This is a genomic window from Pedobacter soli (assembly GCF_900101435.1).
GTDB classification, from domain to species: Bacteria; Bacteroidota; Bacteroidia; order Sphingobacteriales; family Sphingobacteriaceae; genus Pedobacter; species Pedobacter soli.
Genome location: NZ_FMZH01000021.1, coordinates 1 through 57,526, shown reverse-complemented (window position 1 = coordinate 57,526; position 57,526 = coordinate 1). Strand labels below are relative to the sequence as shown.

At 39.8% G+C, this 57,526-nt stretch carries 61 protein-coding genes (1 of these 61 cut by a window edge); 19 read left to right on the top strand and 42 right to left on the bottom strand.

Annotation, left to right across the window (positions count from 1 at the left end; translation table 11 throughout):
* The 3 genes from BLR37_RS24500 to BLR37_RS24490 form a co-directional block, all read left to right on the top strand.
* On the top strand, window positions 1-501 hold the 3' portion of the coding sequence (locus tag BLR37_RS24500; RefSeq protein ID WP_090773286.1) for a TPM domain-containing protein. Its footprint begins 288 nt before the window's first position; the window shows 501 of its 789 coding nt (coding positions 289-789); its start codon lies off the left edge, out of view; it ends in the stop codon at window positions 499-501.
* A 99-nt stretch (window positions 502-600) separates the two neighbouring features.
* On the top strand, window positions 601-990 hold the full coding sequence (locus BLR37_RS24495; RefSeq protein ID WP_090773284.1) for a hypothetical protein: 390 nt from the start codon (window positions 601-603) through the stop codon (window positions 988-990).
* 33 nt (window positions 991-1,023) lie between these two features.
* Window positions 1,024-1,572 carry an NUDIX hydrolase gene (locus BLR37_RS24490; protein WP_090773296.1) on the top strand — a complete coding sequence of 183 codons (549 nt, stop codon included), beginning with the start codon at window positions 1,024-1,026 and terminating at the stop codon, window positions 1,570-1,572.
* Window positions 1,573-1,682: 110 nt separating this feature from the next.
* Here BLR37_RS24490 and dnaA read toward each other — a convergent pair whose 3' ends face one another.
* From dnaA to BLR37_RS24475, 3 genes are all read right to left on the bottom strand, one after another.
* Window positions 1,683-3,113: a chromosomal replication initiator protein DnaA gene (gene dnaA, locus BLR37_RS24485; RefSeq protein ID WP_025145530.1), complete on the bottom strand. Its 1,431-nt coding sequence runs from the start codon at window positions 3,111-3,113 to the stop codon at window positions 1,683-1,685.
* 509 nt (window positions 3,114-3,622) lie between these two features.
* Window positions 3,623-5,170 carry an acyl-CoA mutase large subunit family protein gene (locus tag BLR37_RS24480; protein WP_090773282.1) on the bottom strand — a complete coding sequence of 516 codons (1,548 nt, stop codon included), beginning with the start codon at window positions 5,168-5,170 and terminating at the stop codon, window positions 3,623-3,625.
* Window positions 5,171-5,522: 352 nt separating this feature from the next.
* Window positions 5,523-6,053, bottom strand: coding sequence for a DUF7935 family protein (locus BLR37_RS24475; RefSeq protein ID WP_090773279.1), 531 nt, complete (start codon window positions 6,051-6,053; stop codon window positions 5,523-5,525).
* Between the two features lie 92 nt (window positions 6,054-6,145).
* Between BLR37_RS24475 and BLR37_RS24470 the strand changes: the two genes are divergently transcribed.
* Complete coding sequence (locus BLR37_RS24470; protein ID WP_039480636.1) at window positions 6,146-6,499, top strand: HesB/IscA family protein; 354 nt, start codon at window positions 6,146-6,148, stop codon at window positions 6,497-6,499.
* A gap of 156 nt (window positions 6,500-6,655) precedes the next feature.
* Complete coding sequence (locus BLR37_RS24465) at window positions 6,656-7,885, top strand: ABC transporter permease (protein WP_090773277.1); 1,230 nt, start codon at window positions 6,656-6,658, stop codon at window positions 7,883-7,885.
* A gap of 141 nt (window positions 7,886-8,026) precedes the next feature.
* Here the strand turns inward: BLR37_RS24465 and BLR37_RS24460 are convergent, their stop codons facing one another.
* From BLR37_RS24460 to BLR37_RS24440, 5 genes are read right to left on the bottom strand one after another with little or no spacing between them, the layout of a single operon-like run.
* Complete coding sequence (locus BLR37_RS24460) at window positions 8,027-8,764, bottom strand: tyrosine-protein phosphatase (protein ID WP_090773275.1); 738 nt, start codon at window positions 8,762-8,764, stop codon at window positions 8,027-8,029.
* A 17-nt stretch (window positions 8,765-8,781) separates the two neighbouring features.
* Window positions 8,782-9,339, bottom strand: a complete 558-nt coding sequence (locus tag BLR37_RS24455; protein ID WP_090773273.1) for a hypothetical protein — start codon at window positions 9,337-9,339, stop codon at window positions 8,782-8,784.
* Entirely contained in the window at window positions 9,340-10,362 is a 1,023-nt protein-coding gene (gene galE / locus BLR37_RS24450) for a UDP-glucose 4-epimerase GalE (protein WP_090773271.1), read from the bottom strand.
* Between the two features lies 1 nt (window position 10,363).
* On the bottom strand, window positions 10,364-11,353 hold the full coding sequence (locus BLR37_RS24445; protein WP_039480652.1) for a UDP-glucuronic acid decarboxylase family protein: 990 nt from the start codon (window positions 11,351-11,353) through the stop codon (window positions 10,364-10,366).
* Window position 11,354: 1 nt separating this feature from the next.
* Window positions 11,355-12,665: a UDP-glucose dehydrogenase family protein gene (locus BLR37_RS24440; RefSeq protein ID WP_090773270.1), complete on the bottom strand. Its 1,311-nt coding sequence runs from the start codon at window positions 12,663-12,665 to the stop codon at window positions 11,355-11,357.
* A 122-nt stretch (window positions 12,666-12,787) separates the two neighbouring features.
* On the opposite strand from BLR37_RS24440, the gene BLR37_RS24435 reads away from it, so the two are divergent.
* Complete coding sequence (locus BLR37_RS24435) at window positions 12,788-14,050, top strand: 3-deoxy-D-manno-octulosonic acid transferase (RefSeq protein WP_341844588.1); 1,263 nt, start codon at window positions 12,788-12,790, stop codon at window positions 14,048-14,050.
* Here the strand turns inward: BLR37_RS24435 and BLR37_RS24430 are convergent.
* From BLR37_RS24430 to BLR37_RS24390, 9 genes are all read right to left on the bottom strand, one after another.
* Complete coding sequence (locus BLR37_RS24430; protein ID WP_090773267.1) at window positions 14,040-14,546, bottom strand: gluconokinase; 507 nt, start codon at window positions 14,544-14,546, stop codon at window positions 14,040-14,042. The two genes, BLR37_RS24435 and BLR37_RS24430, sit on opposite strands and share 11 nt — an antisense overlap.
* Window positions 14,547-14,553: 7 nt before the next feature.
* Entirely contained in the window at window positions 14,554-15,564 is a 1,011-nt protein-coding gene (gene hemH, locus BLR37_RS24425; RefSeq protein ID WP_090773265.1) for a ferrochelatase, read from the bottom strand.
* Between the two features lie 214 nt (window positions 15,565-15,778).
* The gene (locus BLR37_RS24420; protein ID WP_090773263.1) at window positions 15,779-16,450 is read right to left on the bottom strand and encodes a fatty acid desaturase; all 672 of its coding nucleotides are present in this window, start codon (window positions 16,448-16,450) and stop codon (window positions 15,779-15,781) included.
* A 40-nt stretch (window positions 16,451-16,490) separates the two neighbouring features.
* Window positions 16,491-17,024 (bottom strand): isochorismatase family protein, encoded by a 534-nt coding sequence (locus BLR37_RS24415; RefSeq protein ID WP_090773261.1) that lies wholly within the window; start codon window positions 17,022-17,024, stop codon window positions 16,491-16,493.
* A gap of 35 nt (window positions 17,025-17,059) precedes the next feature.
* Window positions 17,060-17,908, bottom strand: coding sequence for a 4-hydroxy-3-methylbut-2-enyl diphosphate reductase (locus tag BLR37_RS24410; RefSeq protein WP_090773259.1), 849 nt, complete (start codon window positions 17,906-17,908; stop codon window positions 17,060-17,062).
* 12 nt (window positions 17,909-17,920) lie between these two features.
* Window positions 17,921-18,595: a carotenoid biosynthesis protein gene (locus tag BLR37_RS24405; RefSeq protein ID WP_090773257.1), complete on the bottom strand. Its 675-nt coding sequence runs from the start codon at window positions 18,593-18,595 to the stop codon at window positions 17,921-17,923.
* Window positions 18,565-19,662: a glycosyltransferase family 2 protein gene (locus BLR37_RS24400; protein WP_090773255.1), complete on the bottom strand. Its 1,098-nt coding sequence runs from the start codon at window positions 19,660-19,662 to the stop codon at window positions 18,565-18,567. The genes BLR37_RS24405 and BLR37_RS24400 overlap by 31 nt, the downstream gene beginning before the upstream one ends.
* Window positions 19,659-20,258: a 1-acyl-sn-glycerol-3-phosphate acyltransferase gene (locus tag BLR37_RS24395; RefSeq protein WP_244154750.1), complete on the bottom strand. Its 600-nt coding sequence runs from the start codon at window positions 20,256-20,258 to the stop codon at window positions 19,659-19,661. Before BLR37_RS24395 ends, BLR37_RS24400 begins: the two co-directional genes overlap by 4 nt.
* 97 nt (window positions 20,259-20,355) lie before the next feature.
* On the bottom strand, window positions 20,356-20,865 hold the full coding sequence (locus tag BLR37_RS24390; RefSeq protein ID WP_090773251.1) for a phosphoribosyltransferase family protein: 510 nt from the start codon (window positions 20,863-20,865) through the stop codon (window positions 20,356-20,358).
* Between the two features lie 189 nt (window positions 20,866-21,054).
* Between BLR37_RS24390 and BLR37_RS24385 the strand changes: the two genes are divergently transcribed.
* On the top strand, window positions 21,055-21,759 hold the full coding sequence (locus BLR37_RS24385) for a head GIN domain-containing protein (RefSeq protein WP_090773249.1): 705 nt from the start codon (window positions 21,055-21,057) through the stop codon (window positions 21,757-21,759).
* A gap of 143 nt (window positions 21,760-21,902) precedes the next feature.
* Here BLR37_RS24385 and BLR37_RS24380 read toward each other — a convergent pair whose 3' ends face one another.
* The 3 genes from BLR37_RS24380 to BLR37_RS24370 form a co-directional block, all read right to left on the bottom strand.
* Window positions 21,903-22,310, bottom strand: a complete 408-nt coding sequence (locus BLR37_RS24380) for a hypothetical protein (protein ID WP_090773247.1) — start codon at window positions 22,308-22,310, stop codon at window positions 21,903-21,905.
* Between the two features lie 68 nt (window positions 22,311-22,378).
* Window positions 22,379-23,791 (bottom strand): 23S rRNA (uracil(1939)-C(5))-methyltransferase RlmD, encoded by a 1,413-nt coding sequence (rlmD, locus tag BLR37_RS24375; RefSeq protein WP_090773246.1) that lies wholly within the window; start codon window positions 23,789-23,791, stop codon window positions 22,379-22,381.
* A 209-nt stretch (window positions 23,792-24,000) separates the two neighbouring features.
* Window positions 24,001-24,111 (bottom strand): hypothetical protein, encoded by a 111-nt coding sequence (locus tag BLR37_RS24370; RefSeq protein WP_025145553.1) that lies wholly within the window; start codon window positions 24,109-24,111, stop codon window positions 24,001-24,003.
* 215 nt (window positions 24,112-24,326) lie between these two features.
* Here BLR37_RS24370 and BLR37_RS24365 point away from each other — a divergent pair, with 215 nt between their 5' ends.
* Window positions 24,327-24,785: a DoxX family protein gene (locus tag BLR37_RS24365; RefSeq protein ID WP_039480698.1), complete on the top strand. Its 459-nt coding sequence runs from the start codon at window positions 24,327-24,329 to the stop codon at window positions 24,783-24,785.
* A gap of 44 nt (window positions 24,786-24,829) precedes the next feature.
* Complete coding sequence (locus BLR37_RS24360; protein WP_090773244.1) at window positions 24,830-26,533, top strand: M28 family peptidase; 1,704 nt, start codon at window positions 24,830-24,832, stop codon at window positions 26,531-26,533.
* Between the two features lies 1 nt (window position 26,534).
* Here BLR37_RS24360 and BLR37_RS24355 read toward each other — a convergent pair whose 3' ends face one another.
* Window positions 26,535-26,966 (bottom strand): virulence RhuM family protein, encoded by a 432-nt coding sequence (locus BLR37_RS24355; RefSeq protein WP_090773242.1) that lies wholly within the window; start codon window positions 26,964-26,966, stop codon window positions 26,535-26,537.
* A gap of 39 nt (window positions 26,967-27,005) precedes the next feature.
* Here BLR37_RS24355 and crtD point away from each other — a divergent pair, with 39 nt between their 5' ends.
* On the top strand, window positions 27,006-28,490 hold the full coding sequence (crtD, locus tag BLR37_RS24350; RefSeq protein ID WP_090773240.1) for a 1-hydroxycarotenoid 3,4-desaturase CrtD: 1,485 nt from the start codon (window positions 27,006-27,008) through the stop codon (window positions 28,488-28,490).
* Between the two features lie 93 nt (window positions 28,491-28,583).
* On the opposite strand, the gene BLR37_RS24345 is transcribed toward crtD, so the two are convergent.
* The 4 genes from BLR37_RS24345 to BLR37_RS24330 are packed head-to-tail and all read right to left on the bottom strand — an operon-like array spanning window position 28,584 to window position 31,972.
* A complete protein-coding gene (locus tag BLR37_RS24345) occupies window positions 28,584-29,144 on the bottom strand; it encodes a shikimate kinase (RefSeq protein WP_090773238.1) in 561 nt (186 codons plus the stop codon).
* Window positions 29,145-29,161: 17 nt separating this feature from the next.
* A complete protein-coding gene (locus BLR37_RS24340) occupies window positions 29,162-30,217 on the bottom strand; it encodes an ABC transporter permease (RefSeq protein WP_090773236.1) in 1,056 nt (351 codons plus the stop codon).
* A gap of 1 nt (window position 30,218) precedes the next feature.
* Window positions 30,219-31,370: a BT_3928 family protein gene (locus BLR37_RS24335; protein WP_039480713.1), complete on the bottom strand. Its 1,152-nt coding sequence runs from the start codon at window positions 31,368-31,370 to the stop codon at window positions 30,219-30,221.
* 56 nt (window positions 31,371-31,426) lie between these two features.
* Entirely contained in the window at window positions 31,427-31,972 is a 546-nt protein-coding gene (locus BLR37_RS24330; RefSeq protein ID WP_090773294.1) for a DUF1599 domain-containing protein, read from the bottom strand.
* A gap of 99 nt (window positions 31,973-32,071) precedes the next feature.
* Here BLR37_RS24330 and folP point away from each other — a divergent pair, with 99 nt between their 5' ends.
* From folP to cdaA, 3 genes are all read left to right on the top strand, one after another.
* Window positions 32,072-32,923: a dihydropteroate synthase gene (gene folP, locus BLR37_RS24325; RefSeq protein ID WP_090773234.1), complete on the top strand. Its 852-nt coding sequence runs from the start codon at window positions 32,072-32,074 to the stop codon at window positions 32,921-32,923.
* A 139-nt stretch (window positions 32,924-33,062) separates the two neighbouring features.
* Complete coding sequence (locus BLR37_RS24320; protein ID WP_090773233.1) at window positions 33,063-33,425, top strand: four helix bundle protein; 363 nt, start codon at window positions 33,063-33,065, stop codon at window positions 33,423-33,425.
* A 119-nt stretch (window positions 33,426-33,544) separates the two neighbouring features.
* A complete protein-coding gene (cdaA, locus tag BLR37_RS24315) occupies window positions 33,545-34,336 on the top strand; it encodes a diadenylate cyclase CdaA (protein WP_039480724.1) in 792 nt (263 codons plus the stop codon).
* Between the two features lie 84 nt (window positions 34,337-34,420).
* On the opposite strand, the gene BLR37_RS24310 is transcribed toward cdaA, so the two are convergent.
* The 10 genes from BLR37_RS24310 to BLR37_RS24265 all read right to left on the bottom strand — a co-directional run bounded on the left by BLR37_RS24310 (window position 34,421) and on the right by BLR37_RS24265 (window position 43,877).
* Window positions 34,421-34,831, bottom strand: coding sequence for a BrxA/BrxB family bacilliredoxin (locus tag BLR37_RS24310; protein ID WP_039480726.1), 411 nt, complete (start codon window positions 34,829-34,831; stop codon window positions 34,421-34,423).
* 103 nt (window positions 34,832-34,934) lie between these two features.
* Window positions 34,935-35,420 carry a CCC motif membrane protein gene (locus BLR37_RS25540; RefSeq protein ID WP_208599724.1) on the bottom strand — a complete coding sequence of 162 codons (486 nt, stop codon included), beginning with the start codon at window positions 35,418-35,420 and terminating at the stop codon, window positions 34,935-34,937.
* 10 nt (window positions 35,421-35,430) lie between these two features.
* Window positions 35,431-35,754, bottom strand: a complete 324-nt coding sequence (locus BLR37_RS24300) for a DUF2752 domain-containing protein (RefSeq protein WP_090773231.1) — start codon at window positions 35,752-35,754, stop codon at window positions 35,431-35,433.
* The gene (locus BLR37_RS24295) at window positions 35,738-36,166 is read right to left on the bottom strand and encodes a YkvA family protein (protein WP_039480729.1); all 429 of its coding nucleotides are present in this window, start codon (window positions 36,164-36,166) and stop codon (window positions 35,738-35,740) included. Before BLR37_RS24295 ends, BLR37_RS24300 begins: the two co-directional genes overlap by 17 nt.
* 17 nt (window positions 36,167-36,183) lie before the next feature.
* A complete protein-coding gene (locus BLR37_RS24290) occupies window positions 36,184-37,071 on the bottom strand; it encodes a YARHG domain-containing protein (RefSeq protein ID WP_090773229.1) in 888 nt (295 codons plus the stop codon).
* A 3-nt stretch (window positions 37,072-37,074) separates the two neighbouring features.
* Complete coding sequence (locus BLR37_RS24285; protein WP_208599723.1) at window positions 37,075-37,704, bottom strand: DUF2306 domain-containing protein; 630 nt, start codon at window positions 37,702-37,704, stop codon at window positions 37,075-37,077.
* Between the two features lie 22 nt (window positions 37,705-37,726).
* Window positions 37,727-39,247, bottom strand: a complete 1,521-nt coding sequence (locus BLR37_RS24280; protein WP_090773227.1) for a GH3 auxin-responsive promoter family protein — start codon at window positions 39,245-39,247, stop codon at window positions 37,727-37,729.
* A 159-nt stretch (window positions 39,248-39,406) separates the two neighbouring features.
* On the bottom strand, window positions 39,407-40,147 hold the full coding sequence (gene lptB / locus BLR37_RS24275; RefSeq protein WP_039480746.1) for an LPS export ABC transporter ATP-binding protein: 741 nt from the start codon (window positions 40,145-40,147) through the stop codon (window positions 39,407-39,409).
* 81 nt (window positions 40,148-40,228) lie between these two features.
* Window positions 40,229-41,929: a single-stranded-DNA-specific exonuclease RecJ gene (recJ, locus tag BLR37_RS24270; protein WP_090773225.1), complete on the bottom strand. Its 1,701-nt coding sequence runs from the start codon at window positions 41,927-41,929 to the stop codon at window positions 40,229-40,231.
* Between the two features lie 622 nt (window positions 41,930-42,551).
* Window positions 42,552-43,877, bottom strand: a complete 1,326-nt coding sequence (locus BLR37_RS24265) for a sulfatase-like hydrolase/transferase (RefSeq protein ID WP_090773223.1) — start codon at window positions 43,875-43,877, stop codon at window positions 42,552-42,554.
* Window positions 43,878-44,001: 124 nt separating this feature from the next.
* Here BLR37_RS24265 and BLR37_RS24260 point away from each other — a divergent pair, with 124 nt between their 5' ends.
* On the top strand, window positions 44,002-44,766 hold the full coding sequence (locus tag BLR37_RS24260) for an MBL fold metallo-hydrolase (protein WP_208599722.1): 765 nt from the start codon (window positions 44,002-44,004) through the stop codon (window positions 44,764-44,766).
* Between the two features lie 396 nt (window positions 44,767-45,162).
* Here BLR37_RS24260 and BLR37_RS24255 read toward each other — a convergent pair whose 3' ends face one another.
* Window positions 45,163-45,750, bottom strand: coding sequence for a YceI family protein (locus BLR37_RS24255; protein ID WP_090773219.1), 588 nt, complete (start codon window positions 45,748-45,750; stop codon window positions 45,163-45,165).
* A 205-nt stretch (window positions 45,751-45,955) separates the two neighbouring features.
* Here BLR37_RS24255 and BLR37_RS24250 point away from each other — a divergent pair, with 205 nt between their 5' ends.
* Complete coding sequence (locus tag BLR37_RS24250; protein ID WP_090773217.1) at window positions 45,956-46,309, top strand: hypothetical protein; 354 nt, start codon at window positions 45,956-45,958, stop codon at window positions 46,307-46,309.
* A gap of 10 nt (window positions 46,310-46,319) precedes the next feature.
* Window positions 46,320-46,682, top strand: coding sequence for a VOC family protein (locus tag BLR37_RS24245; protein WP_090773215.1), 363 nt, complete (start codon window positions 46,320-46,322; stop codon window positions 46,680-46,682).
* A gap of 86 nt (window positions 46,683-46,768) precedes the next feature.
* Here BLR37_RS24245 and BLR37_RS24240 read toward each other — a convergent pair whose 3' ends face one another.
* On the bottom strand, window positions 46,769-47,116 hold the full coding sequence (locus BLR37_RS24240; RefSeq protein WP_090773213.1) for a hypothetical protein: 348 nt from the start codon (window positions 47,114-47,116) through the stop codon (window positions 46,769-46,771).
* Between the two features lie 164 nt (window positions 47,117-47,280).
* Here BLR37_RS24240 and BLR37_RS24235 point away from each other — a divergent pair, with 164 nt between their 5' ends.
* Window positions 47,281-47,736 carry a hypothetical protein gene (locus BLR37_RS24235; protein ID WP_090773211.1) on the top strand — a complete coding sequence of 152 codons (456 nt, stop codon included), beginning with the start codon at window positions 47,281-47,283 and terminating at the stop codon, window positions 47,734-47,736.
* Window positions 47,737-47,870: 134 nt separating this feature from the next.
* On the opposite strand, the gene gcvP is transcribed toward BLR37_RS24235, so the two are convergent.
* From gcvP to BLR37_RS24215, 4 genes are all read right to left on the bottom strand, one after another.
* Window positions 47,871-50,747: an aminomethyl-transferring glycine dehydrogenase gene (gene gcvP / locus BLR37_RS24230; protein WP_090773209.1), complete on the bottom strand. Its 2,877-nt coding sequence runs from the start codon at window positions 50,745-50,747 to the stop codon at window positions 47,871-47,873.
* A 389-nt stretch (window positions 50,748-51,136) separates the two neighbouring features.
* Window positions 51,137-51,700 carry a hypothetical protein gene (locus BLR37_RS24225; protein WP_090773207.1) on the bottom strand — a complete coding sequence of 188 codons (564 nt, stop codon included), beginning with the start codon at window positions 51,698-51,700 and terminating at the stop codon, window positions 51,137-51,139.
* A gap of 687 nt (window positions 51,701-52,387) precedes the next feature.
* Window positions 52,388-53,278: an EamA family transporter gene (locus tag BLR37_RS24220; protein WP_090773205.1), complete on the bottom strand. Its 891-nt coding sequence runs from the start codon at window positions 53,276-53,278 to the stop codon at window positions 52,388-52,390.
* Between the two features lie 118 nt (window positions 53,279-53,396).
* On the bottom strand, window positions 53,397-54,113 hold the full coding sequence (locus tag BLR37_RS24215) for a pyridoxine 5'-phosphate synthase (RefSeq protein ID WP_090773203.1): 717 nt from the start codon (window positions 54,111-54,113) through the stop codon (window positions 53,397-53,399).
* Window positions 54,114-54,196: 83 nt separating this feature from the next.
* Here BLR37_RS24215 and BLR37_RS24210 point away from each other — a divergent pair, with 83 nt between their 5' ends.
* Both BLR37_RS24210 and BLR37_RS24205 read left to right on the top strand, forming a co-directional pair.
* The gene (locus tag BLR37_RS24210) at window positions 54,197-55,837 is read left to right on the top strand and encodes an ArnT family glycosyltransferase (RefSeq protein ID WP_090773201.1); all 1,641 of its coding nucleotides are present in this window, start codon (window positions 54,197-54,199) and stop codon (window positions 55,835-55,837) included.
* A 1-nt stretch (window position 55,838) separates the two neighbouring features.
* Window positions 55,839-56,219 carry a GtrA family protein gene (locus BLR37_RS24205; protein ID WP_090773199.1) on the top strand — a complete coding sequence of 127 codons (381 nt, stop codon included), beginning with the start codon at window positions 55,839-55,841 and terminating at the stop codon, window positions 56,217-56,219.
* A 594-nt stretch (window positions 56,220-56,813) separates the two neighbouring features.
* Here BLR37_RS24205 and BLR37_RS24200 read toward each other — a convergent pair.
* Window positions 56,814-57,526: transposase (locus BLR37_RS24200; protein WP_090773197.1), on the bottom strand; the 713-nt coding region annotated here is incomplete at its 5' end.

Below are 57,526 nucleotides of genomic sequence, written 5' to 3'. Positions count from 1 at the left end.
ATTGTTGTGGCTGTTGGCGACAGGAAAATCTCTATTCAAACCGGCTATGGTGTTGAAGGTGCCCTGCCCGATGTTTATGCCAAACGGATTATCGATAACGACATTAAGCCAGAGTTCAGGGCCGGAAATTATTATGCCGGATTGGATGCAGCAACTACTTCTATTATTCAATATACCAAAGGAGAATACAAAAACGATAACCCAAAAGTTGCGAACAGGAAAAGTGGTGGTGGCGGTGGCAGCATCGTTATCGTAATTATTATCATTATCGTAATTCTGATTATCATGAGAAGAGGCGGTGGCGGTGGTAGCGAAGTAATTGGAGGTCGTGGTGCTTCTAATGCCTTATTCTGGGCCATGCTTTTTGGCAGCGGCGGTGGTGGTCGCGGCGGCTGGGGTGGTAATAGCGGCTGGGGCGGCGGCTCTTCGGGAGGTGGCGGAGGCTTCGGCGGATTTGGAGGCGGAAGCTTTGGTGGTGGTGGCTCAAGCGGAAGCTGGTAGCACCATCAGTTTAATTGTTCATTGGTTCATTAGTCAATAGTTGGTTGTCAATAAACCTGAACTTTCCAACCTTACAACAGCTTTTAACTTTACAACACCATGTACAGAAAAGATTTAATTACAGCAGAAATACAAAAACTGGCAGAAGTGCTGGCCCGCATTATGGGCTTAAAACTGGAGGGTAAATTTAAAGAAGCCCAGTCGCTGTTCAACGAAAGTATGGAGAAAAGTTTCGCCTTGCCGGTAAACCTTTTGAAAGGAGCTGATTTGGCCGCTTTTGAAAAGTGGCTTAACGAAAGTGATCTTGCTCCTGAAAAGCTCGATTCGCTTAGCGAATTTCTTTATTACGAGTTGGGAATTAGCGCAGAAAGGAATTTAATTATCGCGCCTAAATTAAATTTTGTGTATCAGTTTTTATCAGACCGGCATAAGATTGTACATTTGGTTAACCTGCACCGGCAGAAAACGATACAACAATACTTGCGCTAAGCGTGTGGCGTATAAAAATCAATAATGAAACAGATGATTATAGAAAAGTGGCAGAAAATTGCCTCTAAATATTTAGTAAGGGAAAAGTGGGCTACTTTAAGGGTAGATGAAGTTAAACTACCTGATGGTCTAATTAAAGACGATTACTACGTTTTAGAATACCCCAACTGGGTTAATGCTATTGCCTTAACCGAAGCAGGAAAAATCATTATGGTACGCCAGTATCGTCATGCGGCCGATATTGTTTCGCTAGAAGTACCGGGTGGTGTAATTGACGGTGACGAAGCGCCAGAGTTTGCCATTAAACGCGAGCTTTTGGAAGAGACCGGATACAGCTTTAAAACCTGTAAATTAATTGCTGAACTTTATCCTAACCCAGCTACAGCAAATAACATCACTTTTACCTATCTCCTGACAGGTGGTGTTAAAACACATGAACAACACTTAGATGAACATGAAATTTTAAATGTAGAAGAATATACTGTTGACGAAGTAAAACAGTTGATTAGAGAAAATAAGATTGCCCAGGCTTTACATGTTGCGGCTTTATTTTACGGGCTCGAAGAAATAGCCAAAGGTTAATAAAATCTGAGACAGGCCCCTTATTCCTATCTCAGATTTTACAGTTAAAAAAAGCAGCCAGATTTTGAACATCTGGCTGCTTTTTTATTGAACAATAAGCCTGTAAAAGCTTAGCTCATTTTCAATTTTTTCTGGATATCGTGTACGTAAGCTTTAAACTTTTTATCGGTATCGATCAGATCTTCTACTGTTTGGCAAGCATAAATTACGGTACTGTGATCGCGGCCACCAAAGAAAGCACCAATTGTTTTTAGTGATGATTTGGTATGGCTCTTAGAAAGGTACATCGAAATCTGACGTGCCTGAACAATCTCGCGTTTACGGGTTTGTGATTTAACCATATCAACCGGAACTTCAAAATACTCGCAAACCAGTTTCTGGATGTACTCCATTGAAATTTCTTTCGAAGTATTTTTGATGAAGTTCTTCAGCATTTGTTTGGCTAATGCTAAATCGATTTCTTTTTTGTTCAAAGTAGCTTGTGCCAGCAATGATACCATAGCACCTTCCAGCTCACGCACGTTGTTATCAATGTTGTGCGCTACATACTCTACCACCTCACCTGGTAACTCAATACCATCGGCATACATTTTCTTTCTTAAGATGGCAATACGCGTTTCAAGATCCGGAATTTGCAGATCGGCAGATAAGCCCCATTTAAAACGGCTTAACAAACGCTCTTCTAAACCCGCTAAATCTTTTGGTGCTTTATCAGACGTCAAGATTACCTGTTTACCAGATTGATGTAAGTGGTTAAAGATGTGGAAGAAAATATCCTGCGTTTTTTCTTTTCCGGCAAAATTGTGCACATCATCCATGATGATTACATCCATAGCCTGATAAAAGTTAACGAAATCGTTAATGGTGTTGTTCTTTAATGAATCAACAAACTGCTGGCAAAATTTCTCGCAGCTTACATAAATTACCAGTTTATCTGGCATGCTGCGTTTAATCTCGTTTCCGATGGCCTGTGCCAGGTGGGTTTTACCCAAACCTACCCCACCGTAAATCATTAAAGGGTTAAAAGATGTACCTCCTGGTTTTGCAGCAACAGCGTAACCTGCCGAGCGTGCCAAACGGTTACAATCTCCCTCAATGTAATTTTCGAAAGTGTAGTTTGAGTTTAATTGTGGATCAACATTTAATTTCTTTAATCCAGGGATAATAAACGGATTTTTAATATCCTTATTAATGGAAACCGGAATCGGCATCGATTGTACCTTTGCCTCCGCGCCATTTCCATTTGAGGGCATATTGGTAGTATAAGGATTACCGCTGTTTGATGATTTATCTACAACGATATTATATTCCAACCTGCCATCCTCTCCAAGTTGTTTTTTTACCGTCTTGCGTAGCAAGCCTACATAGTGCTCTTCAAGCCATTCGTAAAAGAATAAACTTGGCACCTGTATAGTTAGAACCTTACCTTCCAATTTAAGGGCAGTTATTGGCTCGAACCAGGTTTTGAAACTTTGGTTCGGGATGTTATCCTTAATAATTTGGAGACAGTTCTTCCATACTTCTGTACAAGTTTTTTCCATTGCGATTTCTGTAATTTATTGGTTTTCAGTTCCGATTCGATATAAAGGGATGGTCCGTTTCGGGACTACGAATATTGAGAAAATTATCAACATTTTAAACAAAAATTTCAAATAAATCGTAACCCTCTGATAAGGAATAAAGTAGGTTGCTTAACCTCAATTTTTTATGTTAATAACTATTTATTAACACTGGTTATCCACATTTACAATTATTTAACGCGTTTGTCTCCGGTTAATTTCAAATCATCCTTAAAAAGCAAATTCCAAGCCATTTTAGGCATCATTTGTCAATATTATGCTAATCAATACACGAAAACACTGATAATCAAAGTGCTACAAAGTATAAATAATATGTCGTTTAAATACACACTTCAGGCTATCTGCCAATTAAAACCTGTAATACTTTTTTTGTAGCTATTATCCGACAGCGAACTGGTCATTTTGAATGAGGTATGCAGCCGCTCATCATCCTTCAGATCAGCTGATTATTAACATCACTAAACATGATTTTAATAAACTCCAAAGACGTCGCGCAGCACATCAGCAATCTCTCCGAGCGTTGCATACTTTTCAACAGCATCAATAATCAAAGGCATTAAATTGGTGTCGCCCTGTGCCGCTTCTTTTAATAAACGTAATGATTCATCTACCGCTGCCTGATCGCGCATTATTCTTAAATGTTCCAGTTTTTCTGCTTGGAGCTTACGAATAGAATCGTCGATATTAAAAACCTCGGTTAACCCTTCTTCTTCCTGCGTAAATTTATTCACCCCTACCGAAATCCGTTCGCCGCTTTCAATCTCCTTTTGATATTGGTAAGCTGCAGCAGCAATTTCATTTTGCATGTAATCGCTTTCAATCGCGTTCACCGAGCCACCCATAGCATCGATCCGATCGATATATACCCAGGCTGCTGCTTCAACTTCATCAGTTAAATTTTCTACAAAGAACGAACCTGCCAGTGGATCAACGGTATCAGTAACCCCGCTTTCAAAGGCAATAATCTGCTGGGTACGCAGGGCAATTTTAGCTGCTGATTCGGTTGGAAGTGAAAGCGCCTCATCGTAACCATTGGTATGCAGTGATTGTGTACCACCTAAAACTGCGGCCATAGCCTGATTGCTCACCCTGATTACGTTATTTAGCGGCTGTTGTGCCGTTAAGGTCGAACCACCGGTTTGGGTATGAAACCTGAGCATCTGGGCTTTTTCATCAGTAGCGCCCAAATCTTTGGTAATTTTAGCCCACATGCGCCGCGCAGCCCTGAATTTTGCAATTTCTTCGAAAAAGTTATTGTGGCAGTTAAAAAAGAAAGATAACCTTTTGGCAAAAACGTTAATGTCTAAACCTTTGTTTAAAGCTGCTTTTAAATAGGTTCTGCCGTTAGCGAGCGTAAAAGCAAGTTCCTGCACCGCTGTCGAGCCCGCCTCACGAATATGGTAACCCGATATAGAAATGGTATTCCACTTTGGCACCTCTTTACTGCAAAACTCAAAAATATCGGTTATTAAACGCATCGATTGCTTGGGTGGATAGATATAAGTACCTCTGGCAGCATACTCTTTTAAAATATCGTTCTGTATGGTCCCCGAAATTTGCTTTAAATCTGCTCCCTGCTTTTTAGCCAGCGCAATGTACATGGCCAATAGAATAGATGCCGTTGCATTAATGGTCATCGACGTGGTGATTTCTTGCAGCTTAATGCCATCAAACAAAATTTCGATATCCTGAAGCGAATCAATAGCCACCCCTACTTTCCCAACTTCGCCATCTGCCATTTCATGATCAGAATCATAACCTATCTGTGTAGGCAAATCGAATGCAACCGACAAGCCTGTAGTTCCCTGAGCCAGTAAATAATGATAACGCTTGTTTGATTCTTCTGCAGTAGAAAAACCGGCATACTGCCGCATCGTCCACAAACGACCGCGATACATATCTTTTTGTATTCCCCGGGTGAATGGGTATTGTCCGGGCTGTTCTTCCATTGGCCTTGCCGAAGTATACAGCCCTTTTATTTCAATACCTGATGTAGTGGTGTGTTTCTTCGTGCTCATATGTTTGGTTTATTGGTCATTGGTTCATGGGTGAGGCAAACTGCCAACTTTAAACTGCATACTCTATTATCGGTAATCGCGTCCAAACTGCAAACGCTCAACTCCAAACTGTATAACGGTTAACTGTTCAAACTGGTTAATTGGTTAACTGATGCCAAGCACTCAACTTCAAATTACATAAAATAACAAGTTCATTAGTCATTCGTGCATTGGTAAAGCAAACTGCCGACTTTAAACTGCATACTGTATTATCGGTAATTGCCTCCAAACTCCAAGCCCCCAACTCCAAACATGTTCAGTAGTTCATTGGTCATTGGTGACTGCAAACTGCCCATTGGAAACTGCGTGATGCTTAAAACAACCGGGCAATATCTTTCTTAATCAACTCTAATGTTAAATCGTAAGGATTTTCATCAATAGTAGCCATGTGCTGCAAAATAGCTTTGCTCAGTTCAATTCCGTTCGATCCGTTAGGCAAACCCTGAACAGCATTATTAATCATGCCGATAGTATCATCTTTCAATTTACGCACCACACTCCAGGTTACCGGATCTACATACAATTGTTGGGTAATGTTGTGCTGGTATTCTGCACGTACTTCACTTAAAACACCAGCCTGTAAAGTAGCTAAATCAATACCTTGCTGATGGAGGCGCACCAACAGGTTAGCCGGGTTAATGCGGTCAACAAAGATGATTAACCGCTCGTGTGCCTGTAATCTTAACGGTAAAATATGCGCCCTGGTTTCTTTATTCAGTTCAATGGTTTTTAAATTAAAGAAACGTTGGATATCGCCCTTTAAAATATAATAAACAGCCATTAGCGCACCGAAAACGCCTGCGAATAAGATCACTACATCAATTAAAATCTGTTGGGTATTCATAAGTATTGTTTATATACGGTAATATTAGCTGACCGTTAAAAGCAAAAATGTGCATTATTATTTATATTTGTGACAGATAAAATTTAAATAACATGAGCACAACAGTTGATACATCATTTGCACCAGTTACTTTTTCGGAAGGAGCAGCCAAAGAGTTATATAAATTAAGAGATCAGCAGGAAATTGGCGAAGATTACGGCTTACGCGTTGGTGTTGAAGGTGGCGGTTGCGCTGGCATGAACTACGTGCTGGGTTTTGACCAGAAAAAAGATGGCGATCAGGAGTTTTTGATCGATGGCATTAAAGTTTTCATGAACAAAGCACATCAAATGTACTTAATGGGTATGATGATCGATTGGCAAGATGGCTTAAACTCACGCGGTTTTACCTTCATTAACCCGAATGCTACCAGCACCTGCGGCTGTGGTACGAGTTTCTCGGCATAAATAAAATATTATTGTAACATATCGTGTAGTCCCCTTGTCTAAACATCGGGACTTTTTTTATTTTTACACATAAAGGTTTAAGACAAAGGTGTAGGGTACAAGGCTAATCCCATCTTCATACTTGATACTCAATACTATACTTGGTACTTACAATAAATGAATTACAGAGAAAACATCAGACTGGCATTAGAATCTATTAAAGGTAACCGTTTGCGTACCATGCTTACCGCCTTAATTATTGCCATAGGTTTAATGGCTTTGGTTGGGATTTTAACCACACTTGATGCTGTAAAGAAAAGTATGACCGATGCCTTTAGCAGCATGGGGGCTAATTCATTCACCATCCGTAACCGTGGTACAGGTATCAGAATTGGTAATGGTAAAAGGCCAAAACCTTTTAAAGCCATCCGTTACGAAGATGCCATTAAATTTAAAGATAGTTTAAATACGCCGGCCAAAGTAGCGGTTAGTGTATTTGCCAGCGGTGGTTCTACTGTAAAGTACGGCAGTTTAAAAACCAACCCGAATATTAATGTGCAGGGTATAGACGAAAATGGGTTGGCCTCCCAAGGCTTAAACCTATCGCAGGGCAGGAATTTTAGCGTTTCTGAAATTCAACTGGGCAGTAATGTTTGTATTGTTGGTGGCGAGGTGGTAGAAAAACTATTCAAAGATGCAGATCCGCTTGATCAACTGATTAATGTAGGTAACAACCGCTTTAAAATTGTGGGGATTTTGGCTAAAAAAGGTTCGAGTATGGGCTTTAGCGGCGACAGGGCTGTTTATGTTCCTTTGTTAAAGGCGAAACAGATCAATGCAAACGCCAATCCATCTTACACCATTACTGTAATGGTGCCCAGCAATGAAATGCAGGAAACGATTATCGGAGAATCTACCGCATTATTCAGAAATATCCGTAAGGTAAAAGTAAACGAGACCAATAACTTCGAAATTACCAAGAGCGATGCCATTGCGCAAACCCTGTTCGAGAACCTAGCATTTGTGGCCATTGGAGGGGTAGCCATTGGTATTATTACATTAATAGGCGCTTCCATCGGTTTAATGAATATTATGCTGGTTTCGGTAACCGAACGTACCCGCGAAATCGGGATCCGTAAAGCAATTGGTGCCAACCCGCAGGTTATACGTCGCCAGTTTTTAATTGAAGCCGTTGTAATTTGCCTTATGGGTGGTGTACTTGGCATATTTTTAGGCATTGTACTTGGAAACATTATATCGCTGGCCATGGGCGGAGCATTTCTAATTCCCTGGCTGTTTATTATAGGCGGTTTTGTACTGTGTGTTTTTGTTGGTATTCTTTCGGGATATTATCCAGCTAAAAAAGCCTCAAAATTAGATCCGGTAGAGGCATTGAGATACGAATAAAGGTTAACCGGTTAATTGTTTGAACTGGTTAATTGCAGGCTTTTAGAAAGCTAAGCTTACTTATTAATTAAAATATTAGAGTAGTAAGATTAGGCTATTTGAGCAGTTAACCACTTAACCGATTCAAACAGATAAACAATTCTAAAGCAAGGCATTCCCCAGCTGGTGCTGACTCAACAAGTTTTCGATTAAAGGTGTACTTAAGCTATCTTCTAACGCAGCGGCATGCTTTAAATGGTGCATATCGCTACCGATAAAGTCGATCAGGTGATTTTCGACCATTTCCTCGGCTACTTTTTTTGCGCCGTTACCATAATAGCCTGTTAAGGCAATCGTATTGAGTTGCAAAAGACAGCCTGTTTCCCTGATCTGCTGGTAATTTTCGAAAGCATGGTGATAATACGGATATCTTTCAGGGTGTGCTAGAACAGGTTTATAACCCGCATCCTGCATCATTTTGATAAAATCGAGCAGGTTTTGAGGTGCATTGATATAAGAAAGCTCAAAAAGGAGGTAATTGGATCCAAAAGTTAACACCTCTTTCTGCCTGATCTTTTTCTCAAGGGTTTCATCCAGATAATATTCTGCAGCTGCATCGACCTCGAGTTCTATTTCAGCTTCTTTTAGCCCGTTTCTCAATACATCAAGTCCGCGATTAATGCTATCGGGTGTATTGCGGTAATAATCGGCCATGATGTGCGGGGTGGCAATCAGCTTATGGTAGCCCAGGGCTTTAAATTTTTTAGCCAGCAATAAAGAATCTTTTATTGTTTGTGCGCCATCATCAATACCCGGGATGATGTGCGAATGCATATCTGTTCCAACACTGGAGAAATTAAATTCGGGTACTATTTTTTTCTTTTTAAATAATCCGAACATAATGGTCGATCATCATTTTAACTTATTTCCTTCGGCAGATTACTGGCTTCGGCTGCAGCTGCAAATTTAGAGGAATAGATTTTATGGAGCAAATGATTAAAATCTTCGCTCAGGTCAAATTGATGGTCTTCGTGAAGTTTTTTAAATTTATTTAAGGTTACCGCGGTTGTTTTCAGATAAAATGTTGTAAATAATATCATAAAATCGCGGTAACCAAAAATTGATTTCCTGTAGTCGAAAGGAATGGCATTGAGAATGAACACTTTCAGTTCCACCTCTCCTAACGGATCTTTTGTAACCTTATAAAAATGATTAACCATGGTGATCATCTTCCGGACTTTTACCAAAGCTTCCTTTGCATTCAGCTTGTGTAATTCCGAAATCTGCTCCTCTACATCGGCCTTAATCTTCTCTTTACGGTCGTTTAAATCCGTTTCATCCTCCAACAATTTATAATGAAGGTGTTCGGTAAGCACTTTATCCTTAGCAATTAAACGCAGCAGTAGCTTGTCTTTTTCTTTAACAGGTAAGCTGGTAATTGCTTCTTTAAGATCTTTGTGCTCCGATAACTTCATTTAAAAAGGGTTAGCCTTAATGTATTTTTCCCACTCCCATGCCGAGCGCATCATTTCGTTGATATCCAAGCTGGCTTTCCAGCCCAGTTGTTTATTCGATTTCTGTACATCGCCATAAATCTGAACAATATCTCCTGCTCTTCTCGGGCCAATTTTATAATCCAGCTTTTCGTTATTTACTTTTTCAAAAGCAGCAATGATTTCTAAAACTGACGAACCTTTACCGGTACCAATATTGAAAACATCGTAATTGCCATTTGGGTTTCCGGTTTCTAAAAGTTTAATGGCTGCAACGTGTGCTTTAGCCAAGTCAACCACATGGATATAATCGCGGATAGCTGAACCATCCGGTGTATCGTAATCATTGCCATAAACGGTAATCGGGCCGCGTTTACCAATAGCAGACTGTGTAATAAATGGAACCAGGTTTGCCGGAACGCCATTTGGCAATTCGCCAATTAAAGCCGTTTCGTGTGCACCAACCGGGTTAAAATAACGCAAAGCGATAACATTTAAATCAGGCGTTACTGCTGCTGTTTCGGCTAAAATTTCTTCGGCAATTTGTTTGGTGTTACCATAAGGCGATTCTGCCTTTTGTACCGGCGCAGCTTCAGTTACTGGTAAGCTTTCTGGCTGACCGTAAACAGTACATGAAGAAGAGAATACGAAATTAATTTTTCTGTTGAATGAGGTTAACAGGTTAATTAATCCGTAAAAATTATTTCTATAGTATTTTAAAGGTTGTTCTACCGATTCGCCAACTGCTTTTGAAGCCGCAAAGTGGATAATTCCATCAATGTCGGTATTTTTTTCAGCGAATTCCTGTACAGCTTTATCATCCTGTAGGTCAATTTCATGGAAATCGAACCATTTGCCGGTAATAGCATGAAGCTGGGTTAAAATTTTAATGTTCGAGTTAGAGAGGTTATCAACAATAACAACTTCATAACCTGCATTGTGTAATTCTACTGCTGTGTGCGAACCGATGTATCCTGTTCCACCGGTAACTAATATTTTTGCCATTTTAACGGTTAAATGTGGTAAAGTCTTTATGATCAATTTTGGCCAAAGCCTCTGCAGGCAATGACTTAAAGTATTCGTAGGTAATTTTTAATCCCTCAGCACGACCAACTTTCGGCTCCCAGCCCAATATCTCTTTCGCTTTGGTAATATCGGGTCTGCGTTGTTTCGGATCATCTTGTGGAAGCTCCTTGTACACAATTTTTTGCGAAGTGCCGGTTAGTTTGATAATTTCTTCGCAAAACTGCTTGATGGTAATTTCATCGGGGTTACCAATGTTTACGGGTTGCGCATAATCGCTCATCAGTAAGCGGTAAATCCCTTCAATCAGGTCATCCACATAACAGAAAGAGCGGGTTTGGCTGCCATCACCAAAGATGGTTAAATCTTCGCCCCTTAGCGCCTGCCCGATAAAAGCGGGTAAAACACGACCATCGTTCAATCGCATTCTTGGACCGTAAGTATTAAAGATCCTTACAATGCGGGTTTCTACACCATGAAAAGTATGGTAGGCCATAGTTATGGCTTCCTGAAAACGTTTGGCTTCATCGTAAACACCACGGGGACCAACAGGATTTACATTACCCCAGTACTCTTCTGGCTGTGGGTTAACATTCGGGTCGCCATATACTTCGGAAGTTGAAGCAATAAGCATCCGCGCGTTTTTATTTCTGGCCAATCCCAACAGGTTGTGAGTACCTAATGAACCAACTTTAAGGGTCTGGATTGGAATTTTAAGGTAATCGATCGGACTTGCCGGTGAGGCAAAGTGTAAGATGTAGTGAAGTTTCCCCGGAATATGCACAAACTTGGAAACATCATGGTTGTAAAACTCAAAATTTTCGAGTTTAAACAAATGCTCAATATTTGCCATATCGCCCGTAATCAGGTTATCCATTCCGATAACATGAAAGCCCTCTTTCACAAAGCGATCACAAAGGTGCGAACCTAAAAATCCGGCTGCACCTGTAATCAAAATTCTTTTTCGACCCATTTTAATCTATTAGTTTTCTACCTATGCTATTATAATAATAGCCAAGATCGATCATTTTTTGCAAATCATACAAATTTCGACCGTCGAAAACCACTTTATTTTTCAAAATATTCTCAATTTTATCAAAATCGGGGTTGCGGAAAACCGACCATTCTGTTGCAATCAACAGTGCTTCAGCACCTTCCAATGCTTCGTACTGGTTTTTGGCGTATTTAATTTTATCGCCCAGAATATTTTTAACATTGGTCATCGCTTCCGGATCAAAAACGGTAACGGTAGCACCGTTCTTAACCAGCTCATCAATAATATACAAAGCTGGCGCTTCGCGGATATCGTCGGTTTCTGGTTTAAAAGCCAAACCCCAAAGTGCAAAGTGTTTGCCTTTAATATCGCCTTTATAATATTTTAATACTTTATCAACCAGGATTGTTTTTTGTCTTTCGTTAACCTCCATTACCGATTTTAAAATCTGGAAGTCGTATGCATAATCATCGGATGATTTAACCAGGGCCTGTACATCTTTCGGGAAACATGAACCACCATAACCCACACCCGGGAAAAGGAAACGTTTTCCGATACGGTCGTCAGAACCTATACCACGTCTTACTGCATCAACATCAGCACCAACCAGTTCGCAAAGGTTTGCAATCTCGTTCATGAAGGTAATTTTGGTAGCAAGGAAAGAATTTGCCGCATATTTAGTCAGCTCAGAAGAACGCTCATCCATAAAAAGAATCGGGTTTCCCTGACGTACGTATGGGGCATACAATTCGGTCATTAGTTTTTTAGCCTTTTCGCTTTTAGTACCCAAAACCACGCGGTCTGGTTTCATAAAGTCGTCAACAGCTACACCTTCTCTTAAAAACTCAGGGTTCGAAACCACATCTACCTCTACCGAAGTATTTTCGGCAAAAACAGCCTTTACTTTATCGGCAGTCCCCACAGGAACGGTTGATTTGTTGACGATTACTTTATAATCGGTAATCAGTTTAGAAATATCTTTAGCAGCACCTAAAATATAAGAAAGATCGGCAGCACCATCGCCACCCGGAGGAGTTGGCAAAGCCATAAAAATAATCTGCGCATCTTTCACGGCATCAGCAAGATTGGTGGTAAAAGTTAATCTGTCCTGTTCAATATTTCTATGGAACAAAAGATCTAAACCTGGCTCGTAAATAGGCACTTCGCCAGCCTGCATTTGTTTTACTTTTGCTTCATTAATGTCAACACAAATAACATCATTTCCTGTTTCTGCTAAACAGGTTCCGGTAACTAAACCTACGTATCCTGTACCAATAACGGCTATTTTCATCTAGAGTATAATTTATTTTGTCTGTAACGAAACGATTCTGACTTATCTAATTGTCTTGATTTATAGGCTAAATCCCGAAGGTTTCATATATTATTAAGCTTTTTAAATATATTACTTTTATCTTGGCACGAAGATATGAAATTACACTAATGCTTTTGCTTTACATAATCGGAATTCGGGTTTACATTTTACTAATAAGGATCTTTTCACTATTTAATCCTAAGGCTAAACAATTTATAAGCGGCCGTAAAAACGTCTACACACAAATTGCCCAGCGCATTAATCCAAACGAAAAACACGTTTGGTTCCATTTTGCGTCTTTAGGCGAATTTGAGCAGGGACGGCCGGTTTTAGAAAAATTAAAAAAACTTTACCCGGCTAAAAAAATCGTGGTTACCTTTTTTTCACCTTCCGGATATGAAATTAGAAAAAATTATGCTTTAGCTGATGTTTTTTATCTGCCCATTGATACTCAAAAGAATGCAGACAGGTTTATTGAAAGTATTAATCCGGAGATGGCGATTTTTACCAAATATGAATTCTGGCATTTTTACTTTAAGGCGCTAAAAGACCGCGGTATCCCTTTATATGTAATATCGGGTATTTTCAGGGAGAATCAGGCATTCTTTAAATGGTATGGAGGCTTTTACCGCAATATACTAAAAGCGGTTACTTACTTTTTTGTACAGAACCAAGAAAGCGAAAAACTGTTAAAATCAAATGGCTTAAACAATGTAGCCGTTAGTGGCGATACCCGTTTTGATCGTGTTTATGAAAACGCACAAACACCCAAACATTTACCTTTAATTGAGCAGTTTATAGCTGGCCATCCCACTTTAATTTGCGGCAGCACCTGGCCCGAAGACGAGAAGCTACTGGCTGCTTTGCCCGCAAAATACCCGGATTGGAAATTCATTGTTGCCCCGCACGAGATCCACACCAGCCATATCGAAAGTATAGAAAAACAGTTTCCGGTTGGCAGTTTGCGGTTTTCAGTATTCAGTGCGCAGTTAGAAGCTAACAATGCTCAAATCTCAGATCTCAAATCTCAAATCTTAATCATCGATAACATCGGTATGCTTTCGGCATTGTATCAATACGGAAAAGTGGCTTATATTGGTGGCGGTTTTGGAGCCGGTATACACAATACCTTAGAAGCTGCCGCTTTTGGTTTACCTGTAATTTTCGGGCCCAAATACGATAAATTTCAGGAGGCTAAAGATCTGATTGCCATTGGAGCAGCGAAAAGTATATCATCAGCAGCAGAACTGACTAATGCTTTTAATGGTTTTGCAGATAACAAAAATGCCGCTGAAGCAGCCAAAAAATATGTGACAGATAAAAAAGGGGCTACCGATCAGATTATTTCGGTAATTACGAAATGAGCTTAGCCTGGGCTATTTCTGCTACAATAGCATCTATTGACTGATCGATTGAGACAGTCAAAACATCCTGCTCCTCAGCTTGCGGTTCTTCAAGCGTATCGAACTGGCTTTGCAACAGGCTAGACGGCATGTACTGATGCGAACGCTTCATAATCCGGTTGTGGATTAAATCGAAACTTCCCTTTAAATAAACAAAGCTGATGGCCGGATTATCAACCCGCAGCAATTCGCGATACGCCTTTTTTAAAGCAGAGCAGGCAATAATACAAGAGGTGCCATGAGCTACATGCTCACGGCCAACTTTAGCGATGAGTTGAAGCCAATCTAAACGATCTTCATCGGTTAGAGGAATTCCAGCAGCCATTTTATCTACATTGCGTTGCGAATGTAGGTTATCGCCATCAATAAATTCGGCCTGTATTCGTGGTGCAAGGGCTTTTCCTACCACGGTTTTACCACTTCCCGAAACGCCCATTAAAATGATAAAACCTGCCATTTCAGAATTATTTAATCATTCCGGCTAAAGCCTCAATAAACACCGGGCTATCATTTAAGCTTTCTACCAGCTGTACATGCTCTCCTCCTAACTCCCTGAATTCTTCGTGGTATTCTACCGTAATTTCGTAAAGGGTTTCCAGGCAATCGGCAACAAAAGCCGGACTAAAAACCAGTAAACGCTTTTTGCCTTCTCCTGCCAGCTTTTTCAATACATCGGTGGTGTAAGGTTGCACCCAGGGTTCTTTGCCCAAACGCGACTGAAAACAAACGGTATATTTTTCTTTTGGCAGGTTTAATTCAGCAGCAATTAATCTGGCTGTATGATGCCCTTGTGCTGAATAGCAAAATTTATTGGTATCGTTTAAGGTTTGGCAACAATCGCTGCTTTTTAAGCAGTAGCTACCGGTATGATCGCACTTTAACAATTGGCGTTCTGGCAAACCATGAAAACTGAACAACACGTGATCATAGGTATCTATTTGATGTTTTCTTGCATTTTCTGCAAAAACCTTTATCATTAATTCGTTATCATGGAAAGAGTTAACAAAGGAAATTGGCGGCACAGTTGGCCATTTACTCACCAACTCCATAACCAGCTGTATAACTGAACCACTACTGGCCGAGGCATACTGCGGAAACAACGGAATAACCTGTATGCTTTCTACCAAACCCGATTTAAGCTTATCGAGTGCCGAAGCAATTGAAGGATTTTGGTAACGCATGGCCAGCTCTACATGGTATTCGTCGCCCAGCCTTTCTTGCAGCATTTTTGCCTGCAGCTTACTGTAATACAAAAGTGGCGAACCATTTTCGTCCCATATTTCGCGGTATAATTTAGCAGTTTTAGGGCTACGGAAAGGAACGATAATCCCTTTAACCAATAGTGTACGGTTTAGTTTAGGAATATCAATTACCCTTTCATCCATCAAAAACTGATCAAGATATTTTTTGACATCGGCTGTTGCCGTACTATCGGGTGTTCCTAAATTTACCAGTAAAATTCCCTTTTTGCTCATTGATATTAAAATATGTTATTTGCGCAAATATCGCTTATTTATTGTTTTTAACCTATGTTAAAAAGTGATGAAAAACATTTTTTCGTCAACAGAAAATAATATTAACGGCTATTATTCCCAACTTGTTTATCCCGGGTGGTTATGAAATTGTCAAATCATTGATTATGAAATCTGATCTAGCGTCAGCTGGTAACAGTTGACACCAAGATAGCTTTTATTTTGTCTTATACAATTGCCACCAGGGCATACCCGGCTTTTGATGATGTTCTAAATGATAGCCAAAAAAGTAGCATGTAATGAAAGCAACGAAATGGTTTTTCCTGAGTGTGGTCGAATGATATTCGTTATCGTGCTCGCCCTTATGTGGCAAATAAGTGCCAAAATAAAACAATTGAAAAGTGCTTAGCAGTGATGGCAATACCCAAAAAAGTAGCAGATTTTGCTCCGGAACCCAGATTTTCAAAATATTATAGGCAACAGCCATAATTATAAGCTGTGTTACTGTTACATAATTGAGCATAAACCTGAAATACCACTTCCAGAAACCATGCGGTGCAAAATCAGGATCGTTTACTGTATGTACATGATTGTGGTGCTGATGGTGTTTGGTGTACAAACGATTATAGAAAAAACCAGCATATAAAAATACCGCAAGGTAACCGAAAAAATTGTTTAAGTTTTTATTGGCCGAAATTGTACCGTGCATGGCATCGTGTGCGGTAATAAACAAACCGGTATACAAATGCATTTGCATCAATACCATTAGGTAAACCAAAGGATTTGTCCAACTGAACTGCCAGTTTAACAAGAAAAAAAGTGAAATGAACCAGCAGGCAATTAGCAAAATTGCTACAACAGAACCAATCCACGATTTTCTATTATCCATGGTTTAAAGTAATAAATCAATTTTATTATTATTTACCAAACTAAAAAGCAACATCATTGGTTTTGATAACCTTAACTTTAAAATTGGTTGGCGTCATCTCGCTCCAAATCCAATTGTAATGTTCAATGATTTTAACTGCACTTAAATGTGGCCTATCGGCAGTGGTATGTGCATCTTCAATAACAGTTACATTGTAATCTCTGGTAATAGCCGACTTCACTGTAGAATCGACACAAAAATCAGTAGCACAACCTGCTATATATAGTTCGGAAATGTTGTTTTGAAATAGGATCTCATTTAAATGAGTATTATAAAATGCATCATTAGCTGATTTTGAAACCACATGATCAGTATCACATTTGATTAATTCTGGTAAAAGTTTCCAATCTGAAGTATGAGGCAGAAAAATATTCTCTTTAGAACCATCATGTTGGATAAAAATTACCTGATCACTATTCTTTCTGAAATAATTGGATATTTTATTTATTCGCTCAATAACGCCTAAGGTATCATATCGCAAATCGTAAGGTTTAAAACTACCAATCTGCATATCTATTATTAATAATGCTTTCATCTAAATAACAGTTATTAACGGATAGATTTTTATAATTAATATTCTTCCAATCTGGCTTTTACCTTTTCCATCAGCCACATTGGCGTAGAGGTTGCACCGCAGATACCTACTTTATCATTTTCTGCAAACCAGCTTTGCTCCAACTCTTCAACATTCGAAATGAAGTAAGAATTTTCGTTGTATTTTTTACATACATCGTAAAGTACTTTACCGTTGGATGATTTTTTTCCTGATACGAAAACGATTTTATTGTAATGGCTCACAAAATCTTCCAGTTCTTCATAACGATTAGATACTTGCCTGCAAATGGTATCGTTAGCCTTTACCTCGTAGCCACGACTCAATAACTCATCTTTAATGTGGTAAAATTTATCGGTGCTTTTAGTGGTTTGACTATATAAGGTAAACTTAGCAGGTAATTCAACATTATCGAGTTCTGCCAAATCCTGAAAAACAATTGCTTTACCATCGGTTTGCCCTTGCAAACCAATTACTTCGGCATGGCCGTGCTTGCCAAAAATAAGTACTTGCTCATCATCATCGTGCGAGTTTTTAATCCGGTTCTGCAGTTTTAAAACCACCGGACAAGAGGCATCAATCAAGGTAAGGTTATTTTCTAAAGCCAGCTGATAAGTAGATGGAGCTTCGCCATGTGCCCTGATCAGTACTTTTTCATCGCGTAAATTCTTTAAAATTTCGTGATCGATGATTTTCAGCCCCCGGTTAGTTAACCGCTTTACTTCTTCATCATTGTGTACAATATCTCCTAAACAATATAAATAACCATCGTTATCCAAAATGTCTTCGGCCATTTCTATGGCATACACTACACCAAAGCAAAAGCCTGATGATTTATCAATGTTGACCTGTAAGTTATAACCCATTGCAATGCAAAATTAAGCAAAAATATTTGTTCCCGTTGTCATGTATAAGACAACAAAAAAGATAAACTGTGCCACAAACATTGTTGTACCCAGGTATTTTTGCTGCTTAAGGCCAAGTGCGTAGTAAAACTTCAATAAAATAACCGAAACAATAAACCAGGCCACATAATTCTGACCCGGGATTTCGTGCCAGTCCCATTGCCAATAGTTAAATTTCATGGCTACAGGTTCAAGAAAGTAATCGAAAATAACCAATGCGAGGGCGCCTAGTGCAGAAGCGAGAATACTGTTTCTAATCTTCAGGCTCTTCATCATCTGCCCTACACTAAAAATCAGGATTACCCAATTTACCCCCATCAACAAAGGCACAGCAGCAATTTTGTAACCCAGTGTAGGCCCATAATAATAACTGCCGAATATTTTACCGGTGTGAACACCCAAAACTTCGACCAGAAAGCCGCATAGAAAAACGCCCGAAACAAATAACAACAAACGTTTAACATCCGCATTGTAGGCAAAAACAATTACGGCAAACATCAGCAATAAATGGAAAGGAACGAGTTTAAGGAAATAAGGTTGGGCAGCAGGAATTAAAAAGCCGAGCAAACCAACCAAATGAAAAACGATAATTACAGCAACTGCAATTCTTTTAACCTTTAAATCGTTTTGATCGTTCTGCCCTTCCATGTGCCTGTTTTAAAAATATGCTTTTTTATAGAAATCAATGAAATAATTAAGAAGAATAACATCTGAAAAGGATGCAATATCAAATTGACCAAAACATTTTGTCCTGATAAATAAGAAATCATTATTCTACTTAAAATTATTAAAGTTAATGGTAACACCAATAAAGTAACATTAAAGTTTAAGATTAAAATTACCGGACCAATAGTTACCAAAAGCTGGTAAAATAATAAGATTAAGATGTTATTACCAAAACCTGCGAGTAAATTTTTACTAAAACCGGCAATACTTTCGTTCAGTCCCTTGTACATCCTGCAATAAATCAGTCCGTTGGCTAAAAGTGCTTCGGCATTAAATTTTTCGAGTTTAACACGCTTCATAATCTCTACATCCTCTACAACTTGCCCTTTTACCTTTTCGTGCCACTGGTTTTCGCTGTAGTTATGGGCATTAAAAAACATACACTGTCCGCTTGCCGCAGCAAATGCCGGATTTTTTGAAAGTTTAACCAACCGTAACGGCAATAAGTTTAGCAAAATAAAATGCATCAAAGGTACCGTTAAGCGCTCACCTATCGATAGCATCACCTGATTGGTAAAAACGCTAAGCAATGCCAGGTTCCCCGTTTCCATGCGGGCAATTAAACTGTTAATCAGTCCGCGATTGATGGTTTCATCGGCATCAATAAATAAAAGGTAATTTCCGGTAGCCAATTCTGCAAGCTGGTGGCAGGCAAAGTTTTTCCCAAGCCAATTTGGTGGAAGCTCTTGCCCTTTAACGATCCTGAAATTGGGTTTTTGTACACAAAACGCTTCTACCAGTGCAAAGGTTTCATCGCTACTGTTGTCATCCAAAACGATTACCTCGTAGTTGGTATAGTCCTGATTGCGGATAGATATTAATAAGTCGAGTATATTATCAGCTTCATTCCGTGCCGGAATCAGGATTGAAGCCTTCTGATGGTAATGCTTAATTACCCCAGGCAATTTAGGGTTGGATAGAAAATTGAAAACGGTAACCGAAAACCTGATGACCAGAAAAATCAGTACCGCGTAAATAAAAATTGTCATTCAGTAATTTGCGTTTGTTTAATAACCGATTGATCGTAATGTTTATTGTACGCACTTTTCAACAACTGTAAGCTCACATATTCTTCGGTCTCCCAATTTTGGAGATAAGTATGTGCCGAGGGCTTTCTTTTGGCAAAGTAATCGATAAATGTGGCGGCAAAAATGATATTGATCTTTTTTTTACTGGCATTAATCATTTGCATAACGCCTTTTTCGAAACTGATACTTTTTAAATGATTAGAATACAATTTGCCCTGCGGAAAAACGAGCACGAGGTTATTTGGATCATCTAACAATTCGCCAGCGTAACTGAGGGTATCTAAAACATCTTTTCCTTTGCCTTCGGCAGCAAAAGCACCTAAATATTTCAAAAAGCTAACCTTATTGTAATTATCGGCATTAACCAATACATGAAACCGCTTTTTAAACACCTTTTTATTGAGGTAAAAGATAAAAAAACCATCCCACCAGCTGAAATGATTGGCCAGAATAAGCATTGAAGCATCAGTTTTGATTTCAATGTTATCGAAATGAAAGGCTGTGAAATCTTTTTTAATGATAAACTGAATGTACCAGGAGAAAAAGCTAAAAATCAAATTATTTTTCCGGGGTTGATACATTTCGGGAAATTGCAAAAAAATGAGGTGAATTGCAAATGTATTGACGCATCCGTGTTACGTCTTACATTTGCACTTAACTCAAATACACCCGGTCTTCTTCGCCTTCTACATCCATTACCACATCTACATGCTCTTTTAAAATGGTTGCCAGTTCGAGGCCAACAAAATCGGTTGCAATAGGAAAAATTTTATGGCTTCTATCCACCAAAACCACCGTACGTATTTTTTTATGCGGTGTATTTAAGAAAACGCCCAAGCCATAAGCTAAGGTTTTGCCACTGTTTAAAACATCATCAACAATGATGATCACTTTGTTTTTCCAGTGGCTTTCGTCTAAATCAGTTGAGGCTACCAGCTTGCTGCTCTCTTTTTGCAAATCGATGCGTAGCAATGTTACTTTAAAGCCAGAGATTTTTTTAAGCACTTTTTCTAACCTCAAGGCCAGTTTATAGCCGCGGTCCCAAATTCCGGCAAGCACAATTTCTTTTTCGTTCAGGTTATCTTCTAAAATCTGATAAGCGATACGATCTATCTTTTGTTGAATTTGTTTCTTGTTTAGAATAAGTAATTGTGATGCGGCCATTGTATTAAAAGGTTGAATACAAAAAGAACGATTTTAAGGATGAAATTCAAACTATTTGAAAAATAATTTCGATTGCCTGCAACGTTTTGACCTTAACTGCGTCTTATTAATACCAAAAACAAAATCCCAGGCTGTTATTACCCTAAAAACCAGGTTTGCCAGTCTAATAATCATTTAACGAAGAGCACTATGAAAACCCTTACCCAATCTGCAATCATTTTATTTGTGATCGTGAGTAGCTATATGGCCAGAGCACAGGAAACTAAAAATGTTGCCGTGAAAAACTTTAACAGCATCGGTATTAGCAGCGGAATAGACTTATACCTTACCCAAGGTGGAAATGAAGGCGTAAGCATTCAATCTGATAGCGAAACCCTGAAAAACATTGTAGTAGAACAAAACGGAGCCAATGTAAACATCAAATTTAAAGATGGTATTAATTGGGGTGGACTGTTTAAAAACCGCGTAATTAAAGCTTATGTAACCTATAAAAGCTTAAATACGATTGCTGCATCGGGCGGTTCGGATGTATTTACCCAGAATCAATTAAAAACAGATAAACTGGCTATCCGTTCTTCTGGCGGTTCAGACCTGAAACTGGATGTGGTTTGTAATGATTTATCCATCCAATCGAGCGGTGGCAGCGATATCGATTTAAAAGGCAAAGCCGAAAACATGACCATCCAATCAAGCGGAGGAAGTGATATTGATGCTTACGGTTTTATTACCAATTATGCCAAAGTACAAGCGTCTGGAGGTTCAGATGTGGCTATTTACGTAAACAAAGGCCTTGAAGCTTCAGCAAGCGGCGGTGGCGACGTACATTATAAAGGAAATGCATCACTGAAGAAAACATCGAGCTCAAAAAGCGGAGATGTGAGACACGTGAATTAAGAAAATTTAGTTTAGTTTAATGATAACTCGCTGCTTTGTGGATACAAAGCAGCGTTTGTTTTTTTAGGGGGATTGCACAGATTGAAGGATTACACCGATTTGTACGACATTATATACCTAGGCTCCGGACTACTGACTCCAGACTATCTTTTCTTATACGGGTAATAAATAAAATTGGCACCTTCCGGAACAATCACGAATACGCACATAAAATCTTCAGGCTTTTTATAAACTTTTAAAAAGGGTTCTTTTTTCTCTTTACTGATAATTCCTTTCTCTACAAATTCTTCTAAAGTAGAAGCCTGTATTGTCCAATTGGTATTAAGTTCTTCTTTATTTAAAATCAGCTCACCAATATTCACTTCGTGCTGATGTGCAATAAAAATAGGGTACGCCGAAATGCCTTCAACCATAATCTCTATAGCCACTTCTTTTATCGCATCGGTATAAAGCTCCAGGTCCTTTTCCAAACTTACCAGCGGACTTTCGTGTTTCTTTTGAGGCGTCCCACCGTCTTCTGGTGTTGCGCTTAACAATTCTTCTCTATCCATTTTTTGTTGTTGAAAGGTTGAATGTTGAAACGTTGTAAAGTTCCAGCATACATCTTCTATTTTACATCTTATGATTTTAACCTTAATAGTACGACATTCTCTACATGCTGCGTGTGCGGGAACATATCCACAGGCTTAATGCGTGCAACATCGTATTTTTCTTTTAACAACTCGAGGTCTCTGGCCTGGGTTGCGGCATTACAGCTTACGTAAACAATTTTTTCGGCTTCCATTTCCAGCAGGCGCTGCACTACATCGGCGTGCATACCAGCCCTCGGCGGATCGGTAATTACCACATCAGGCTTGCCATGACTGGCAATAAATTCTGCAGTTAGAATATCTTTCATATCACCGGCATAAAAGATCGTATTGTCAATTCCATTGAGCTCAGAATTGAATTTAGCATCTTCAATAGCAGTTGGCACATACTCTACCCCTACTACCTGCTTTACATTTTTAGCCACAAAATTGGCAATGGTTCCTGCACCAGTATATAAATCATAAACCAGCTCATCGCCTTTAAATTCAGCAAAATCGCGGGTAATTTTATACAATTCGAAAGCTTGATCAGAGTTCGTTTGGTAGAATGATTTTACGCCAATTTTGAAGCGAATACCGTCCATTTCTTCGAAAATATGATCGCGACCTGCAAATACTATTACTTCCTGATCGAAAATGGTATCGTTTTTCTTTTGGTTAACGATATAAAGCAATGAAGTAATTTGCGGAAATTCTGTTTTAAGGAAATTCATTAAACCATCTATCTGCTCTTGTTCAGGATAAGCAAAAACTACTGCTATCATTACTTCCCCAGTAGATGAAGTACGGATAATAAGATTACGCAGTACCCCTTCGTGGTTACGTAAATCGTAAAACGATAACCCGTTTTCTAAAGCGTACTTTCTTACCGCATTCCTGATTGAGTTGGAAGGTTCGGCCTGCAAATAACAATGCTCAATATCTAAAATCTTATCAAAACGCAGGGGTACGTGAAAGCCCAGGGCATTCATATCAAAATCTTCGTCGCGTTCTACATCGGTTTTTTCTAACCAGCGTTTGTTAGAAAAAGTAAATTCAAGCTTATTGCGATAGTAACGGTCATTAGCAGAACCTAAAATCGGCTCCGTATGAGAGGTATCTATCTTACCCAGGCGCTGCAAAGCAGCCTCTACATTTTTCTGTTTAAATTTTAACTGGGATTCGTAGCCCATGTGCTGCCATTTGCAACCGCCACAGGTTCCGAAATGAGCACAAAAAGGATCGGTACGTAAATCAGATTTTTCATGAAGCTGCTCAATTACCGCTTCAGCGAAATTCTTCTTCTTTTTGGTTAAGCGTACATCCACTACATCGCCTGGAACTGCCTTATCCACAAAAATCACCAACTCGTCGGCTTTGCCAACACCTTTTCCTTCTTCAGCAATATCGATTATTTGTACGTTTGGAACTATTGTTACCGTACCTGGTTTTCTTCTACTCATTATTTTGCAAAGATAGAAAAAAGAGGTAAAAGGTTAAGGGTCGAAAGGCGGAGGGTTAAAAATGTGGACCCAGAAGAACTAAACTATTGAAGATAAGACAGAAGCAAGGAGATCAAAAAGGTAGAAAGCTTAGATACCGGCACAAAAAAAATGGACAATATCATCCCTGAAGGACTGGATATCCGTTATGAAAATTTTGGTTTCAAAAATTATTTTCCGAAAAATTTAAATGCGGCGCCCCAGAAACCATCCAGCCAGTTAAATTTCAGGTCAAACTTTTCATCTACCTGTACAGAAAATTCGAGTATTTCTTTGCTCATGATAAAAAACCTTTCAATTTTAACAATAATACTAAATTCATACCAAAAACCAAAATGGTATAGTTTAAGTTTTTGTTAATTTTACATCAAGCAGTTAAACACAGTAAATAAGTTTTAACCAAAGTTAAAATCTACTGATTTTCAATTATTTGTTTGATATACCAATATAATTTCCGTAACTTAAGTTATCATTCACATAAAAATGGAGGTTCGTTATGAACGTTATCCGTAAAATTGAACATTGGGGCGATGTTCATCATTCAAAATGGCTGGATTATCTTCGCATTGTCCTTGGCCTTGTCATTTTTGGAAAAGGTGTTTCTTTTGTTAGCGACACATCCGTACTCCAGAACATGATTACACAAAACAACATTTTTGGTTTCTCCAGTATGTTAATCAGCATGGCCATACATGTGGTGGCATTTGCACACCTGGTTGGCGGTGTTTTAATTACGCTGGGTCTGGTAACCCGTTTTGCAGTGGTCATCCAGATTCCGATTTTGCTGTTTGCCGTATTTTTTGTTAACCTTACCCCAGGTTTTTCTTCTCCTAACTCCGAACTCTGGTTCTCGGTACTGGTTTTGTTCCTGCTCATCATGTTTTGGGTGGTAGGTTCCGGACCTTTATCGGCCGATGCGGAAATGAAACGCAAAACTGGTAAGCGCTACGCTTAAGTTAGCTTAAATATTCTTAGTATCTTTCGCTTTTATAAACGCTTATGAAAACGAAGATACTTTTTGCACTGCTTTTTGCGGGGTTGGGCTGCTACGCACAAAATCCCACTGATGAATATTTTAAACTCACACGGACTGGTTTTAATGCACAAAATGCCTACGAAACCACAGCTTTTGTGGAGAAATACTTTCGCGTACCCGGCAATACAGGTTTTAATGCCAGTATCCACCGTGTAGAAAGCATATTGAAAAAAGCAGGTTTTGTAGCTCAGCAGCAAAATGAATTTGAAGCACCTTTAACTTATCGCATCGAAAAACGGGCGATGAAAGCCAATACCTGGGAGCCTGTTGATGCCAGTATCGCTATTGTTGGTGAGCAGCTGCCTTTCATTTCTTTTCAAACTAACCGCAATATGATTCCGATTAATTGCGGTTCAACCCCTGCGGGTGGCGTTACTGCTCCGGTAGTTTATCTCGAAAAAACAAGCATGGCCGATCTTGAAAAAATGGACCTGAAGGGGAAAATCCTGTTTTCAGAGAACCATCCTTCACGCTTACTCCAGGCTGCTACTAAAGCAGGTGCAATTGGAGTGCTGGGCTATTCGATGCCCAAATATACCCAACCAGAAGTGCACCAGACTTCTATTCAGTTTGGCAGCATGAAGGCGAACAGCGAGGTCTGGACTTTACTGTTATCGTACGCGGCGAAAGAAAAATTAAAAGCCGCTTGCTTAAAAGGCACACCTCAGTTAAAAGTAAATATCCAGACCAAAATTTATCCATCAGAAGAATTAACCATTGTAGCGAATGTGCGTGGAAGCGTAAGCCCTGATGAGCGCTTTGTTTTTAGTGCACATGTTCAGGAACCCGGAGCCAATGATAATGCAAGTGGCGTGGGCACCCTGGCTGAAATGGCGCGCTTAACTGCTGAATTATTTAAAGCAAAAAAAATAAACCCCAAACGCAGTTTAACCTTTTTATGGGGCGATGAAATTGTTTCGACCCGCAGATACATTACCGAAGATAGTACCCGAGCCAAAGGCATTATGTGGGGAATGAGCCTGGATATGGTTGGCGAATACACTAAAAAGACAGGTGGATCTTTCCTGATTGAAAAAATGCCCGATCCATCAGCCATTTGGACAAGGGGAACCGACAAACATACCGAATGGGGCGCTGGTGATGTAGCTGAAAAAGATCTTTTCCCACATTATTTTAACGATTTCATTTTCGATATCTGCAAAGCACAGGGAAAATTTGCCAATTGGATAGTTAATTACAATCCCTTTGAGGGCGGTAGCGACCACACTCCTTTTTTACAAAATAAAATTCCTGGGTTATTAATGTGGCATTTTACCGATGTTTTTTATCATACCGATAACGACAGGATTGATAAAGTTTCGCCAACGGAAATGAAAAACGTGGGTATAAGCGGTTTAACCGCCGCTTATACCTTAATATCGGCAGATGAAAACACAGCTACAGCAACTGTTGCACAGGTCAAAGCTGATGCACTTAGCCGCCTAAAAACCGAATTCGATTTAAGCAAAAAGGCTATAGCAGCGGGAAAACCTGTTGCAGAAGAAAGGCACATTATTGAGGTTTGGAGCAAGTGGTATATTGATGCCCTGGCTACTATCAATAAAATGGCGGTGAAACCACAAACTACAAGAGTAGGTTCTGCAATTAAGTTTGCAACCGTAGAGATTGAAAAGCAGACAAAGGTATATCTGGAGGAGTTGAAATAAGTTAATTATTAATCGCCTGTTTTAACTCCAATAATTGCTGACTCTGCTCCCGCAACTTTTTATTGTTTAAGGCATATCCTTTAAGTAAATAGTCTTTTAAAATTTGGTTAGCCCAAATACGAAACTGTGTTGCTCTAACCGAATTTACCCTATAACCAATTGATAAAATCATATCCAGATTATAAGCATCAATCATCCTCTTTACACTCCTCAAACCTTCCACTCTAACTATTTCCATTTTGGAAATAGTTGACTTATCCAATTCTTTGTTACGTAATATATTGTTAATATGCTTATTAACTGCCGGAACCTGAATTCCAAAAACTTCAGCAATCTGCTTTTGTGTTAGCCAAACAGTATCGTCTCCGTAAGCAACTTCAATTGCAGGTAACCCTTCTTTAGTTTTATATATGATAATTTTATCCCTATCCATTACTTTAAGTTAGTAAAAATATTATCCTATTTTCGCATCATGCCTAAACCAAAAGTAATTGTTATCGGAGCTGGGATTGCCGGAATCGCTTCGGCTATCCGCCTGAGCGTAAAGGGGTATGAAGTAAGCGTTTTTGAAGCTGGCTCTAAACCGGGTGGCAAACTGGCAGAGCTCAGGGTGAATGGATTCAGGTTTGATGCAGGCCCCAGCCTGTTTACCATGCCACAGTATGTTGATGAATTGTTTCAGCTCGCCGGTAAAAATTCAAACGATTATTTTGAATACATCAGGCTAAAAGAAATTTGCCGTTATTTTTACGAAGATGGATTAAGGTTAACGGCTAAAGCTGATTTAAATGCCTTTGCACGGGAAATTGAAACAAAAACCGAGTCAACCGCAGCAGAAGTTGAAAAGTTTCTGAAAAAAAGTGCGACCATTTACGACGTAACCCACAAAGTATTTCTAGAACGCACGCTCCACAAGTTGAAAAGTTACCTCCATTGGGATACCCTAAAATCAGTTTTCAGATTTGGGCAAATCGATGCTTTCAGGACACAGCAAGAGGCCAATAACAGTTTTTTTAAAGATGCCAGAATTGCCCAACTCTTTAACCGCTACGCTACTTACAATGGCTCCAACCCGTACCAGGCTCCGGCAACTTTAAACGTTATTCCACATTTCGAGTACCATTTCGGGGCTTATTTACCTAAAAACGGGATGTACGGCATTGTTAGTGGCCTGGTAAAACTGGCAGAAGACTTGGGTGTAAAATTCCATTACAACCAAAAGGTCGAAGAAATACGGTATACCAGCGGACGCAAACCTAAAGTCCAGAATGTAATGGTTAACGATAAAATCCATCCTGCGGAGGTAGTGATTTCGAATCTGGACATCTGGTTTACCTATAAAAACTTGCTTAAAGATATAACACAACCTAAAAAGTTAATCAGCCAGGAACGCAGCAGCTCTGCCTTAATTTTTTACTGGGGTATGGATGGTAATTATAGTGATTTAGGCTTACACAACATCTTTTTTGCAGCAGATTATCAGCAAGAGTTTAATAGCATCTGGAAAGATAAAACCATCAGCAACGATCCCACGGTTTACATTAACATTAGCAGTAAACACCTCCGTACTGATGCCCCTTTAGATAGCGAAAACTGGTTTGTCATGATTAATGTCCCCGCCAATAATGGCCAAGACTGGGATCAGCTCATTCAGCAGGCAAGAGCCAATATCATCAAAAAAATCAGCCGCATTTTAAACCGGAATATAGCGAAAGATATTGTTTGCGAACAGATTTTAGATCCACGAAGCATAGAAAGTAAAACCGGTTCCTACCAGGGATCCTTGTACGGCAATAGCTCAAACAATCAGTTTGCTGCATTTCTGAGGCACCCCAACTTCAGCTCAAAGGTTAAAAATTTATTCTTCTGCGGAGGTAGCGTTCATCCTGGCGGAGGCATTCCCCTGGCTTTGCTCTCGGCTAAAATTGTAAGTGATTGTGTTGATGAAGTGGTTTAAGGTAGTAGTGGGTATTAGTAGCAGGTAATTAGTAGCAGGTAATTAGTATCAGGTATATAGTATCGGGTATATAGTATCAAGTATCTGGAGGGATTAAGCCTTAAGTGCTGTTTCCAGTTTTTCGCCGTCCAGATCAAAGGCATCGACAATTAATTTGGCCTGGGTGTAAAAAGGGTCGCGCTCCTGTAGTTTTTCTTTAATAAATACCAGCAATTGTTCGTCGTTTAAATCTTTAATTAAAGGTCGTTTCTGGCGATTGTGCAAGCGAGATACCAAAGCGGCAGGTTCCATTTGCAGGTAAACTGTTTCACCGTGTGCGTTCATCCACTCCATATTATCGAAGAAACAAGGCAAACCACCACCGGTCGCAACTACGCAGGTTTCGGGATAATCGAAAGTTTTAAGCATTTCACTTTCATAATCCCTAAAACCGCCCTCACCAAACTCAGCAAAATATTCGGCAATGCTCTTTCCGGTTTTGGCAACGATTTCAGCATCAAGATCAATTACAGGGCAATCCAACCGGTGAGCCAATTGCTTGGCTTTTGTACTTTTACCACATCCCATGTACCCCACCAAAAAAATGATTCCTGAAATTGTTTTACCTGGAACAGTAATTAAATTTTCGCTGTTTGTATGATTCGTATTGCTCATGCTTATTTATTTCTTCATTATGCCAGTTTCACCCTCGGATCGATATAGGCGTACAAAATATCGACCAATATATTAATTACAACGAAAACAAAGGCAATAAATAATATCGATCCCATTACTACAGGGAAATCAGACATCTCTAATGCAGTTACGGTTGTTCTGCCCAATCCGTTATAGCCAAAAATATATTCCACAAAAAACGATCCGGCTAGTAAAGAAGCAAACCAGCCAGAAATAGCGGTTATAACGGGATTCATGGCATTTTTTAAGGCATGTTTATAAATAATTGTATTCCTGCTTAAGCCTTTTGCCCTGGCTGTCCTGATATAATCCTGGGCCAGTACGTCGAGCATAGCACTCCGCGTAAGCTGCACAATAATGGCCAGTGGCCTCAGCCCCAAAGTAATCATCGGTAACCATAAATTGCGTAAGGTCAGTACTTCGCCGTTAAATGGATCATACGAATATAAACTTCCGCTCATTTTTAATCCCGTATAGTTGCTCAGTACGAAACCGAAAAGCCAGGCAATAATGATCCCGGCAAAAAAAGAGGGTGCTGAGATACCCAAAATAGCGAAGGCATTGGCCGATTTATCAATCCACGAATCTTTATATACTGCTGATAGCACACCTAAAAACACACCAATCAGTGTGGCGAAAATCATCGCGGTTAGGGCCAGGATAAAAGTATTTGGAACGGTTTCAGCAAGAATTTCAGTCACATCGCGCCTCGTTTGATAAGAACTGCGCAGATATGGCCATTTAATCACGACGGCCTTTTTACCGAAGGTCATTAGTTTAGCGTAATGATATTTCTGTTGGGTCGCAGTATCATTATCGAGCACACTAACAGGCGATAAATCGTTCACATACAAAACAAACTGAACTGGTTTCGAACGATCAAGACCAAACTCTTTACGTACCGCTTCGAGCGATTGTACATCGGCACGCTGCCCCATAGTCATCCGGGCAGGATCGCCGGGCAGGATATTAAACAGCACAAAAACAACCAGTACAACGCCAGCCATTACCAGCAATCCATACATGAGTTTTTTTAGTGCATAACCAATCATTTTACTTATCGAAATATTTCCTGCTTAACTGATCAAAAGTGGGCACGTTATGGTAGTGCCATTTATTAATTACCACTCCGTTTTTCAACAGCAATACACCTGGGTTAGCCCTTACCATACTTTTCAAGGGCACGGCATCCGCATAAAAAACTTCAGAAAACAAGTTATTTTTTTTGATAAAAGCCTCTGCATCCTGTGCCGAATTGGAAGTTAATAAAACCGTACGAATGTTAAACTGCTGTGTAGCGTTAATGGCAATCGCATTTAATTTACCAATGGCACTTTCGTTCGTATTTTTAAGATCGTAAGCCACAAAAATTAAACTGTAGTAAGGGTTTTCGATCAGTTCTTTAGTATAATCAGTTCCTGAAGCATCGGTAATTACCAAATCCTTGATTTTAGGCTCATAACCTTTTTTTACGAGCCTTTTGGTTGGCTCACCAATAATTTCCCAATTGTTATCTTTCCAGATTTCGGTTTTAAGATAGGCCTTATCGCTCATATCTTTTTCCGCATTGGTTTTCTTATTTTTAAGGTGATACATGATTTCGAACTCATCAGGCTTTTCTCCCGGAGGGATCACCATTAATGAAGGAATATGTGCGCCTACCTTATAAGGCAGAAAATCCATAACCGGTAACACATTGTAGGTATACAGGCCAAAGCCCAAAGATATGATGGTTACCGCCAAAGCAATATTACGTTGAGTGGCTTCCTTTTTGAATAAAGGCTGAATTAGCTCCTTTTTGGCAAAGATAATGAGAATCAATACCAGCAAGATCAAATCTTTACTAAACGATTGCCATGGGGTAAGCGGAATGGCATCGCCAAAACAACCGCAACTGGTTACCACTTTAAATGCTGCCGAAATAAAGGTTAACAACGTGAAGAAAATGATAAGCAACAGTAAACCCCAAGCTACTTTTTTACTCCAGAAACCCAATAGCAACAAAGCCCCTAAAACAATTTCGAGGGTACACAGTAAAATGGCAATACCGGTAGCCATCCCGTTCAGGAAGCCCATGTGAAAAACCTCGAAATACTCCTGCAGTTTATAGCCAAAACCCAGCGGATCGTTGGCTTTGATTAAGCCGGAAAAGATAAATAAAGCACCAACAAAAAATCTGGAGAATCTTAAAAGTACGTTTTGCATCGGTATAATCTGTTTTTCAGTCGTAATAATATTTAATGGCTAGCTTAAGTGGAAACTTATTTAACCCCCAGTTTAATCAGGGCGAAAACCGAATAGTTCAACATATCCTGGTAATTTGCATTTACCCCTTCTGATGCCAGGGTCTGCCCTTCGTTATCTTCGATTTGTTTAACCCTGAAAATTTTCATCAAAATCAGATCAGTAAGCGAGCTGATGCGCATATCGCGCCAGGCCTCGCCATAATCGTGGTTTTTGGCAAACATCAAATCCCTGGTTTCGGTGACTTTTTCTTCAAACAGCTTTTCAACAGTTTCGAAAGGCATTTCATTCGGATCGTTTTCGGTAAGTTCGAGCTGCATCATGGCAATAATACAATAGTTCACTATGCCAATGTATTCTGAAGTTACACCCTCCCCTACTTTACTTACTTTTTTTTCTTCCAAAGTGCGAATGCGCTGGGCTTTGATAAAAATCTGATCGGTGATAGAGCTTGGCCTTAATATTCGCCAGGCGGTACCATAATCTTTCGTTTTCTTTAAAAATAATGATCTGCAAACTGCAATCACTTCATCAAATTCTGTAGCCGTATTTGTTTGTGCCAAAGCCAATATTTATTTAGTTTTTAGTGTATTTTTGTCGTGAAAAAACAAAAGCTAAAGATACATTTTTAAAGCGAAACCCAAATCCCGAAAGGGTTTATTATGGCAGAAAAAAACTTTTTTGAGCCCAAGCAAAGCTTAAATATAAAGGGTCGGCTTATCGATTTAAGTCGCCCAAAAGTGATGGGAATTCTCAACATCACACCCGATTCTTTTTACAGTAACAGCAGAACAAAATCTATAGATGAGGCCCTGGCCAAAACAGCGCAATACCTAACTGAAGGTGCAACATTTATCGATATTGGCGGTTATTCTTCAAGGCCTGGTGCGAAAGATATTTCCGAACAGGAAGAAATAGACAGACTGGTGCCGGTAGTGGCCAGCTTATCCGAAGCTTTTCCAGAAGCCATTTTTTCCATTGATACCTTCAGGGCCAAAGTAGCCGAGGCAACCATTCAGGCTGGTGCGCATATTGTTAACGACATTGCCACTGGCGACATGGACGAGCTGATGTTCGAAACCGTTGCCCGATTGCAGGTACCTTACATGATTATGCACATGCAGGGCACACCACAAAATATGCAGCAAAACCCGGTCTACGAAAACGTAACACTGGAAGTTGTAGATTACCTGGCTAAGAAAGTAGCAGAACTGAAAGCATTGCACATCCACGATGTGATTATCGACCCCGGATTTGGTTTCGGAAAAACCATTGCGCACAATTACGAGTTACTAAACCAGATGGAGGCTTTCAGGGTTTTTAAACTTCCGGTGCTTGTTGGTTTCTCGCGCAAAGGAATGATTTATAAAACATTGGGCACTACCGCAGCCGAAGCTTTGAATGGCACTTCGGTACTGAATACCATCGCCCTCCAAAAAGGCGCAGGCATTTTGAGGGTACATGATGTGAGGGAGGCTGTGGAGTGCGTGAGGCTGGTGGAAATGTTGGGTTAATTGCTGTTTAAACTGGTTAATTGACCAGCCATAGTTGGTTATTAATTGTTTAAATTGATAAAGCACAACCTACTGGTTAATTAGCAATCTATCGCTTATATTTGATATCATCCCCTGATTAAACTAAAACTTAATTACGATGCATATTTATTCCTTTGAAAAACTAGAAACCTGGCAAAAAGCAAGAATGTTTAGAAAAGACATTTACCATTTGACCAGAAAATTTCCTAAAGAAGAAATATTTGGATTAACAAGCCAACTTAAAAGATCTGCAAGCAGTATTGGCGATTGTTTAGCAGAAGGTTCAGCCAGAGTTACGTCGAAGGACAAAGCGCATTTTATAACCATTGCTTATTCAAGTGCGATAGAAACAATTAACCACATTATTGGTGCTTATGACCTCGCTTACATTAGTGAAGAAGAATACATTGCATACAGACTTAAGCTAGATGAATTAACAAACAAATTGAATGCTTTACGTAAATCAGTATTAAAAAATTAGGTTTTCAAGGCCATTAACCAATTAAACGTTTTGAACAATTAACCTAATCTCAACAATTAACCAATTAAACGATTTATACAGTTAACCAATATAGAAACTGTTTTACTATCTTACCCACAATGAAAGGATTAGATTTCGACTTTGTAAAATTCACCATTACCGATGTGGTAGATATTGTGCTAGTGGCACTGTTAATTTATTATGTATACACACTAATCCGCAATACCCTGGCAGTAAACCTGCTTGTCGGCATGCTCATTATTGCCATATTTTACCGGGTGGTAGATGCGTTGAACATGAAATTGCTGACCACCATCATCGATAAATTCATGAGCGTGGGGATCATTGCCCTCATTGTTATTTTTCACCCCGAAATCAGGCGCTTCCTGCTGCTCATTGGTAAAAATGCCTTTTTACAGAAAAACAAGGCCTGGTGGGGTTATTTATTTGGCCGCAAAGAAATTGAACGGAACAACCTAACGCGGATAAAACCCATCATCGATGCTTGTAAAAGCATGAAAAAAACCAGAACAGGTGCGTTGATTGTGTTTGTTAAATTTTACGACGAACAGTTTTTTGCCAACAGCTGTGAGCTGGTTGATGCCAAAATATCCAAACGGCTCCTCGAAAGTATTTTCCAGAAAAACAGTCCGCTGCACGATGGTGCCGTGGTAATTTCTGAGAACAAAATTAAAAGCGCAAGTTGTATTTTACCTTTAACAGATAACGATCAGTTACCCGCACAATTTGGTTTAAGACACCGGGCCGGTATTGGCGTTTCTGAAACTACAGATGCTGTAGCAGTAATTATTTCGGAAGAAACAGGAGAAATTTCGTATGCCAAACAAGGCCGGGTAAGAATGAACGTTTCGTTCGGTGAGCTGGAGAAATTGCTCAATAAAGACTTTTAATAGCACCGATTTATAGATTTGAAAGATTACACTGATTAAGATAATATCAATCAGTGTAATCCACAAAATCGGTGTAATCTTTTATTAACAGTATTGTTCGAAAGCACCAATCAGGTTCTCAGCAATCATTTGCGCTGGTCTGCCTTCAATCTGGTGACGCTCGATCATGTGTACCAATTTACCATCTTTAAACAAAGCCATAGCTGGCGATGACGGAGGGAAAGGCATCATGTAATTTCTGGCCTGATCTACAGCTTCTTTTTCCATACCTGCAAAAACAGTAACCAATTTATCAGGGTGTTTTTCGTGTGCTGCTGCTGCTCTTGCTGCAGGGCGTGCATTTGCTGCCGCACAACCACAAACCGAGTTTACCACAACTAACACAGTTCCTTCGCCTTTAATGGCTTGATCTACATCTGCTGCGTTTTTTAATTCCTGAAAACCTGCGTTCGTTAATTCCTTACGCATAGGTTCTACTAAATATTCTGGATACATTATAATGAGTTTATTATTTACAACCTAACGCTACAAAAATACGAAAATCGGATGGCATGTACCATCCGGTTTATATTTTTAAGGTAAAATTAAATGAAGGGTATTATTTCATTCCGCGAATAAAATCGTCGTACATCTGAGGATTAGTGATCGCTCCTACTATAACCAGCACAAAAAACAGTATGGTTAAAACACTTAGGATTGTAGCAATCATACCGCAAATTTTACCTGCTTTTGCATTTTTATATGATGATTCAGTATACAATCCTGGATTAAGCTGATACTTTTTCATATCACCACTTCCCAAAATCCAGGCAATAATACCAAAAATCAAACCGAATATGCCATAAAAACAACAGGCTGGCAAAGCAATAATCCCCAAAACAAGTGCCGCAGTGGCGTTAGGTAAATTCTGCTGACCAAAACCTCCGCCAAACTGCCCGAATGGGGGCGGCTGCTGAAAAGGTGGTGGTTGTTGAAATGGTGGTGGTGTTACTGGCCCCTCGTTTATGGGCTGCACAACCGGTTCCTCTTTCTTCGAAAGGTCAATAGGTTTATTTTCTTGCGGGTTTTCCTGTTCTTCTGACATGAGTAAGTGTTTAACTTAGTAGTTGGTGATTGTATATTTTGTAAATGTAATTGATTAAGATAATTACTGCAATACCTGCAAAAACGATTTTAATCAACTGTGCACCGAATTTAAAGTCGAATTTGAGGTGGATGAGTGTAAAAAATACAATAAAAATTAAGGGAAGTGTTGCCGGATAAAAGCGAAAAGAATCTATTAAATCGCCCTTTAGCAAAGCCAATACCGATCGCTGTAAACCACAGCCGGGGCAATCGATTCCGAAATGGGTTTTAAACGGACAACTTAACAAATGCCCGCCCAGCCAATCTAAAAAGCTTTTATGCGGGTGAGCCATCTATATCGATTATTTTTCCCTGTGCATCTTTCCAGGCTTTATATTTTTCCAGGTCTTTAAGCACCTGCCTGTACACCAGGTTTAAGATATAGATATCATCAATAAAACCTAATGCAGGCACAAAATCCGGAATCACATCAATGGGCGACAGGAAATAAACGAGTCCACCCAAAATGGCAACGATTGATCGTTTGGGGATTTCGGTATAGCTGCCGTTTACATAATCTTTCGATACGGCAAACAATAATACCAGTTTTGCCCAAACGCCTTCCAGATCACCTTTATTGGTTACAGCCTTGCCCAGTGCATCCTTTATGGTTTTACTGGCCCTGGTTTTATCGTTCAAAATCACTGTAGCTTTGCTTTGCGATTTTTTAAAGAAATCCAATATTTTTTGCCTGTTCAATTTCATGCTCAATCTATTACAAATTAACGGCCAAAAGCATCGTAATTGTCTTCGGCATATTTGGTAAAGCGATCTAATAACTTGATATTTTTATTTTCTATTGCCGTTAAATCGTTATCAACATTGTTTTTAACCGGCACATACCACTCAACTGGATCGAAAAAATTACGGAAAGTCTGCTTCTTAAAAGCGTAACCATGACGTGCAAAAATGGTGTTTTTGATAATCTGCAAATCGAGTTTTCGCAAATTCTTTAAATCAGCCTCATTTAATAAAACTGTAGAAGCATTTAACTTAAAAATCTGATCAGACGCACTTCTGTAAAAAGCATTGGCACCTAACGAATCGATGGTCCCATCTTCGAGGGTATCTAAATGCTCAACCATTTTATGATCGCTCCAGTCTACATAACTGGCCTCTGTGGGCAACATCAGGCTGGCGTTATAAACAAAGGCTTTTTTCAATAATTTAAACTGCTTCTCCGGCCATTTCAGTGCTGTTTTATAGGCATTCCATTTACCAATCAATGTATCGCCAACAAGTGTAATTTCAAATTTCCCGTCGTATTTTTCACTTCCTGGTTCATCTAAAACAAAAGTAATTTTACCGCCATCAACAGATAGTTTACCCAACAATGGCCGGCTGTTACCCGAAACCACACTTTGTGCAATAACAGTATCTTTTGTAATCTTTTTAATGTTGATATTCAGTTTTTTTACCGCATCTGTCATATCGCCATCGTATTCCAATTCATCCTGCGTGTAAAAATCGCCCACCCAAAAGCCATACAGCTCTTTGTGGATTTCCTGCTGCGCTATACCGGCAGCTTGTTTTTGTGCATTTGTTTTTTTGTTTTCCCTGCAAGAAAGCATCAAAAATGGGAGCAGCGCTAATAAGAAGATTCTTTTCATCAATTAAATTATTTTCCGTTTAATAAGCCATTCGGCGATTAATAAATTGGGGATCCAGCCCAGCCAGGCAATAATCTGGTAAACATCCATTGGGGCAGGATGAAATAAATATACTAAAATAACTTTCCAAAGCCTTAATGTTATGGCCGAAATTGCCAGGGCAAAACTGCGGTACATCATTTTTTTATGGGCTTTTATTTTCCGGTTGATAATGAGTTGCACTGCCTTGAATGTAAACCAAAACCACAAAACGCCTAAAATAATAAAGGAAGTTTTAGCCATTAAGCCACCATTGGCAAAACAGCCGATAAAAATACCCGAAGGTGCTGCCAAAATTAAAACCACACCCGCATACAGGTAACCCAGTAAACGATGAATTTCAGGATATTTTGAAAGTATTTTAGGGTTAAACTGTGTAAAACCGGCCAGCAAAACAAATATGGCACTATACACATGGATATAAAAAACAGGCAGATAGGCACGAATTCCGGTTACCTCGGTTTGTTTGATTTGCAGAAAAGCCACTTCAGTTCCAAATGGCAGATAACGCAGGGTAATCTGCAGCATGAGCACAAAAAAGTAGCCAAAAAACAAGAGCCAGGCCACGCTTAAATAGCTGATGCTTTTCTTCATCTTTATGGCAATAAAGTCTGATTTAAGAAGCGTTTTTCATCATCTCCAAAATATCCTCTACATATTTCCGCTCGTTAGCTAAACGCGGTACTTTGTGCTGGCCGCCCAGTTTATCTTTAGCCTTTAACCAGTTATAAAAGGTATGTGCAGGTGCATTGTGTACTTTAGGCCGGCATAATGCCATATCCTTAAACCGCTTGGCATCGTAATCAGAATTTACCTCGCGCAGCGTTTGATCCATAATGTCTACAAACTTCTCAAAATCATCAGGTTGTTTATCAAACTCAATAATCCATTCGTGGCCTCCTGCTTTCTCTCCTTTAAAATAAATCGGACCTGCGGTATAGTCTTTAATTTCAGCCCCGGTTTCCTGGCAGGCTTTGGTTAAGGCCTGTTCGGCATTATCGATAATAACCTCTTCGCCAAATGCATTGATAAAGTGTTTCGTGCGGCCGGTAATTTTAATGCGGTATGGGGCCAGTGAGGTAAACTGAATCGTATCGCCTATCATATAGCGCCACAAACCTCCATTGGTAGAAATTACAATGGCGTAGTTTTTATACAGCTCCACTTCGCCCAGAACCAGCGCTTTGGGGTTTTCTTCTCCAATGTGCTCCATCGGAATAAATTCATAGAAAATACCGTAATCAAGCATCAATAACATTTCATCCGAATCGTCCTGATCCTGGATCCCAAAAAAGCCTTCTGAGGCATTGTAGGTTTCCAGATAATACATATCTGCCGATGGGATGAGCTGTTTGAACTGCTCGCGGTAAGGTGTAAAGTTTACAGCACCATGAATATATACTTCCAGGTTTGGCCAAACTTCGAGCAAATTGCTTTTGCCTGTAAGTTCGAGCACTTTTTTAGCCAGTACGATCGTCCAGGTAGGTACGCCCGAAATACTGGTTACATTTTCGTTGATAGTGGCCTCGGCCATCCTATCCATTTTAATTTCGTAGTTGTCCATTAAAGCGATAGACATATCGGGCGTACGGTAAAACTCGGCCCAGATGGGCAGGTTTTTAATCAGTACTGCAGATAAATCGCCATAAAAACAATCTTCGTTTAATTGGTTTACCTGATGGCTGCCACCTAAAACCAGGCTTTTACCCGTAAACATCTGGTTATCGGGCCTGTTGTTACAGTAAATAGAAAGCATGTCTTTACCACCTTTAAAATGGCATTCTTCTAAGCTTTCTTCCGAAACCGGTATAAATTTACTCCTATCGCTGGTGGTACCAGATGATTTTGCAAACCACCTGATATCAGACGGCCAAAGGATATTCTGCTCGCCATTGAGCATGCGCTCAATATAGGGCTTTAAAGTATCGTAATTTTGGATGGGAACGCGTTCCTGGTATTGCTGAACCGTTAAAATGGTTTTGTAATCGTACCGTTTGCCCCATTCGGTATTTTCGGCACTATCAATCAGCGTATGGAACCATTCTTCCTGAACATCATGCGGATATTTCATAAAAAGCTCGATCTGGTGGATCCGCTTTTTCATTAACCAGGTAAAAATCGAATTTACAATTGCCATCTTAATGGTTAAAATTAATGAATATCATTTGATCAAAAGTTTCTATTCTTTTATCTACAGCACCTGGGTTTACAGTAATTTGTTTAAGCATAAAGTTTAGGCAACACCCGAAATTAAAATTTGTTTGTGGTGGACAATAATTTATCCCTAACCTGAAAATTAAACATCAAATTTCTTACGTTTTAACACGAAGTTCGATCCCAAATATACTTTTCGCACCATCTCGTTTTCGGCTAGTACCTCTGGTACCCCCTGCTCTAAGATTTTCCCTTCAAAGAGCAGATAGGCCCTATCGGTAATGGAAAGGGTTTCCTGTACGTTGTGGTCGGTAATTAAAATACCGATATTTTTGGTTTTCAGTTTAGCCACAATACTCTGGATTTCTTCTACTGCAATGGGGTCTACCCCGGCAAATGGTTCATCCAGTAAAATAAAATTCGGATTTGCAGCCAAAGCACGTGCAATTTCGGTACGGCGACGCTCCCCTCCCGATAATAAATCGCCACGGTTCTTGCGAACTTTATGCAAGCTAAACTCATTAATCAATTCTTCGAGCTTATCTTTTTGTTCTTCCTTGCTCATGTTGCTCATTTCCAAAATGGCAAGAATATTATCTTCAACAGTAAGTTTCCTAAAAACTGATGCTTCCTGAGCAAGATAGCCGATTCCCTTTTGTGCCCTGCGGTACATGGCATCTTCGGTAATATCTTCCTCCTCTAAAAAAATACGTCCTTCGTTGGGTTTAATCAATCCCACAATCATATAAAACGAAGTAGTTTTACCCGCCCCGTTCGGCCCCAGCAAACCCACAATTTCGCCCTGGTTTACGTTAAACGAAACGTTGTTTACCACAGTACGCTGTTTATATTTTTTAACCAGATTTTCGGCTCTTAGTATCATATATCGATCAATCCTTTGGCTTTCACATTGAGCTTATTGAAATGTCCTTCGACAGGCTCAGGATGACACCATAGAAATATTTTAATTAACTTTTATTCCTTTAATATTCAGTTGCAAACGCTTCTTATCCCGCCACACATTTTCTTCAATGGTATAACAAATAGAAAAAGGTACTCTTGGCAGCAATTGGTTTTGAAATTCTCCCAAGCCAAATGCGATGCCCTCAAAAATAGGCGAATTTTGTTGTTTTACATTAATTTTTAAGTGATTTGCACCAACAGCCATGGCATGTTGCGCCAGATATACCCCATGGGTAACAAAAACCGGCGCCATGTTTTCTGGTCCGAAAGGCCCCATTTGAGCCAAAATCCGGTAAAACTTACCTTCAATTTGCGATAGCTCTATTTCGGCATCTATTTTAATCATTGGCGTTAACAACTCTTCGGTAATGCTTGCAGCTACAATTTCTTCAAACTTATCTGCAAAGGCATTTACATTATGTTCCTGCATGGTTAAGCCTGCGGCAAATTTATGACCTCCATACTGATCCAATAAATCAGCACAGCCACTCAGCGCCTCGTACAAATCGAAACCCACTACCGAACGGCAGGAACCTGCTACATGACCATTTGATTTGGTGAGCACGATAGTTGGGCGGTAATATTTCTCCGTTAAGCGCGAAGCCACAATTCCAATCACCCCTTTATGCCAGTTCTCGTTAAATACCACAGTGGTTTTTCTGTTAATCAGTATTTCACTATCACCTATCAAAGCCAGCGCTTCGCGGGTAATGTCCTGATCGTAAGTTTTACGTTCGGTGTTTTTCAGGTTAATCAGCTCGCTCTGCTCCAAAGCATTGCCATCAACCTGGCAAAGCAACATGGCTACCGCATGCTTGGCATGATCTATTCTACCTGCAGCATTTATCCGCGGACCGAGTGTAAAAACCACATCCGTAATGGTATAATTTTCGGTCTTGCCCGAAACTTCCATTAGCGCGCGTAAACCTTCGCATGGGTTAGTATTTAGCTTTTTCAAACCATAGTGCGCCAAAATCCGGTTCTCCCCAACCACAGGTACAATATCAGCGGCAATACTAATCATTACCAGATCCAGATACTGCAAATAACTTTCTTTAGGCAGCTGGTGTTTTTGAGCATACGCCTGCGCCAGTTTAAATCCTATACCACAGCCTGCAAGTTCTTTAAAAGGGTAAGGACAATCGGCCCTTTTCGGATCTAAAACGGCAACAGCTTTCGGTAATTCATCTCCGGGTAAATGGTGATCGCAAATGATAAAATCGATGCCTAAAGTATTGGCATAATCAATTTTGTCGATAGATTTTATCCCGCAATCGAGCGCAATAATTAACGAGAAGCCATTTTCACTGGCATAATCTATACCAGCCGTAGAAATGCCGTAGCCTTCTAAATAACGGTCGGGGATATAATATTCAATGTTTGAAGTTAACTGAGAAAAGAAACTGAAAGCCAGGGCTACTGAAGTTGTACCATCTACATCATAATCGCCATATATCAGGATTTTTTCGTGGTTTGCCAAAGCAGTTTCAATTCTCGCAATGGCGGCATCCATATCCTTCATTAAGAAAGGATTATGCAGGTGATCTAAATCCGGCCTGAAGAAATCTTTTGCCTGATCGAAGTCGCAAATATTTCTTTGTACCAATATTTGCGCCAGCGAGCGATCTATATTCAGTTGTTCTGCAATCGTAGTTATCGTAGCATCATCACAATTTGACGCAAGCACCCATCTTTTTTCCATTTATTCTGTTTCCGAACAGTAAATATACATTTTAATTGGATATGATGGCAGTAATCCTTAGATAACGAAAGTTCTGGCGCTAAAAATGTAGTTTAAAGCCTTTCTGAAAGTGTTCGATAAACATTTATTTCCGCTGATGACGCAGAAAGCGCAGATTTTAAACAGCAACAAATAACATCAATTATATCTGCGTTATTCCCTTAAATCTGCGGGAGAAAAATAGCACGCCAGTTCCCCGCTGATCACGCTGAAAGCGCAGATTTTAAACAGCAACCAGATCTGCGTTATTCCCTTAAATCTGCGGGAGAAAAATAGCACACCCGTTTCCCGCTGATCACGCAGAAAGCGCGGATTTTAAGCAACAAAATCATCAATTATATCTGCGTATAAATCCTTTAAATCTGCGGGAGAAAAATAGCAAACCTGTTTCCCGCTGATGACGCAGAAAGCGCAGATTTTAAACAGCAACCAGATCTGCGTTATTCCCTTAAATCTGCGGGAGAAAAATAGCAAACCCGTTTCCCGCTGATCACGCAGAAAACGCAGATTTTAAACAGCAACAAATAACAGCAACCAGATCTGCATGTCTATCCTTTATATCTGCGGAAAATTTAAGGCAACCTTATTTCGAGTTACCCGGATATTCCTGGTAAAGTTTCATTAAGTGTTCCTTCTGTGCCGCATATTTGGCATCATCTGCAAGATTTACGCGCTCGGCAGGATCCCAAGAAAGATTATACAGCTCAGTAAGTTCCTTATTATCATTTTTGGTAATCCGCAGTTTCCAATCGCCATCCTTTACCCCTTCTAAAACGTAATTGTGGTAATAAATCGGACGGTGCGGCTTATTGTAGTTTTTGGTCGTTAGCAAAGCAGCAATAGATTCGCCATCATAAACCCTTTGCGGAAGCTTTGTCTTGGTCCAGTCGGCAAGCGTAGGCAAAACATCCAGGTTCGAAATGGGTTTAGTTAACTGTGTATCGCTAAGGGTATGGCCTTTCCAGTAAACAATAAAAGGTACACGGTGACCGGCTTCATAAGAAATGCCTTTCGATCCCCTGAAAACACCTGCCGAACCCACATGGTAAAATTTGGTAAAGCCATCCTGGTACATCCGCGCCGGGGCATTAATCCATGGGCCATTATCACTGGTAAAAATGAAAATTGTGTTATCGGCTTGTCCGGAAGCAACAACCTGTTTCCAGATTTGTGCCAGACCGGCGTCCATATCTTCAATTACATCGCCAAGTTCACCGCCAGCCGAGGGTGTTTTACGGCTCTTTTGTGCGGCAAAGGCAACCGGTAAATGCGGCATATTTTGCGCCAGATACAGGAAAAACGGCTTTTTAGCTGCTGCATTTTTCTTAATGAAAGAAATCGATTCGCGCGTGTACGAACTCGTTAAAATACTATCATGCGGTTTATAAATTTCGGGTTTGGTATTTCTGAAAATTTTAATGGTCGTATCGGTTTTTACATAGGGCGCCCGGTAATCGTGACTATACAGCAAACCGTAAAATTCATCGAAACCTTTTTTATTTGGCAAAGAAGCTCCATGATCGCCCAGGTGCCATTTGCCTACCAATGCCGTTGCATAACCCGATTGTTTAAGCATTTGTGCAATCGTAATTTCATCTTCAGGGATCCCTGCCTTCTCACCCGGACCTATTGGCCTTGGTAAATCCATTCGGCTACAATACCTGCCCGTAAGCAAAGATGCCCTCGATGGGGTGCAGGTTGGCGAGGTGGTTACAAAATTCGTCGCTTTAATTCCTTTTGCTGCCATCCCATCTAAAAACGGCGTCTTAATTAGCGGGCTTCCATAACAGGAAATATCGGCATAGCCCATATCATCGGCCAATACAATGATAACATTAGGACGTTGCTGCGCACTTAGGCGGGTAGAAAAACTAAAAGCTAATAAAAGAATTAAAACGCGAATGTTCATAAAGCATAATTTGCCCGAAATTTAGCAATGATATTTTACAAAAAAAGGAAGTATCCAAGCTTTTACTTAAACAAATACTGTTATTTAGATTGTTACCTTTGCTGAAACATTAAAGATTTAAATTTTGCAAGTTCATACCCTATACGAAGGAACCTATTCGGTTGATGCCACAAAGAAATTTGTTCCTTTCGATCCTGCCATACACCATTTTAAAGACAGACCAGCTTCGCTGTTTATCAACGTACAGCCTTTTTTGGTTGAGCTCAAAAACGACCTGATTCTTTTCGATACCGGTTTAGGTTTTAGCGATGATCATGGCGAATTGATTTTACACAAAAATATCCGGAATGCAGGTTTCGATCCTACTGATGTAACGAAGGTTTTAATGTCGCACCTGCATTACGATCACTCGGGAGGTATGATTCACCAGTTAGGCAACAAAACCGAACTGAGTTTCCCCGATGCCGAACACATTATTAATCGTGGCGAGTGGGAAACGGCATTTAGCAGCACCTCAACATCATACCATGCCGATATTTTCGAATTTGTACAACGCAATGCCCAGTTAACATTTGTGGAGGGCGATGGAGCTATTGATGAAAGCATTGCTTATGAATTTACAGGCGCACATTGCCCCAACCATCAGGTTTTCCTTTTAACAGAAGGCAAACAAAAGGTATTTTTTGGCGGCGATGTTTTGCCAGAGCCTGAAGAACTGATCAAAAATTTTATCGCCAAATATGATTTCGATGGTAGAAAGGCTATGGAACTGCGCAAAGAATATGGTAAAAGAGCTGCCGCAGAAAACTGGGAATGCCTGTTTTACCACAGTAAAAGTGTGGCTACCGGCTTTGTAGATGAAATTGATGGCGGATTTAAAATAAGGTAGACTTTCTAATTTTTAACCGCAAAGTACGCAAAGAGAAGGCGCAAAGGGCGCGGAATGTCATATTCAGGATCCCCATTGCCGTCATTCTGGCGCATGCCAGAATCTCTTATTCTTTAACCACAAACACATAGGCCGCAAAACCCTTAGTAAAAACACTCCGTGCCTTCAGTGGATCCGTGGCTAAAATGCCACCGTATTTTTAACCACAGAGCACACAAAGAAAAGCACAGAGCGAACAGAGCAATATTTAAAACATTCCGTGCTTTCTGAACATCCGTGGCTGAAAGATAAAACTCAGCGCCCTCTGTGGTAAAATTTAGCACGACGAAAAAAGCCCCGGCAAATGCCAGGGCTTTTAGCTTTTCAAGCCTTCCTATTTATGTGGAGGGATAGGATTTATTTTTTAGCTACTAATTTCACAGCTAATTCAAACTCATCGTTAATCGCTTTATCACCAATGCTATCGAAGAATGATTTAGAACCATATTTGATATCATATTTAGTTCTGTCAACAACAATTTTACCAGCTAAAGCAGAAACAGTACCATCAGCGTTAACCGTTACAGTTGCAGGGAAGCTTAATGGTTTAGTAATACCTTTAATAGTTAAGTTACCTGATACAGTTACGTTAGCACCGCTACCTGCTACTTTAGTAATTACGAAAGTAGAAGTTGGGAATTTAGCCACACCAAAGAAATCGTCAGCTTTTAAGTGACCTTCTAATTTAGCGCTACCATCAGCATCTTTGATTGAGTTCATATCGATGGTGAAAGTACCACCAGTTACACTTTTACCATTAACAGCAAGTGAACCTGATTGTAAAGCGATTGTTCCGTTGTGAGAACCGGTTACTTTTTTACCAACCCAAGTAATGGTCGATTTTGCTGCATCTACAGTATAAGTAACTGGTTTAGTAGGGTTTTTAAAAGCTGATAAAGCAACAACTGCTACTAATAAAAAGATTGAAGAGATTTTTAATTTCATTTTCTGGTTTTTTAATTTGATACAAATATAGATCAACCTTTTAGCTGTTGTTATTGACCTATGTTAAGTTTTTCAAAAATAATCGGTTTTATTTAAAATCATTCTATTGACTGCAGATTTATAATAAAGGTTTAATTTGTTTACTTTTTAATGTGAAATAAAGTTCCCGGCATTTTTAAAGCTTATATTCGTTAAACCATTTTACATGATCAGAAAAATTTTAGCTGTTTTAGCGGGCTATGCCATATTTGTTATTTCGTCGCTTTTGCTTTTTAACTTATCAGGTCAAAAGCCACATGCAGAAGCACCAATAGTTTTCAAACTGCTTACCTTAATTTATGGCGGTGCCTTTTCTGCATTAAGTGGTTATGTATTAAGGCTCATTGCTAAAACCCGAAACCTCAACCTGAATTACATTTTAGCAATAATTATTGCCGGTTTCGCTACATTTTCACTTTTCAGTGCTAACGGCAGCCATTGGACGCAGCTTTTAGCTATATTTATCTTTGCACCGGCATCAATTGCAGGAGGCAAACTATACAGCAATAAACACATTTAATAGTAAGTACATGAACCACAAAGCAACATCCATCCGCCCCTTTATTGGTGCAAAAGATTTTGAAATATCAAGAAGCTTTTACCGCGACCTGGGTTTCGAAGAAACCACATTAGGCCCACAAATGTCTGTCTTTAAAACTGGTAACCTGGCTTTTTACCTCCAGAACGCTTATGTAAAAGACTGGATCGATAACACCATGATTTTTATGGAGGTTGACGATGCAGACCGTTATTATACCCAATTGCTGGCCCTCGATTTACCCGGCAAATATAAAAACGTAAAACTTATACCTGTCCGTCACGAAGATTGGGGTAGTGAGTGTTTCCTGCACGATCCATCGGGAATTTTATGGCACTTCGGGGCGTTTAAGTAGAAAACGAACGGAGGTCGGTGCGCCACCACGGAGATAAGAACTGAAACCAGCAATAAGGAAAACAATCCTGTAAGCGCTATACTGTATCAGTAAATCAAATAAATTGGCAAAAAAGCCTTAGTAATTAATCTCCAAAACTGTAAAGTTATAGACGGATAAGACCAAGGGTTACCGGCAAGCATAAAACTAACGCCTGCAAGCATAAAACTGACACACGCAAGCATAAAACCAGCACCGGCAAGCACAAAACTAGTACCTGCAAGCATAAAACCAGCACCTGCAAGCATAAAACTAACGCCTGCAAGCATAAAACTAGCACCTGCAAGCATAAAACTAGCACCTGCAAGCATAAAACTAGCACCTGCAAGCATAAAACTAACACATGCAAGCATAAAACTAGCACCTGCAAGCATAAAACTAGCACCTGCAAGCATAAAACTAACACATACAAGTACTGCACAAAGCACTTTAAGCAAATCTTGTCCCCCTTTGAAGGGGGCAGGGGGATGACCTAACCACTATCTCCCAACTATCATGCACGAACTATGCAGCCTATTACATTAAACCCTATATTTAAACCAAATCAATAACGCTAAAAATGAAGAATAAAATTTATGCCGCACTGTGTTTAACCACTTTGCTTTTTACCGCCACTAGCTGTAATGTTAACAGCAGCTACATCAACCGCGAAGAAGATAAAAAAGACGCAGAGAAAGTGGCTGATCAGTTTTACGAATTGCTTCAGAAAAAGGATTTTCAAAAAGTAGATCCATTATTGAGCACAAAATTCAAAGCTGCAACCAGCACCGAAAAATTAAACGACTATTTAAACGGAGCCTTAAATAAGTTAGGCGAAATTAAAAGCGAAAAGCTCGATCACTGGGAATCGAAGGTGGTAAAAGGTACCAATCCATCTGCAAATTACGTGCTTTACTACGTGGTAGAAAGAACAAAATACCAATCAAAAGAAACGGTTACATTAACTGCAGAAAACGACCAGATCAAAATACAAGGCTACAACGTAGATTCGGATGGCTTGCTGCTAGGCAAATAACATTCGCATTAAACAAAAAAATCTGCAAGCTTTATGAAAAAATTCATAAAACTTGCAGATATATCTAAGGAGATTGCCTGCCTGTAGCAGACAGGCTTCGTCGTACCTCCTCGCAATGACGCGAAGGGAATTACTTAAGGAACAATCTCTTCAAGGTAACTTTCAACTGGCGGACAAGCACAGATCAATGATCTATCGCCATGGCTATCGTTAACACGACCAACCGAAGGCCAGAACTTGCGCTCTAACACATAAGGCAGCGGGAACGCAGCAGTTTGACGGCTATAAGCATGCTCCCACTCATTTGCAGTGATCACTGAAACTGTGTGTGGTGCATTTTTAAGCGGGTTATCTGTTTTATCTAAAGTACCGTTTTCTACCTGGGTAATCTCATTTCTGATAGCAATTAAGGCATCACAGAAACGGTCTAACTCATGTTTAGGTTCCGATTCTGTAGGCTCAACCATTAAAGTGCCCGCAACCGGGAACGAAACCGTTGGCGCGTGGAAACCATAATCCATTAAACGTTTGGCAATATCAGTTACTTCGATACCGAAAGCTTTGAACGAACGGCAATCTAAAATCATTTCGTGTGCACAACGACCCTGAGCACCTGAATAAAGTACCGGGAAGTGTTGCTCTAAACGCTCTTTCATGTAGTTGGCGTTTAAAATGGCATATTTAGTTGCATTGGTTAAACCTTCAGCACCCATCATCGCAATATACGCATGAGAAATGATCAGAATTGAAGCTGAACCCCAAGGTGCAGATGAAACCGCAGAAATAGATTTTCCTTTATCGATATCCACAACAGCGTGACCAGGAAGGTAAGGAGCCAGGTGTTTAGCCACACCAATTGGGCCCATACCAGGACCTCCACCACCGTGAGGGATACAGAAAGTTTTGTGTAAGTTTAAGTGACAAACATCGGCACCAATATTAGCCGGGCTGGTTAAACCAACCTGAGCGTTCATATTTGCACCATCCATGTAAACCTGTCCGCCGTTAGCGTGAATGGTTTCGCAGATTTCGATAATACTTTCTTCAAATACCCCGTGCGTAGATGGATAAGTTACCATTAAACACGAAAGGTTATCTTTATGTAGTTCTGCTTTAGCTTTTAAATCTTCTACATCGATGTTACCGTTTTCTAACGATTTAACCACCACAATCTTCATATCGGCCATTGCCGCAGAAGCAGGGTTGGTACCATGTGCCGAAGCCGGGATTAAAGCCACATTACGGTGGAAATCGCCTCTATCATGGTGATAAGCGCGGATAACCATTAAACCGGCATACTCGCCTTGCGCGCCTGCATTAGGCTGCAAACTCATGGCCGCAAAACCAGTAATTTCGCTTAACCATTTATCAAGCTCATTGAAAACTGAATAATAACCCAATACCTGATCTGCCGGGGCAAAAGGGTGAATACGACCAAAGTGAGACCAGGTAACCGGAATCATTTCGGCAGTTGCATTTAATTTCATCGTACAGCTACCCAAAGCAATCATCGAGTGGCAAAGCGATAAATCTTTTGCCTCTAAAGATTTAATGTAACGCAACATCTCGTGCTCTGAGTGGTGTGCGTTAAAGATAGGGTGCGTTAAATAAGCTGAAGTACGTTGTAAAGCTTCAGGGATTACCGTTTCTACATTTTCAACCACTTCTACCTGATCGCCTGCAAAGCCTTTAGCTCTTGCAAAGATTTTAGCGATTAAAGTAATATCTTCAAAAGTAGTCGTTTCATCAACTGAAATGGTAACTGTATTACCTACATAATTTAAGTTGATTTCGTTATCCAGGCAGTAAGCGTGAATACCACCTTTTAAATCGCCTAAATCGAAACGGATTGTATCGAAATAAGCCGAATTTAACTGCTCGTAACCTAAGTTTTTCAAGGTAGTAGCCAAACTTACAGCTAAACCATGTGTACGTTCAGCAATGGCTTTTAAGCCTTTCGGACCGTGGTATGCGGCATAGAAACCAGCCATAATTGCCAGTAATGCCTGTGCAGTACAAATATTTGAAGTTGCTTTATCCCTGCGGATGTGTTGCTCGCGGGTTTGCAAAGCCATACGCAAAGCGTAATCGCCATGGCTATCGATTGTTACACCAATAATACGGCCAGGGATTGAACGTTTATACACTTCTTTCGTAGCAAAAAATGCTGCGTGTGGACCACCAAAACCCATCGGAATACCGAAACGTTGTGTAGTACCTACCACAATATCAGCACCCCACTCGCCCGGAGGCGTTAATAAGGTTAAGCTTAAAATATCGGCAGCAACCGTTAATTTAATGTTTAAGTTATGTAATTCAGCAGCAAAGTTTTTGTAATCGAAAACCTCACCGTTACCAGCAGGATACTGCACAATAGCACCAAAGAAATCTTCGGTAGCTACGAAATCCAAATGACTGCCAATAACCAGCTCAATGCCATAAGGATTGGCACGCGTTTTTAAAATATCGATGGTTTGGGCAAAAAGCAATTCAGAAACAAAGAATTTCTTAGCAGCCTGATTTTTACGTGTACTGTACTGCATAAACATCGCTTCAGCCGCAGCTGTACCTTCATCTAATAACGATGCATTGGCAATTTCCATTCCGGTTAAATCGATAACCATGGTTTGGAAATTTAATAAAGCCTGTAAACGGCCCTGTGCAATCTCTGCCTGGTATGGCGTATATTGGGTATACCATCCTGGGTTTTCGAATACGTTACGTAAAATTACACCCGGGGTAATGGTATCATAATAACCTTGACCGATAAAGCTTTTGAAAACTTTATTCAACAATGAAGTTTGTTTTAAAGCACCAAGATATTCAGTTTCTGACTTTGCTGCCGGCAAATTTAACGGTTGTTTTAACCTAATTGCCGTCGGAACAGTTTGTTCAATCAGCTCATCAATAGAATTAACGCCAACAGTGTGCAACATTTCGGCTGTATCGGCCTCATTAGGAGCAATATGGCGATTTTGAAAATCTTCCTTGTAATGGATATTTAAGCTCATGCGGTATGAATAATAAATTTGCGTGCAAAGGTAACAAAAACGCAGCTTTATTTCGCTATATATCAGTGTAAAAAAGGCGTCTTATTCAAGTTAAAAGCTACAAAAACAGTAGATTTTATGCATGAGCCAAAAGACAAACGTTTGTCCTTTTTAAGCAAATAGGATATTAGTTTGGAAAGCACGGGCAGTACTGAAATTTAAATTCGTTCCCGTTATCCGCTACAATCTTTTACCTAAACCTTATAGGTACTAACTTTCAACAGTAACATTTAAACCTATAAGGTTTGTAAAAGGATTTCCGCTGCTACCGGGTTTAAAAACGAAGCAACGGCAAAATACCCGATCCCAATAGATAAACCCGCTTAGGTCTTTAAGCTTTAGTCTTTCCCCTATTGTTGCACTTTCCAGCCTTCATCTTTACTCAGCTTCAGCTTATAAGTCTTGGTAATGAAGTTGCTGTTCTTATTCGCGTCTTTATCAAAAGGCTCAAAATCGGTAGTTACCATTTTTAAAGATACCGTAACCTTGGCCGTGCTCGAGTTTACCTGCGAGAAATCTACAGGTTTTTCATCTGCCAGTACATATTCTACCACTTTAACAGTAGCTTTATCGCGGTCTTGTTTCAATACCAGCGGACTTGCTTTATCGGTTAGCGTAATCTGGTAAACAAAACTGCTATCTTCTGAAAGGAATTTCTTTTTAGCCTCTTTTAAATCGAGTGTTACCAGTCCTTTGCTGGCCAGCGTTTTATATTTTCCCAGCTCAAACATATCGTTGGTGCTGTTGAATTTGATTTCACCAAAGTTAAAGCGTGTGGTTTTATACTCGGGATTTGCTTTCAGGTAATCGGTAATTACCTCGCCTGCCTCTTCCTGATTGATGGTGGTTTTCGTTTTACAAGCTGTAAAGCCTACAATAAGGAATGATAAAATATAAATGGTAAGTTTTTTCATAGTAAACGCGTTAAGCTTTTTAAAGGTATTTATTTTTAATTTAACCGCAAAGCGCTCAAACGTAATTACCCCTTTAAGGTTTAAACCACGAAGTCGCAAAGCACACGAAGGTTTGGGTAGGCTTTCATTCTTCTTGACCTGCTAAAGCAAAGCCTTTTTTTACCACAGAGGACGCTGAGCATTACACAGAGAGCACGAAGGCATATTGCCCGGTGCGTTCGGTGCTTTTTTCTTTGTGTACCTGATTTGGCCACAGATGCACACAACGTTTTTTGAATATAACTCGGTTTTCTCTGTGCCTTTTTCTTTGTGAACTCTGTGGTTAAAAAAGGGATTCTGACATGCGCCAGAATGACGGCTAGAATAGCTTTTCGATCAAAAACATTGCTAAATTTTACCACCGAGGGCACCGAGCTTTACACAGAGTAACATTGAGGCATATTGCTCTGTGAGCGCTGTGCCTTCTTTGTGGGCTCTGTGGTTAAAAACAGAGTTTCTGGCATGCGCCAGAATGACGACTTATTGATTTTGCACGTTCTGCCCCTTGCTCTATGCACTCTGTGCCTACCTCTGTGTGCTCTGTGGTTAAAAAGAGATTCTGGCATACGCCAGAATGACGACCATGATAACTTTGCGCGCTTTGCGCCTACCCTCTGCGTACTTTGCGGTTAAACGGTTAAACCGAGCTTATCTCCGTTTTAAAAACTTCAGGTTAGGCAAAATCATTGCCGAAAGAATAACCACTACTCCAACCCACCTTAAAAACGAAACCTGCTCCTGCAGTACAAAACCCGCCATCATTACCGCTACAGGTAGTTCGGCTGCACTTAAAATCGAACTTAATGCCGTACCAATTCTGGGCACCCCCTCTGCAAAACATAATGGTGGAATTACCGTTCCAAAAACAGAAATAATCAGCCCCCATTTAAGTAAACTCCCACCTAACGCGCCATTAAATAAAAATGCCGGCGGAAAGAGGATAAAAATCAGGATACAGGCACCCGTAATCATCAGAGCACTTTTCTTCAGCACCGGATATTCGTTACCAATCCTGCCGCTTAGCAATAAGAAACCCGCGTAAGATACCGCAGCCAGCAAGCCGAAACCAATTCCTTTTAAGCTCATGTCGCTGATATTTGTTTCTACCATACCACTCGCCAATACCGTTCCGCCCAAAACCAAAACTATAGCCAGCAACTGCAAGCCCGTAGGTTTCTTCTTAAAAAACACGAGCTCCATTAAAATACTCATCCAGATAAACTGCATCAGTAACACAATGGCCACCGAATTGGGTACAAGCTTTACCGACTGATAATAAAAAATACTGACTAATCCGGTACAAGTACCCGCCAATACCATTTTCCACCATGGGGTAAGTATAACTTTTTCTTTTGCCTTATATTTTGATGTACGGCTTTGAAAGAAAAACAATACCCATAAAATTACAGCGCCTAAAAAAGCCTGCGCACCGGTTACATCGCCAAGCGTATAACCTTCGTGGTAAGCCAGTTTAACAAAAGTAGAGAGTATGCCAAAACTACAGGCACCAAAAAAAACAAGGAGGATTCCTTTTAACATTTATAAAGTATCAGGTATTTAGTATCAGGTACAACTGGCTTGCTAAGCCTGCCTATTAAATAAGCTAATTACAACAATAGTTATAGCTTTAAGCTTTTTGCTTTAGTCTTTCTGCTTTTTAAGCAAGTTGCTGCAAATATTTCTGGATAGTAGTTTCCAAACCTAAATAAAGTGCATCGCTAATTAACGCATGGCCTATAGAAACCTCTAGCAAACCCGGAATACTTTGCGCAAAATAATGCAGGTTATGTAAATCCAGATCGTGACCGGCGTTAATACCCAAACCCAATTTATTGGCATGGTGTGCTGCAGCAATGTAATTCACTACTGCCTTTTCGCGGTCGGCAAAATAGTTTTGTGCATAAGCCTCGGTATAAAGTTCAATACGGTCAGTTCCGGTTTCTACTGCACCTTCTACCATTTCCACAACCGGATCAACAAAAATAGAAACCCGGATGCCTGCCTTTTGAAAAACCGCAACCATTTCTTTCAGGTAATCTTTGTGTTTAATCGTATCCCAGCCATGGTTAGAGGTAATCTGTCCTTCAGCATCAGGCACCAAAGTAACCTGTGCAGGTTGATTGGCCAAAACCAGGTCTACAAATTTATCTTCGCGGCAATTGCCCTCAATGTTAAACTCTGTTGCAATAACAGCTTTTAAATCGTAAACATCCTGGTAACGGATATGTCTTTCGTCCGGACGCGGGTGAACTGTAATTCCCTGCGCACCGAAACGTTCGCAATCTAATGCAACCTTAACCAGATCAGGATTATTACCGCCACGGCTGTTGCGTAGTGTAGCAATTTTATTGATGTTAACCGATAACTTTGTCATAAAACAAAGATAGCGCTTTGCCTTTGTTAATCTTAAACCTTGAAAAAATTTGACTTTTTTTTGCTCATATTTGCTTCTGGTAAATGAATATAAAGGACACTACATTATATAAGCTCCTCATTGCACTGATTGTACTGGTGAGCACCTTTGCCCTTTTCGGCGGTATTATGGAACCCGATTCGGCACTCTACGCTTCTATTGCCAAAAACATGGCGCTTAGAAACGATTGGGTTAACATTTATGTTCGCGGGGTAGACTGGCTCGATAAACCACACTTAACCTTCTGGCTGGCTGCAGTTTCTTTTAAAATATTTGGTATTAATGCTTTTGCCTATAAACTCCCCTCCTTCTTATTTGGCTTATGGGGTGCCTGGTATTTGTACAAACTGGCGAAGGATATCTACAGCGAAAAAACCGGACTCATTTCTGCCCTTATTTTTTTAAGTGCGCTCCATATCCTCATTTCTACATTCGATGTACGTGCCGAGGTTTATATTACCACTTTTACCCTGGCAGCCATTTACCATTATTACAAAGCACATCAAAATACTTTCTGGCATATTGTAGCAGGTTCATTTTTTGCGGCATGTGCCATCATGATTAAAGGCATATTTGTTTTAATTCCCGTTTTTGGTGGTTTTATCATTTACTGGTTCTTAACCAAACAATTTAAGCAGTTATTAAAACTAAAATGGTGGTTAGCCATTGTGCTCATCTTTGTTTTTATCATCCCCGAGCTTTATACCTTATATGTACAATTCGATTTGCATCCTGAAAAACTGGTATTCGGCAAAACCAATGTTTCGGGTTTAAAGTTTTTCTTTTGGGATAGCCAGTTCGGGCGCTTCTTTAACAACGGCCCCATTAAAGGCAAAGGCGACATTTCTTTCTTTTTACACACCACACTCTGGGCATTTTTACCCTGGTCGATACTGTTTTACACTGCAGTTATTAACCTGTTTAAAAAACAAAACCGCAAAGATTTACCTGCAGAAAGTATCATGATCTGGACGAGTGCTGCAATAACTTTCCTTTTATTTTCGCTTTCGAAATTCCAGTTGCCGCATTATATCTTAATCATTCTGCCCCAATTTGCCATCATCACTGCCTTGTATATTCAGAAACCCGAAGGCAAAAGTTTGAGGGTATTTTTAACGGTGCAGCATGTATTGGCGATACTGATTACCTTAATCCTTAGCCTTGTTGCTATTGCTTTTGATTTTAAAAACAATTATCCGGCCATCGGTATCTTAGTTGTGGTACTGGTTGTTTCTTTCTTCTTATTTAAAGGAATCAAGCCCGAAACCCTTCTAGCACGCAGTACTTTTATTTCGGTAAACCTCATGTTGTTCCTCTCTGTATTTTTCTATCCATCAGTTTTAAAATATGAATCGGGTATGGAAGCAGGCAATTGGCTAAAAGAAAATCATCCCAATGCCAAAGCATCAGTTTTGATGTACCCTGATGCCTATTCCTTTGATTTTTACGCACAGGGAGAGCCAAAATACTTTTGGAATTATGAAGAGCTGGATAAGTTTAGGGGCGATGAAAATCTGGTCGTTTACACACCTGAATCGGAACTGCCCAGATTAAAAAAAGAATATGGTGCCGAGGTGTTAAAATCGTTCGAATACTATCACATTACCAAGCTTACACCCAAATTTATCAATGCCAAAACGCGTCCTCAGTTATTAGAACATTTTTACCTGGTTAAATTGCATTAAAATGGATTTATTCTTCCGCATTATAAAGTTTGGATTGACTGGCCTGCTCGGAATGGCGATCGATTTCGGTGCTACATGGCTTTTCAAAGAAAAGATAAAGGTAAACAAGTATGTAGCTAATGCCATTGGTTTTACGCTGGCAGTAACCAATAATTACCTCATTAACCGGATATGGACTTTTGAGAGTACCAACAGCCACTGGGGAACCGAGTTCAGCAAATTTTTAGTGGTTAGCCTAATCGGCTTAGGCCTCAATACCGTTATCATTTACCTTTTCCACCAGCGCAAAAACGGCACTAATTTTTATGTAGCCAAGTTTTTCGCCATCGTTATTGTATTTGTCTGGAATTTCCTGGCGAATATGCTGTTTACGTTTAGATAACGTATGAATATTTTAACATTAAGGGATTAAGGCCATTAAGAAAGTGTACAACAGACTAAATTTCACTTAATTATCTTAACTTCTTAATGATAGGAATATTTCACCATTAAGAGCTTAAGGTCATTAAGAAAGTGTAAAACAGACTAAATTTCACTTAACTATCTTAGCTTCTTAATGATAGGAATATTTCACCACTAAGAGCTTAAGGTCATTAAGAAAGTGTAAAACAGACCAAATTTCACTTAACTGTCTTAACTTCTCCTATGATGAAAATTATGCGTAATGCTATTTAGAGTAGCTGCAAATGGTTCTAGATGTACTAATTTAACTTTTTGCTTTGAATACGGCAAAAGCAATTTGAGGTTTTTATTTTTTACGCTAAAAACCTTCCTATTTAATTTTCTGATACAATTGCCAATCAATCTCCTATAAGCAGACATCCTGTTATTGGAGCTGCAAGATCGCGTTCATATTATTTTTTAAAACGGCAGCCGTAATCTTAATGGTACAGACACCTTAATGGGCTGTAGAAGTTAACGTTCGGTCCGCCATTTATAACAAAACAGATTGGTCTTATACTGTATTGTTTTTCTTTTATTGAACTACAGCCGGAACATAACCGCACTGGTTCCTCATTACAAACCTAATCCTATTCAACATTTTCCGTGCAATTTTTATAATCGCTTTATTTTTGCTTATCCCTTTACAAAATTTCCCAAAAGCCATCGTCATAGCAGGATCCAACCTGACAGCAACCCAGCTTGCCTCAATGAGTTTTTCTCTTAACTGATGATGGGCACGATGGGTTAGCCCTAGCACCTGCTCTTTATCACCACTACCGTATACTCTTGGAACAAGCCCTAAGTATGAACATAAATCATCCAGTTCCCTAAACCGATATATATCACCTATCTCTGTTATAAATAATAAGGCCGTAATCTCACCTATCCCAGGAACACTCCTGAGAAGCCCAATTTTTTGCTTATACCGTTCAGCCTTCGACAGTAACCTAACCTGTTTGGTGGCCGCAAGTACCATCTGGCGTGTCTGTTCATAATTTTGAATCAACAGATTAAGATGTATTCTGGCGGATGTACCTAAGTGAAGTGTTTTAAGCCATTTAATAAAGTTTTTCGACCAGTAACTCCGATCCCCATCAGTTTCTATTCCCTGAAAATTTAGCCAGCTCCTGATCTGGTTTTTGCAACGGGTCTGGTTCTTAATTATTTGCTGATAAATACGGATGATCCCTCTGTCTTCCTGTTGTTCCAGTGTTGGAACAAAAATGCCCTTAAGCGCATTCTTGC

Coding starts and splice junctions, on each gene's coding strand:
- recJ (WP_090773225.1), bottom strand. CDS start 41,929: ATGGAAAAAAGATGGGTGCTTGCGTCAAATTGTGATGATGCTACGATA.
- BLR37_RS24320 (WP_090773233.1), top strand. CDS start 33,063: ATGCATATTTATTCCTTTGAAAAACTAGAAACCTGGCAAAAAGCAAGA.
- BLR37_RS24495 (WP_090773284.1), top strand. CDS start 601: ATGTACAGAAAAGATTTAATTACAGCAGAAATACAAAAACTGGCAGAA.
- BLR37_RS24225 (WP_090773207.1), bottom strand. CDS start 51,700: ATGAAAAAACTTACCATTTATATTTTATCATTCCTTATTGTAGGCTTT.
- BLR37_RS24420 (WP_090773263.1), bottom strand. CDS start 16,450: ATGGATAATAGAAAATCGTGGATTGGTTCTGTTGTAGCAATTTTGCTA.
- BLR37_RS24280 (WP_090773227.1), bottom strand. CDS start 39,247: ATGGCAATTGTAAATTCGATTTTTACCTGGTTAATGAAAAAGCGGATC.
- BLR37_RS24480 (WP_090773282.1), bottom strand. CDS start 5,170: ATGAGCACGAAGAAACACACCACTACATCAGGTATTGAAATAAAAGGG.
- BLR37_RS24490 (WP_090773296.1), top strand. CDS start 1,024: ATGATTATAGAAAAGTGGCAGAAAATTGCCTCTAAATATTTAGTAAGG.
- BLR37_RS24405 (WP_090773257.1), bottom strand. CDS start 18,595: ATGGAAGGGCAGAACGATCAAAACGATTTAAAGGTTAAAAGAATTGCA.
- BLR37_RS24355 (WP_090773242.1), bottom strand. CDS start 26,966: ATGGATAGGGATAAAATTATCATATATAAAACTAAAGAAGGGTTACCT.
- BLR37_RS24465 (WP_090773277.1), top strand. CDS start 6,656: ATGAATTACAGAGAAAACATCAGACTGGCATTAGAATCTATTAAAGGT.
- BLR37_RS24370 (WP_025145553.1), bottom strand. CDS start 24,111: ATGAGCAAAGAAATACTCGAATTTTCTGTACAGGTAGATGAAAAGTTT.
- BLR37_RS24295 (WP_039480729.1), bottom strand. CDS start 36,166: ATGAAATTGAACAGGCAAAAAATATTGGATTTCTTTAAAAAATCGCAA.
- BLR37_RS24335 (WP_039480713.1), bottom strand. CDS start 31,370: ATGCAAAACGTACTTTTAAGATTCTCCAGATTTTTTGTTGGTGCTTTA.
- BLR37_RS24340 (WP_090773236.1), bottom strand. CDS start 30,217: ATGATTGGTTATGCACTAAAAAAACTCATGTATGGATTGCTGGTAATG.
- gcvP (WP_090773209.1), bottom strand. CDS start 50,747: ATGAGCTTAAATATCCATTACAAGGAAGATTTTCAAAATCGCCATATT.
- cdaA (WP_039480724.1), top strand. CDS start 33,545: ATGAAAGGATTAGATTTCGACTTTGTAAAATTCACCATTACCGATGTG.
- BLR37_RS24410 (WP_090773259.1), bottom strand. CDS start 17,908: ATGGGTTATAACTTACAGGTCAACATTGATAAATCATCAGGCTTTTGC.
- BLR37_RS24310 (WP_039480726.1), bottom strand. CDS start 34,831: ATGTATCCAGAATATTTAGTAGAACCTATGCGTAAGGAATTAACGAAC.
- BLR37_RS24360 (WP_090773244.1), top strand. CDS start 24,830: ATGAAAACGAAGATACTTTTTGCACTGCTTTTTGCGGGGTTGGGCTGC.
- BLR37_RS24220 (WP_090773205.1), bottom strand. CDS start 53,278: ATGTTAAAAGGAATCCTCCTTGTTTTTTTTGGTGCCTGTAGTTTTGGC.
- BLR37_RS24210 (WP_090773201.1), top strand. CDS start 54,197: ATGAATATAAAGGACACTACATTATATAAGCTCCTCATTGCACTGATT.
- BLR37_RS24300 (WP_090773231.1), bottom strand. CDS start 35,754: ATGGCTCACCCGCATAAAAGCTTTTTAGATTGGCTGGGCGGGCATTTG.
- lptB (WP_039480746.1), bottom strand. CDS start 40,147: ATGATACTAAGAGCCGAAAATCTGGTTAAAAAATATAAACAGCGTACT.
- galE (WP_090773271.1), bottom strand. CDS start 10,362: ATGGCAAAAATATTAGTTACCGGTGGAACAGGATACATCGGTTCGCAC.
- BLR37_RS24460 (WP_090773275.1), bottom strand. CDS start 8,764: ATGTTCGGATTATTTAAAAAGAAAAAAATAGTACCCGAATTTAATTTC.
- BLR37_RS24345 (WP_090773238.1), bottom strand. CDS start 29,144: ATGAGCAATACGAATCATACAAACAGCGAAAATTTAATTACTGTTCCA.
- BLR37_RS24285 (WP_208599723.1), bottom strand. CDS start 37,704: ATGAAGAAAAGCATCAGCTATTTAAGCGTGGCCTGGCTCTTGTTTTTT.
- BLR37_RS24290 (WP_090773229.1), bottom strand. CDS start 37,071: ATGAAAAGAATCTTCTTATTAGCGCTGCTCCCATTTTTGATGCTTTCT.
- BLR37_RS24445 (WP_039480652.1), bottom strand. CDS start 11,353: ATGGGTCGAAAAAGAATTTTGATTACAGGTGCAGCCGGATTTTTAGGT.
- BLR37_RS24245 (WP_090773215.1), top strand. CDS start 46,320: ATGAACCACAAAGCAACATCCATCCGCCCCTTTATTGGTGCAAAAGAT.
- BLR37_RS25540 (WP_208599724.1), bottom strand. CDS start 35,420: ATGTCAGAAGAACAGGAAAACCCGCAAGAAAATAAACCTATTGACCTT.
- BLR37_RS24385 (WP_090773249.1), top strand. CDS start 21,055: ATGAAAACCCTTACCCAATCTGCAATCATTTTATTTGTGATCGTGAGT.
- BLR37_RS24250 (WP_090773217.1), top strand. CDS start 45,956: ATGATCAGAAAAATTTTAGCTGTTTTAGCGGGCTATGCCATATTTGTT.
- BLR37_RS24215 (WP_090773203.1), bottom strand. CDS start 54,113: ATGACAAAGTTATCGGTTAACATCAATAAAATTGCTACACTACGCAAC.
- BLR37_RS24205 (WP_090773199.1), top strand. CDS start 55,839: ATGGATTTATTCTTCCGCATTATAAAGTTTGGATTGACTGGCCTGCTC.
- BLR37_RS24415 (WP_090773261.1), bottom strand. CDS start 17,024: ATGAAAGCATTATTAATAATAGATATGCAGATTGGTAGTTTTAAACCT.
- BLR37_RS24390 (WP_090773251.1), bottom strand. CDS start 20,865: ATGGCCGCATCACAATTACTTATTCTAAACAAGAAACAAATTCAACAA.
- BLR37_RS24365 (WP_039480698.1), top strand. CDS start 24,327: ATGAACGTTATCCGTAAAATTGAACATTGGGGCGATGTTCATCATTCA.
- folP (WP_090773234.1), top strand. CDS start 32,072: ATGGCAGAAAAAAACTTTTTTGAGCCCAAGCAAAGCTTAAATATAAAG.
- BLR37_RS24455 (WP_090773273.1), bottom strand. CDS start 9,339: ATGAAGTTATCGGAGCACAAAGATCTTAAAGAAGCAATTACCAGCTTA.
- BLR37_RS24470 (WP_039480636.1), top strand. CDS start 6,146: ATGAGCACAACAGTTGATACATCATTTGCACCAGTTACTTTTTCGGAA.
- hemH (WP_090773265.1), bottom strand. CDS start 15,564: ATGAGCAAAAAGGGAATTTTACTGGTAAATTTAGGAACACCCGATAGT.
- BLR37_RS24265 (WP_090773223.1), bottom strand. CDS start 43,877: ATGAACATTCGCGTTTTAATTCTTTTATTAGCTTTTAGTTTTTCTACC.
- BLR37_RS24235 (WP_090773211.1), top strand. CDS start 47,281: ATGAAGAATAAAATTTATGCCGCACTGTGTTTAACCACTTTGCTTTTT.
- BLR37_RS24440 (WP_090773270.1), bottom strand. CDS start 12,665: ATGAAAATAGCCGTTATTGGTACAGGATACGTAGGTTTAGTTACCGGA.
- BLR37_RS24240 (WP_090773213.1), bottom strand. CDS start 47,116: ATGCTTGCAGGTGCTAGTTTTATGCTTGCAGGTGCTAGTTTTATGCTT.
- BLR37_RS24430 (WP_090773267.1), bottom strand. CDS start 14,546: ATGGCAGGTTTTATCATTTTAATGGGCGTTTCGGGAAGTGGTAAAACC.
- BLR37_RS24475 (WP_090773279.1), bottom strand. CDS start 6,053: ATGAATACCCAACAGATTTTAATTGATGTAGTGATCTTATTCGCAGGC.
- crtD (WP_090773240.1), top strand. CDS start 27,006: ATGCCTAAACCAAAAGTAATTGTTATCGGAGCTGGGATTGCCGGAATC.
- dnaA (WP_025145530.1), bottom strand. CDS start 3,113: ATGGAAAAAACTTGTACAGAAGTATGGAAGAACTGTCTCCAAATTATT.
- BLR37_RS24255 (WP_090773219.1), bottom strand. CDS start 45,750: ATGAAATTAAAAATCTCTTCAATCTTTTTATTAGTAGCAGTTGTTGCT.
- rlmD (WP_090773246.1), bottom strand. CDS start 23,791: ATGAGTAGAAGAAAACCAGGTACGGTAACAATAGTTCCAAACGTACAA.
- BLR37_RS24380 (WP_090773247.1), bottom strand. CDS start 22,310: ATGGATAGAGAAGAATTGTTAAGCGCAACACCAGAAGACGGTGGGACG.
- BLR37_RS24400 (WP_090773255.1), bottom strand. CDS start 19,662: ATGACAATTTTTATTTACGCGGTACTGATTTTTCTGGTCATCAGGTTT.